52 protein-coding genes (2 of these 52 running past the window's edge) are annotated in these 57,671 nt (G+C 71.3%); 17 read left to right on the top strand and 35 right to left on the bottom strand.

Going from position 1 to position 57,671, the window contains the following annotated elements; genetic code table 11:
• Positions 1–296, top strand: the end of a protein-coding gene (locus ASE01_RS06405; protein ID WP_056749325.1) for a helix-turn-helix transcriptional regulator. Its footprint begins 2,281 nt before the window's first position; only the last 296 of its 2,577 coding nucleotides appear in the window; its start codon lies off the left edge, out of view; its stop codon occupies positions 294–296.
• Here the strand turns inward: ASE01_RS06405 and ASE01_RS06400 are convergent.
• Positions 253–1,707, bottom strand: coding sequence for an MFS transporter (locus tag ASE01_RS06400; RefSeq protein ID WP_056749324.1), 1,455 nt, complete (start codon positions 1,705–1,707; stop codon positions 253–255). The genes ASE01_RS06405 and ASE01_RS06400 overlap by 44 nt on opposite strands.
• A 79-nt stretch (positions 1,708–1,786) precedes the next feature.
• On the opposite strand from ASE01_RS06400, the gene ASE01_RS06395 reads away from it, so the two are divergent.
• The 3 genes from ASE01_RS06395 (at position 1,787) to ASE01_RS06385 (ending at position 7,301) form a co-directional block, all read left to right on the top strand.
• Positions 1,787–2,269, top strand: a complete 483-nt coding sequence (locus tag ASE01_RS06395; protein WP_157537128.1) for a hypothetical protein — start codon at positions 1,787–1,789, stop codon at positions 2,267–2,269.
• 17 nt (positions 2,270–2,286) lie between these two features.
• Positions 2,287–6,822, top strand: coding sequence for an Ig-like domain-containing protein (locus ASE01_RS06390; RefSeq protein ID WP_157537127.1), 4,536 nt, complete (start codon positions 2,287–2,289; stop codon positions 6,820–6,822).
• Between the two features lie 161 nt (positions 6,823–6,983).
• A complete protein-coding gene (locus ASE01_RS06385; protein ID WP_056749321.1) occupies positions 6,984–7,301 on the top strand; it encodes an antibiotic biosynthesis monooxygenase family protein in 318 nt (105 codons plus the stop codon).
• Positions 7,302–7,364: 63 nt separating this feature from the next.
• Here the strand turns inward: ASE01_RS06385 and ASE01_RS06380 are convergent, their stop codons facing one another.
• The 15 genes from ASE01_RS06380 to ASE01_RS06310 all read right to left on the bottom strand — a co-directional run bounded on the left by ASE01_RS06380 (position 7,365) and on the right by ASE01_RS06310 (position 21,871).
• Positions 7,365–8,651, bottom strand: coding sequence for an ABC transporter substrate-binding protein (locus ASE01_RS06380; RefSeq protein ID WP_162260272.1), 1,287 nt, complete (start codon positions 8,649–8,651; stop codon positions 7,365–7,367).
• Positions 8,652–8,699: 48 nt separating this feature from the next.
• Entirely contained in the window at positions 8,700–9,839 is a 1,140-nt protein-coding gene (locus ASE01_RS06375; RefSeq protein ID WP_056749319.1) for a branched-chain amino acid ABC transporter permease, read from the bottom strand.
• Positions 9,836–10,723, bottom strand: coding sequence for a branched-chain amino acid ABC transporter permease (locus ASE01_RS06370; RefSeq protein ID WP_056749318.1), 888 nt, complete (start codon positions 10,721–10,723; stop codon positions 9,836–9,838). The genes ASE01_RS06375 and ASE01_RS06370 overlap by 4 nt, the downstream gene beginning before the upstream one ends.
• The gene (locus ASE01_RS06365) at positions 10,720–12,555 is read right to left on the bottom strand and encodes an AMP-dependent synthetase/ligase (protein ID WP_056749317.1); all 1,836 of its coding nucleotides are present in this window, start codon (positions 12,553–12,555) and stop codon (positions 10,720–10,722) included. Before ASE01_RS06365 ends, ASE01_RS06370 begins: the two co-directional genes overlap by 4 nt.
• Entirely contained in the window at positions 12,552–13,343 is a 792-nt protein-coding gene (locus ASE01_RS06360; RefSeq protein WP_235535889.1) for an ABC transporter ATP-binding protein, read from the bottom strand. Before ASE01_RS06360 ends, ASE01_RS06365 begins: the two co-directional genes overlap by 4 nt.
• The gene (locus ASE01_RS06355) at positions 13,340–14,128 is read right to left on the bottom strand and encodes an ABC transporter ATP-binding protein (RefSeq protein WP_056749315.1); all 789 of its coding nucleotides are present in this window, start codon (positions 14,126–14,128) and stop codon (positions 13,340–13,342) included. Before ASE01_RS06355 ends, ASE01_RS06360 begins: the two co-directional genes overlap by 4 nt.
• A 72-nt stretch (positions 14,129–14,200) precedes the next feature.
• Positions 14,201–15,352 (bottom strand): DUF2306 domain-containing protein, encoded by a 1,152-nt coding sequence (locus ASE01_RS06350; protein WP_162260271.1) that lies wholly within the window; start codon positions 15,350–15,352, stop codon positions 14,201–14,203.
• Between the two features lie 41 nt (positions 15,353–15,393).
• The gene (locus ASE01_RS23900; protein WP_082605850.1) at positions 15,394–15,930 is read right to left on the bottom strand and encodes an SRPBCC family protein; all 537 of its coding nucleotides are present in this window, start codon (positions 15,928–15,930) and stop codon (positions 15,394–15,396) included.
• A complete protein-coding gene (gene purB / locus ASE01_RS06340; RefSeq protein WP_235535888.1) occupies positions 15,830–17,272 on the bottom strand; it encodes an adenylosuccinate lyase in 1,443 nt (480 codons plus the stop codon). The genes ASE01_RS23900 and purB overlap by 101 nt, the downstream gene beginning before the upstream one ends.
• A gap of 55 nt (positions 17,273–17,327) precedes the next feature.
• A complete protein-coding gene (locus ASE01_RS06335) occupies positions 17,328–17,864 on the bottom strand; it encodes a GNAT family N-acetyltransferase (RefSeq protein WP_082605849.1) in 537 nt (178 codons plus the stop codon).
• Positions 17,857–18,477 (bottom strand): hypothetical protein, encoded by a 621-nt coding sequence (locus ASE01_RS06330; protein ID WP_056749312.1) that lies wholly within the window; start codon positions 18,475–18,477, stop codon positions 17,857–17,859. The genes ASE01_RS06335 and ASE01_RS06330 overlap by 8 nt, the downstream gene beginning before the upstream one ends.
• A gap of 27 nt (positions 18,478–18,504) precedes the next feature.
• Positions 18,505–19,032 carry a Uma2 family endonuclease gene (locus ASE01_RS06325; RefSeq protein WP_056749311.1) on the bottom strand — a complete coding sequence of 176 codons (528 nt, stop codon included), beginning with the start codon at positions 19,030–19,032 and terminating at the stop codon, positions 18,505–18,507.
• A gap of 143 nt (positions 19,033–19,175) precedes the next feature.
• Positions 19,176–19,676 carry a GNAT family N-acetyltransferase gene (locus ASE01_RS06320; protein WP_056749310.1) on the bottom strand — a complete coding sequence of 167 codons (501 nt, stop codon included), beginning with the start codon at positions 19,674–19,676 and terminating at the stop codon, positions 19,176–19,178.
• On the bottom strand, positions 19,677–20,966 hold the full coding sequence (gene purD / locus ASE01_RS06315; RefSeq protein WP_056749309.1) for a phosphoribosylamine--glycine ligase: 1,290 nt from the start codon (positions 20,964–20,966) through the stop codon (positions 19,677–19,679). It abuts the gene before it with no gap.
• 32 nt (positions 20,967–20,998) lie between these two features.
• Positions 20,999–21,871 carry an alpha/beta fold hydrolase gene (locus ASE01_RS06310; RefSeq protein WP_056749308.1) on the bottom strand — a complete coding sequence of 291 codons (873 nt, stop codon included), beginning with the start codon at positions 21,869–21,871 and terminating at the stop codon, positions 20,999–21,001.
• A 129-nt stretch (positions 21,872–22,000) separates the two neighbouring features.
• Between ASE01_RS06310 and ASE01_RS06305 the strand changes: the two genes are divergently transcribed.
• Both ASE01_RS06305 and ASE01_RS06300 read left to right on the top strand, forming a co-directional pair.
• Complete coding sequence (locus ASE01_RS06305) at positions 22,001–22,594, top strand: TetR/AcrR family transcriptional regulator (RefSeq protein ID WP_056749307.1); 594 nt, start codon at positions 22,001–22,003, stop codon at positions 22,592–22,594.
• Between the two features lie 47 nt (positions 22,595–22,641).
• Entirely contained in the window at positions 22,642–24,735 is a 2,094-nt protein-coding gene (locus tag ASE01_RS06300; RefSeq protein ID WP_056749306.1) for a protein kinase domain-containing protein, read from the top strand.
• 18 nt (positions 24,736–24,753) lie between these two features.
• Here ASE01_RS06300 and ASE01_RS06295 read toward each other — a convergent pair whose 3' ends face one another.
• Positions 24,754–26,037 carry an adenylosuccinate synthase gene (locus ASE01_RS06295; RefSeq protein ID WP_056749305.1) on the bottom strand — a complete coding sequence of 428 codons (1,284 nt, stop codon included), beginning with the start codon at positions 26,035–26,037 and terminating at the stop codon, positions 24,754–24,756.
• Positions 26,038–26,245: 208 nt separating this feature from the next.
• Between ASE01_RS06295 and ASE01_RS06290 the strand changes: the two genes are divergently transcribed.
• On the top strand, positions 26,246–26,626 hold the full coding sequence (locus ASE01_RS06290; RefSeq protein ID WP_056749304.1) for a nuclear transport factor 2 family protein: 381 nt from the start codon (positions 26,246–26,248) through the stop codon (positions 26,624–26,626).
• 177 nt (positions 26,627–26,803) lie between these two features.
• On the opposite strand, the gene ASE01_RS06285 is transcribed toward ASE01_RS06290, so the two are convergent.
• Positions 26,804–28,240, bottom strand: coding sequence for a carboxyl transferase domain-containing protein (locus ASE01_RS06285; RefSeq protein ID WP_056749303.1), 1,437 nt, complete (start codon positions 28,238–28,240; stop codon positions 26,804–26,806).
• A gap of 23 nt (positions 28,241–28,263) precedes the next feature.
• On the opposite strand from ASE01_RS06285, the gene ASE01_RS06280 reads away from it, so the two are divergent.
• The 3 genes from ASE01_RS06280 (at position 28,264) to ASE01_RS24325 (ending at position 31,272) form a co-directional block, all read left to right on the top strand.
• Positions 28,264–29,235: a diacylglycerol/lipid kinase family protein gene (locus ASE01_RS06280; protein ID WP_235535887.1), complete on the top strand. Its 972-nt coding sequence runs from the start codon at positions 28,264–28,266 to the stop codon at positions 29,233–29,235.
• Between the two features lie 10 nt (positions 29,236–29,245).
• Positions 29,246–30,961, top strand: coding sequence for a lysine--tRNA ligase (gene lysS, locus ASE01_RS06275; RefSeq protein WP_056749302.1), 1,716 nt, complete (start codon positions 29,246–29,248; stop codon positions 30,959–30,961).
• Between the two features lie 137 nt (positions 30,962–31,098).
• Positions 31,099–31,272 (top strand): hypothetical protein, encoded by a 174-nt coding sequence (locus tag ASE01_RS24325; RefSeq protein ID WP_157537125.1) that lies wholly within the window; start codon positions 31,099–31,101, stop codon positions 31,270–31,272.
• A gap of 134 nt (positions 31,273–31,406) precedes the next feature.
• Here the strand turns inward: ASE01_RS24325 and ASE01_RS06270 are convergent, their stop codons facing one another.
• Positions 31,407–31,829, bottom strand: coding sequence for a DUF3151 domain-containing protein (locus ASE01_RS06270; RefSeq protein ID WP_056749372.1), 423 nt, complete (start codon positions 31,827–31,829; stop codon positions 31,407–31,409).
• 94 nt (positions 31,830–31,923) lie between these two features.
• Between ASE01_RS06270 and ASE01_RS06265 the strand changes: the two genes are divergently transcribed.
• Entirely contained in the window at positions 31,924–33,465 is a 1,542-nt protein-coding gene (locus ASE01_RS06265) for a DHA2 family efflux MFS transporter permease subunit (protein ID WP_268788660.1), read from the top strand.
• 6 nt (positions 33,466–33,471) lie between these two features.
• Here the strand turns inward: ASE01_RS06265 and ilvA are convergent, their stop codons facing one another.
• Both ilvA and fbaA read right to left on the bottom strand, forming a co-directional pair.
• Entirely contained in the window at positions 33,472–34,764 is a 1,293-nt protein-coding gene (ilvA, locus tag ASE01_RS06260; RefSeq protein WP_056749301.1) for a threonine ammonia-lyase IlvA, read from the bottom strand.
• 7 nt (positions 34,765–34,771) lie between these two features.
• Positions 34,772–35,803, bottom strand: coding sequence for a class II fructose-bisphosphate aldolase (fbaA, locus tag ASE01_RS06255; protein ID WP_056749300.1), 1,032 nt, complete (start codon positions 35,801–35,803; stop codon positions 34,772–34,774).
• A gap of 124 nt (positions 35,804–35,927) precedes the next feature.
• Here fbaA and ASE01_RS06250 point away from each other — a divergent pair, with 124 nt between their 5' ends.
• A complete protein-coding gene (locus ASE01_RS06250; protein WP_056749299.1) occupies positions 35,928–36,782 on the top strand; it encodes a hypothetical protein in 855 nt (284 codons plus the stop codon).
• The gene (locus ASE01_RS06245; protein WP_056749298.1) at positions 36,779–37,273 is read left to right on the top strand and encodes a SigE family RNA polymerase sigma factor; all 495 of its coding nucleotides are present in this window, start codon (positions 36,779–36,781) and stop codon (positions 37,271–37,273) included. Before ASE01_RS06250 ends, ASE01_RS06245 begins: the two co-directional genes overlap by 4 nt.
• A 23-nt stretch (positions 37,274–37,296) precedes the next feature.
• Here ASE01_RS06245 and ASE01_RS06240 read toward each other — a convergent pair whose 3' ends face one another.
• Positions 37,297–37,947 carry a TrmH family RNA methyltransferase gene (locus tag ASE01_RS06240; RefSeq protein WP_056749370.1) on the bottom strand — a complete coding sequence of 217 codons (651 nt, stop codon included), beginning with the start codon at positions 37,945–37,947 and terminating at the stop codon, positions 37,297–37,299.
• A gap of 85 nt (positions 37,948–38,032) precedes the next feature.
• Here ASE01_RS06240 and ASE01_RS06235 point away from each other — a divergent pair, with 85 nt between their 5' ends.
• Positions 38,033–38,824: a DedA family protein gene (locus tag ASE01_RS06235; protein ID WP_235535886.1), complete on the top strand. Its 792-nt coding sequence runs from the start codon at positions 38,033–38,035 to the stop codon at positions 38,822–38,824.
• Between the two features lie 229 nt (positions 38,825–39,053).
• On the opposite strand, the gene pyrE is transcribed toward ASE01_RS06235, so the two are convergent.
• Entirely contained in the window at positions 39,054–39,599 is a 546-nt protein-coding gene (pyrE, locus tag ASE01_RS06225; RefSeq protein ID WP_056749296.1) for an orotate phosphoribosyltransferase, read from the bottom strand.
• A gap of 35 nt (positions 39,600–39,634) precedes the next feature.
• Here pyrE and ASE01_RS06220 point away from each other — a divergent pair, with 35 nt between their 5' ends.
• Positions 39,635–40,807 (top strand): pyridoxal phosphate-dependent aminotransferase, encoded by a 1,173-nt coding sequence (locus tag ASE01_RS06220; protein WP_082605845.1) that lies wholly within the window; start codon positions 39,635–39,637, stop codon positions 40,805–40,807.
• Here the strand turns inward: ASE01_RS06220 and ASE01_RS06215 are convergent, their stop codons facing one another.
• Positions 40,808–42,160, bottom strand: a complete 1,353-nt coding sequence (locus tag ASE01_RS06215) for a hypothetical protein (protein ID WP_056749295.1) — start codon at positions 42,158–42,160, stop codon at positions 40,808–40,810.
• 252 nt (positions 42,161–42,412) lie between these two features.
• Here ASE01_RS06215 and ASE01_RS06210 point away from each other — a divergent pair, with 252 nt between their 5' ends.
• Entirely contained in the window at positions 42,413–44,992 is a 2,580-nt protein-coding gene (locus tag ASE01_RS06210; RefSeq protein ID WP_056749294.1) for a protein kinase domain-containing protein, read from the top strand.
• A gap of 13 nt (positions 44,993–45,005) precedes the next feature.
• On the opposite strand, the gene ASE01_RS06205 is transcribed toward ASE01_RS06210, so the two are convergent.
• The gene (locus tag ASE01_RS06205) at positions 45,006–45,236 is read right to left on the bottom strand and encodes a hypothetical protein (RefSeq protein ID WP_056749293.1); all 231 of its coding nucleotides are present in this window, start codon (positions 45,234–45,236) and stop codon (positions 45,006–45,008) included.
• A 1-nt stretch (position 45,237) separates the two neighbouring features.
• The gene (locus tag ASE01_RS24785; protein WP_056749292.1) at positions 45,238–45,780 is read right to left on the bottom strand and encodes an FHA domain-containing protein; all 543 of its coding nucleotides are present in this window, start codon (positions 45,778–45,780) and stop codon (positions 45,238–45,240) included.
• 181 nt (positions 45,781–45,961) lie between these two features.
• Here ASE01_RS24785 and ASE01_RS06195 point away from each other — a divergent pair, with 181 nt between their 5' ends.
• On the top strand, positions 45,962–46,906 hold the full coding sequence (locus tag ASE01_RS06195; protein ID WP_056749291.1) for an ECF transporter S component: 945 nt from the start codon (positions 45,962–45,964) through the stop codon (positions 46,904–46,906).
• Between the two features lie 4 nt (positions 46,907–46,910).
• On the opposite strand, the gene ASE01_RS06190 is transcribed toward ASE01_RS06195, so the two are convergent.
• From ASE01_RS06190 to dnaK, 9 genes are all read right to left on the bottom strand, one after another.
• Positions 46,911–47,966, bottom strand: coding sequence for a hypothetical protein (locus ASE01_RS06190; RefSeq protein WP_056749290.1), 1,056 nt, complete (start codon positions 47,964–47,966; stop codon positions 46,911–46,913).
• A gap of 61 nt (positions 47,967–48,027) precedes the next feature.
• Positions 48,028–50,631: an ATP-dependent chaperone ClpB gene (gene clpB, locus ASE01_RS06185; protein WP_056749289.1), complete on the bottom strand. Its 2,604-nt coding sequence runs from the start codon at positions 50,629–50,631 to the stop codon at positions 48,028–48,030.
• A gap of 92 nt (positions 50,632–50,723) precedes the next feature.
• The gene (locus tag ASE01_RS06180) at positions 50,724–51,638 is read right to left on the bottom strand and encodes an Abi-alpha family protein (RefSeq protein WP_056749288.1); all 915 of its coding nucleotides are present in this window, start codon (positions 51,636–51,638) and stop codon (positions 50,724–50,726) included.
• Between the two features lie 25 nt (positions 51,639–51,663).
• Entirely contained in the window at positions 51,664–52,995 is a 1,332-nt protein-coding gene (locus tag ASE01_RS06175; protein WP_056749287.1) for a hypothetical protein, read from the bottom strand.
• Positions 52,996–53,100: 105 nt separating this feature from the next.
• The gene (locus ASE01_RS06170) at positions 53,101–55,392 is read right to left on the bottom strand and encodes a PQQ-binding-like beta-propeller repeat protein (RefSeq protein WP_056749286.1); all 2,292 of its coding nucleotides are present in this window, start codon (positions 55,390–55,392) and stop codon (positions 53,101–53,103) included.
• Positions 55,393–55,444: 52 nt separating this feature from the next.
• Positions 55,445–55,873 carry a heat shock protein transcriptional repressor HspR gene (locus ASE01_RS06165; RefSeq protein ID WP_056749285.1) on the bottom strand — a complete coding sequence of 143 codons (429 nt, stop codon included), beginning with the start codon at positions 55,871–55,873 and terminating at the stop codon, positions 55,445–55,447.
• A complete protein-coding gene (dnaJ, locus tag ASE01_RS06160) occupies positions 55,873–57,045 on the bottom strand; it encodes a molecular chaperone DnaJ (protein ID WP_056749284.1) in 1,173 nt (390 codons plus the stop codon). The genes ASE01_RS06165 and dnaJ overlap by 1 nt, the downstream gene beginning before the upstream one ends.
• Before the next feature lie 37 nt (positions 57,046–57,082).
• Positions 57,083–57,640, bottom strand: coding sequence for a nucleotide exchange factor GrpE (gene grpE / locus ASE01_RS06155; RefSeq protein WP_235535885.1), 558 nt, complete (start codon positions 57,638–57,640; stop codon positions 57,083–57,085).
• A protein-coding gene (gene dnaK / locus ASE01_RS06150) for a molecular chaperone DnaK (RefSeq protein WP_056749283.1) crosses the window boundary here: on the bottom strand, positions 57,637–57,671 show its 3' portion. Its footprint extends 1,816 nt past the window's final position; the window shows 35 of its 1,851 coding nt (coding positions 1,817–1,851); its start codon lies off the right edge, out of view; its stop codon occupies positions 57,637–57,639. Before dnaK ends, grpE begins: the two co-directional genes overlap by 4 nt.

The raw sequence follows: 57,671 nt of genomic DNA, 5'->3' as shown, positions 1-57,671 counted from the left end.
CGCTGCGCGAGCTGGCCGCGACCCAGGGCGACGACGCCCTGCGCACCTACCTCGCGGGGACCGTGCCCCCGTGCATCGTCACGGACATCGCAGCCGCGTCGCTGACGCCGCAGGAGCGAGCCGTCATCGTGGCCCTGTCGCGGCACCCCACCCGGGCCACGGCGGCTGCCGCCCTGCACGTCACGGAGAACACCGTGAAGACCCACCTGCAGCGGATCTACCGCAAGCTCGGGGTCAACTCCCGTGACGCCGTCATCGAGAAGGCGATCGAGCTGGACCTGCTGGCACCTCGCTGATCCCCTCACCAGCTCGCTCGCTGGCCCGCGAGGTGAACGCGAGCACGGCGGCGGCGAGCAGCCCCGAGACGGCGCAGATCGACCAGACCGCGTGGTAGCCCGCGAGGCCGCCGCCCAGGCAGAGGGCGAAGACCGAGGACGCCAGACCACCGCCGATGGTCTTGGCCGCGTTGGTGAGGCCCGTGGCCGAGCCGACGCGACCGGGCGGTGCGACCGCAGCGGCCGCGGCAGGGATCGCAGCCACCAGCACCCCGGTGCCGAGGCCGATCACTCCCATCACGCCCCAGGCCGCACCGGGGCTGGCGTGGAGGGGCAGCCAGGCGGCGTACCCGACGGCGTAGGTGAGGCAGCCGGTCACCATCGCGCCGCGCGCGCCGAGCAGCCGGCTGAGGGCGCCGAGGCCCAGCGCGCCGACAGCGAGGCAGGCGACGTAGAGCGCGACGCGGGCCGAGCCCTCTGCCGCGGTGAGGCCGAACCCGAAGCCGTGCACGTCGGGGTCGCTGCGGAAGTACGTCGACAGCGGCACCTGCGCACCGAGGAGCGAGATCCCCACCAGGAACGCCGTGAGCTGGACGCTCCACTGCGCCGGCTGGGCCAGCAGGCGCACGTCGACGAGCGGATCGTGGTGGCGTGCCTCGTGGCGCCACCACGGCACCAGCAACGCCAGGCCGGCCACGAGCAGCAGCCAGGCCGGGGCCGAGGACAGGCCCCCGACCCGGACCAGCACGAGCCCACCCAGCACGGCGAGGACCGCGAGCGCCAGCCGGGCCAGCCCGCCCCAGTCGAAGCGGGGGAACCCGTCGGGGCGGCCGCCCTCGACGGGGACCTCCTCGAGCAGCCAGAGCAGTGGGAGGCACAGGGTGACCGCCACGGCGGGCAGCATCAGCATCGTGGTGAGCGACACCCGGTCCGCGAGCTGGCCCGCAAGCACCGCGGCGACGATCACGGACAGCTCGAGGGTCGCGACCAGGACCGCCGCCGTACGCCGGGTGACGCGCCCCTGGTCGGGCCGACCGGCCGAGCGACGGTGGATGATCGCGACCTCGATCGGGAGCCAGACGACATAGGTCCCCTGCAGCGTCCAGGCCACCAGCATCAGCGGGAAGCTCGGCGCGAACGCGATCCCCCACGTGGCCGCGGCCGTCACCGCGGTCGCCAGGACCAGCACGCGCCGGTGGCCGACGAGGTCGCCGAGGCGAGCGAGCGCCGGCACGACGAGCGCCGAGAAGATGAGCTGGGCGGCCTCGAGCCAGTTGAGGTCGGCGTACGACACGTCCAGCTCGTGGGCGATGTCGACCATGACCGGGCCGTAGTAGCCCTGGATGACGCCACTGGCCACCTCGACGGCCGCGAGCAGGGCGATGACGGCGCCGAGCGGGTGACCCGCCGGGCGACATCCGCGACGGAGCATTGTCACGGAGCCAATGGTGAGGGTTCGCTGGATCCGCCGGTGCGTCGTCCGCACCTCGGAACGAAGGATGCTCCCCACCTTGCGCGCTTCTCGGTTCGCTCGCGCCTGCGCAGCGACGGCGGTCCTGCTCGGCACCGCTGCGTGCGCGAACGCCCCGGCACCGGACGACGCCGACCTCGCCGCGCCCCCTGATCGTCCCGCCGAGGCGGCCAGCGACCAGGCCAGCGAACCGGCACCCGAGTTCAGCGGGGTGCAGCACCGGATCCCGTCGGGCACCGCGCTGCGCAACGACCCCGAGCTCTACCAGCACGTGGCCCTGACCGGGTGCGATCCGACGGCGGACGGCTGGCGGGCCGTCGGGACCGCGCACAACCCGGGCTCCGGCGAGCTGACGTTCGACGTGCTCGTGTTCTTCACCGACGCCCAGGCCCGGATCGTCGACTCGGCGACCACCACGGTGACCGTCTCCGCCGGGTCGACGACGACCTGGACGGCGCGGCGCCGGTTCGAGACCACCCCCGGGACGGCGTGTGTCGTGCGCGCCGTCAGCCGGGGCGATTGATGGAGACAGGACCAGACATGGGACCCAGGAAGACTGCGCGGGTGGCCCTGGCGGGCCTCGTCGCGATGACCGGCGCGGTGATCGTCACCGGCGCTGGAACGACGGTGGCTCCGGCCGCCGTGGCCGCGGCGGCGTCGTGTGGGGCGACGCCGTCGTCGGGCTACCGGCAGTCCACGATCGCCACCGGCCTCGACACGCCGCGAGGCATCGACGTGGACGCCGCCGGCGTCGTGTACGTCGGCGGCAGTGGCGCCAGCCCGGAGGTCGTGAGGCTCATCCCGAACGGGACCGACTACGACCAGGAGCCCGTCGACGGCACCTCCGCACCCCACGGCCTGGCCGTGGGGAACGACGGCGCCGTCTACCTCACCGACGCCGACCAGGGCACCGTGCGAAAGCTGACCCCGAGCGGTGGGGGCTACGTCGAGGGTGACGTCGTCGCGGGACTCGACCAGCCGAAGGCGGTTGCCGTCGACCCGTCCGGCGTCGTCTTCGTCGGCGACGCGGCCAACCAGCGGGTCATCAAGCTGACGCCGAGCGGTGGAGGCTACGTGTCGTCCGCGGTGCAGTCGGGCCCGGTGGGCGCGGTCGACGGGCTGACCGTCCAGGGGTCGACCCTGTTGCTCACGACCGCCGACACCGTGCGGGCACTGAACATCCCCGGGGGCGTGGTGGGCTCCGTCATCCCGTCGACCGGGCTGTCCTCCGCGGGCGGACTGGACGTCGACGGGTCGGGCGACGTGGGGGCCATCGTCGTCGCAGACGCGGGCAACGACCGGATCGTGCGCCTCGCCGTCGAGTCCACGGCCTACGTGCAGTCCCTGATCTCGACCTCGGGCCTGGAGGCACCCGAGGACGTCGCGGTCGACGCCGACGGCAACATCTTCGTCGCCGACACCGGCAACGACCGCGTCGTGAGGCTCACCCCGGTCTCCGTCGACGCAGAGGCCGACACCGCCAGCACGACGGCCGGCGCCGCCGTGACGACCGACGTCGCCGACAACGACACCGCCACGGGCGTCACCCTCGCCGACCCGACGATCGCCAAGGACCCCGCGCACGGGACCGCGACCGTCAACGACAACGGCACGATCACCTACACCCCGGACGCCGGCTTCTCCGGCACCGACTCCTACCGCTACGCCGTCCGCGACGGCGGCGACCCGGCGGTGGTCTGCGACGTGGCCACGGTGACGGTCACTGTCGGCCAGGACAACTCCTGCGGCACCACCGGCACCACCGGCGGCCTCACCCGCTCGCTCATCCCCTCCGGCATCGACTACCCGCGCCACCTGGTGGAGGACGCCGATGGCGCCCTGCTCGTCCCCGACCCCGACACCGACGAGCTGGTCCGCATCGTCCCGTCCGGCGTGGGCGGGACGCGGACGGTGGTCGCCACCGGGCTCGACAACCCGGGCGACATCGCGATCGACGACGCCGGCGTGCTGTACGTCCTCTCGTGGTCGTCCTCCTCCGTGACCAGGCTGACGCCGTCCGGCCCCGGCTGGACCAGCACGGTCATCGCGTCCGGAGGCCTGCTCGAGGGTGTGTCGGGCATCGCCGTCGGGCCCGACGGCGACCTGTTCGTGACCGCCGGCGCGTCGACCGGCGACCAGGGTCGAGTGCTGCGTCTGGCCGCCGACTCGGGGTACTCCCCCGAGACCATCGCCACCGGGCTGTACTACGTCGACGACGTCGCGGTCGACAGCGAGGGCGTCGTCTACGCGACCACCGCAACCGGCGTGATCGAGCTCGTCGACACCGGCTCCGGGTGGACACAGTCCGACGTGCTGACCGGCGGCCAGGAGGGCTTCGGCATCACCGTCGACGACGAGGGAGCGGTCTGGGTCGGCGACCCGGACGGCGACGGGCTGCTGCGGCTGACCCGCGCGGACGACGGCTGGACCGAGTCGCCCAACCCCGCCTGGGACGGCGGCAGCCCGACGTCGATCGTGGTCACGGAGGGCGGCGTCGTGTTCGGGCTCGACGGCTACGACGAGATCATCCGGATGGGACCAGCCTTCCTCGAGGCCACCGACGACGTCGCCGCGGTGGAGGCCGGCGGCGCCCTCACGATCGACGTGCGCGCCAACGACGTCACGAACGCGGCACTCGCCGCCCCCAGCCTGGTGAGCGCGCCGGCGAACGGCGCCGTGGTCGTCCAGCCGGACGGCACGATGACCTACACGCCCACGCCGTCCTGGACGGGCACCGACACCTTCCGCTACGAGATCCGTGACGCGGGCTCGCAGGTCTGTTCCGTCGGCACGGTCAGGGTCACGGTGACCTCGGCGGGGGGCTGCCCGACCCTTGCCTCGACGGCCGATGCCTTCCGCATCGAGGGCACCCATGACCTCGCCGAGCCCACCGGCATCGCCGTCGACGCCAACCGGATCATCTACATCTCCGACGTCGGCCAGCAGCGCGTCATCGGCTGGGGACCGGGCAGCGGCCCGGCCTGGATCGACGGCCGGGACGGGCTGGACCCGCAGGGCATCGCGGTCGACGCCGACCGCAACGTCTACTACGCCGACGAGGACGAGCACGAGATCGTCAAGATGACCTGGTCGGAGGACGACGGCTACACCCGCTCGGTCCTCGCGACCAGCCTCCAGCGGCCGTCCGGAGTCGCCGTGGACGCCGGGGGAAGGGTCTTCTTCGCCGAGAACTCCAGCGGCCACGTGCACGTGCTGACGCCCTCGGGCGAGGACTACACGTCATCGCTGGTCACATCCGGCCTCGATCGACCGCGCGGTCTGGCGATCGACGGCGACGGCAACCTCTACGTCGCCGACAGCACCAACGACCGGATCGTGCAGCTCACCCCCACCGGTTCGGGCTGGACGACCTCGACCGTCTCGACCAGCGTCGACGACCCGACCGGTGTCGCGGTCGACCCGTCGGGGGCCGTCATCGTCGGCGACACCGGCAACAACCGGGTGTTGCGGCTGACACCGAGCCCCACCGGCCACACCCAGTCGACGATCACGATCTGGGGCGACCACACGCCGACCTGGGTGGCCGCCTTCGAGGGCGCGGTCCTCGTCGTCGACCACGACACGGGCGAGGTCGTCATCATCGGCTCGGCCGGCATCAACGCGGTCGACGACACCGCCGGCAGCACGCCGGTCGGCACCCCCGTCACCACCGACGTGCGCGACAACGACACCACGTCCCCGGAGGGTGGTGCACTCGACCTGCCGAGTGTCGTCGACGCGCCTGACGGCGGGTCCACGACCGTGAACGACGACGGCACGATCACCTACACCCCGGACGCCGGCTTCTCGGGAGCCGATTCCTACCGCTACGAGGTGCGGGACGACCAGGACCCCGCCACTGTCTGCGACGCGGCCACGGTGCGCGTGATCGTGCAGAACGTGTTCAGCGGCGAGGGCCAGGCGAGCACGCCGTACAACACGCCCGTGACGCTGGCGCTCGCCGACATCGTCACCACCACCGGGAAGCCGCTCGACCCGGCGCGGACCACCCTGGCGCGGGCCGCGGGCGACGGGGGCGTCGTCATCGACGCCGCCACCGGGGACGTGACCTACACGCCCGATGCCGGCTTCAGCGGCGAGGACACCTTCGCGATCCAGGTCTGCGACACCTCCGAGCCCGTGCAGTGCCACGAGGCCGAGGTCCGGGTCACGGTGGCCGCGAGGTCGGGGCCGTCGTCCACGCCGCGGATCGTCACGAAGGCGGCCGAGCGCGTCGCCCTGCGGGTCGCCAGCACCGGACGCCCCGCGTCGGTGCGGCTGTCGGACCGGGTCACGATCTCCGGCTTCGTCCCGGGTGGTGCGTCCACCGGTCGGGCCACCCTCTACGGCCCGGTCCCCAAGGTCACCTCGGCGACCTGCACCCCGGCACGCGCCGTACGCACCGTGACCTTCACCCCGCGCAACGGGACCTTCCAGACGCCGTCGGTCCCGGTCAACCGGCCCGGTCGCTACACATGGGTGGTCTCGACCGGCGCGGACGAGAACAACCTCGCCGCGACGCATGCCTGCGGCCTCGCCGCGGAGACGACCCTCGTGCACCGACCGGCCGTCGGGAACCTCGCCGTCGAGGCGGGCTACTCCGGCACCACCCGTGGCCGGCTCCGCGCCCAGCCGGCCAGCATCGCGGTCCCGGCGATCGGCATGAAGGCTCCGATCACGGCGGTCGGGGCACGTCGCGGCACGATGTTGATCCCCGCGAGCATGACCCGCGGCGGGTGGTACGCCGGCTCGGCGGCGCCCGGCGAGGCGATCGGGTCCACGGTGATCGCGGGCCACGTGTCGGACCGCCGGGACCGGCCCGGGGTGTTCGGCAAGCTCCGCCGAGCCCGCGTGGGCCAGGTCGTCACCGTCCGCGCGGTGGACGGCACGGTGCAGAGGTACCGGATCACGTCGGTGCGCTCACAGTCCCGCTCCCGTGGCATCAGCGGCGCGGCCGTGTCCACCACCGGCTCGCACCGGCTGACCCTGGTGACCTGCACGGGCAAGGTGACCTACCGCAACGGCCGGTTCCACTACACGAAGAACCTCGTCGTGACGGCGGTGCCGATCCCGTGACGGCGCCATGACGGGTGACATGACGGGCGACATCGGCAACCGGCCGTTGCCACGCCCCGGTCGGGCCCAGTTGGCTTGACCCGCAGACCGGTGCTGCCCGGACGGACATCCCCCCAGATCCGTCCGGGCCGCACCTTCTGCCCGGCGCTAGGGTTCGGACCATGTCCGTCGTGAAGATCAACGCCATCCAGGTCCCTGCCGGGGCCGGGGCCGAGCTCGAGAAGCGCTTTGCCGCGCGAGCCGGAGCCGTCGAGGGATCGCCGGGGTTCCTCGGCTTCCAGCTCCTGCGCCCCACCGCGGGCGAGGAGCGCTACTTCGTCGTGACCCAGTGGGCCGACGAGGAGTCCTTCGCCGCCTGGCGCGACGGCCAGGGCAGGGCGGCCCATGCCGACAAGACGGGCGAGGCACCCAAGAAGCCCGTCGCCTCCGGCGCGGACCTGCTGGAGTTCGAGGTCGTCATGGACGTGCGCCCGTCCTGAGGCCCCTGTCGTCAGTCGAGCTCCGCGTGGGGCGCGAGCAATCTCGCGCCCCACGCGGGCCGGTCACTTCTGCAGGTAGCAGGGTTCGGTGAACTCGTACGACTCCGCCGTCTTGCCGGTGAACGGCTCGACCGCGACGGAGATCTTCGAGGACGCCTTCGGGTCCACGGAGTTCAGCTGCGTCACCCGCACCGCGTCCTCGTTGGCGTCGCCGGCCCAGTTGGCCGTGCCCTCGGGCAGCGTGCCCTCGCTCTCGATGCCGGTCAGGCTGTTCGCGACGTCGACCATGCCCTCGCGGTCCAGCTTGTCGTCATCGATCGCCTTCTCGAGGATCGCCTTCATCACGTAGCCGCTGCTGTAGCCGATGGAGAACCAGTCGTTCGGCGCCGTGTCACCGGCGGCCGCACGCATCTTCTCCATGCCGGGGGTGTCGGCGTCCCAGGTCGGGAAGGACGTCGCCTGCTGGTAGAGCGCCGTGATCGCCGGACCTGCCGGCGAGGCGAGGACCGCGGAGTTCCAGCTCGGGATCGAGCCGACGAAGCGGCCCTTGAAGCCCTGCTGCGCGGTGCCACCGACGACCGAGGCCATCTCCTTGGGGCTCGTCGCGATCACGACGTAGTCGGGCTTGGCCTTGAGCACGGCGGCGACCGCAGCGGACTGGTCGTCACCACCGTCGACGGTGCCGGTGGTGATGTCGGTGAAGGTCAGGCCCCGCTCCTCGGCCGCGATCCGCGCACCGACCATGGCGTCGTCGCCGTAGTCACCGGGGAAGTGGACGACCGCGACCGACTTGGCGCCCTGGTCCGCGGCGTGGTCGACGACGTTCATCGCCTCGGTGCAGTAGCTCGAACCGACCTCGATCGAGATGTCGTCGAAGATCCAGTTGGACCCGAGGGAGGCCGGGCCGATCAGGATCGACTCGTTGGTGGCGTCCTTGAGGATCGCGTTGGTGTGGGCCGTGCCCAGCGACTGCGAGACGGCGAGGATGTCGTCCTTGATCTCGTTGAACAGCTCGGCGTGCTTCTCCGGGTCGTAGCCACTGTCCTTGACGTACTTGGTGACGTCGATCTCGTAGTCCCCGATGCCGCCCGCCTTGTTGACCTCGTCCCAGAAGGCCTTCTGGCCCGCGGTGAACGGCTCACCGACACCCTTGAACACAGCCGTGAGGTCGGTGATCGTGCCGAGGTAGATGCACCCCTTGTCCTTGTCGATCGCGTTCGGACACGGGTCCTCGGAGACGCCCGGTGCAGCGCCACCGCCCGAGTCGTCGTCGCGGCCACACCCCGCGACAGCCATGGTGACGGTCAGGGCAGTCGCAACGACCCCCAACGTTCTCGACCTACGGTTCACGGTTCCTCCTGTTGTTGTGGTGGTGCATCCCGGGGCGGGCGGTGCGGGTCAGTACGAGAAGGGGAAGCTCTTCCAGTAGGTACGCAGGCGATGCCAGATGCCGAAGAGCCCGCGTGGCTCGAACAGCAGGAAGGCGACGATCAGCACGCCGTACATGATCTGCTCGAACTCGAAGATGTTCGGGTGCTCGCTCGCGGAGCTCGACAGGAAGGGCAACAGCGACGGGAGCTCGCTCGCGATCCGCGGCAGCAACGCGATCAGCATCGCGCCCATGATCGTCCCGGAGATCGTGGCGACCCCGCCGATCAGCACGATCGCGATGAACTGGACCGACATCAGCAGGCTGAAGGACTCCGGCGTGAAGTGTCCGCTCGCGGAGAACATCAGCGAACCGGCGATCCCTGCGTAGAAGGAGGAGATCGTGAAGGCGATGATCTTGTAGCGGGTGAGGTTGACCCCCATCACGCCGGCGGCGACGTCACGGTCGCGGATGGCCTGGAAGGCCCGGCCGATGCGGGACCTGGCGATGTTGCGGGCCACGACCGCGGCGATGACGAGCACGGCGAGGAAGAGCCAGTAGAGCTTCTGCTCCTCGGTCCACCCACCCTTGAACCCGTTGTCGACGGTGAACTCGATGCCGAACAGGTGGGGCTCGGCGGCCTCGCGGCCGACCTGCGGGCCGCCGCTCATCTCGTTCCACTCGAAGAAGAAGTACTGGCCGATGAAGACCAGGCCGAGGGTCACGATGGCGAGGTAGAGCCCCCGCAGCCGGGTCGCCAGCGGAGCGACGAGCGCACCGCAGAGGGCGGCGATCAGACCGGCGCCCAGCATCCACGCCGGCATGAAGTCGATGCCGAAGCCGAGGTAGCGGCCGTCGGGGTCGCCGGAGAGGACGGCCGCGGCGTACGCCCCGACACCGACGAAGAAGGCGTGGCCCAGCGACACCTGACCGGCGTAGCCGGTGACGAGGTTGAGGCCGATCGCACCGATCGCCAGGACGAGGCCGCCGCCGAGCAGGATCAGCAGGTCGTCGGAGATCAGCATCGGCAGCAGCGCCGCGACGACCAGCACGACGGCCGCACCGAGCGCCTTGGAGCGGGTGTTGAGCAGCGCCATGTCCTGGCGATAGCTCGTGTAGAGCTCGGGACGACCCCAGGGAGTGCCGCGGGTGCGCAGGGGCGTGCTCATACGCGTTCGACCTCTCTGGTGCCGAAGAGTCCATAGGGCCGTACGAGCAGCACCACCAACATCACGAGGTAGGGGGTGATCGAACCGATGTTGGTGTCCAGGCCGGGGAACCAGTCGCGGTGGTACGACGTCACGATCTGTTGGGTCACCCCGATGATCAGCCCGCCCAGCACCGCACCCCCGAGCGAGTCGAGCCCGCCCAGGATGATGACGGGCAGCGCCAGCAGCGCGATGTGCCAGTGGTTCTGGTCGACCGTGCGCCCTGCTGCGGCGAAGACCCCGGCCACCGTCGCGAGCGCTCCGGCCAGTCCCCACGACACCGCGAAGACGGTGCCGACGCTGACGCCCTGTGCCATGGCGGCTTCCTGGTCGAGCGCCGAGGCCCGCATGGCCAGCCCGATCGGTGTCCACCGGAAGAAGGCGAACAGCGCGAGCACCAGGACCGTGGTGACCGCGAAGGCGGCGAGGTCGCGGTGCTCGATGTAGACGCCGCCGACCTTCCACGTGTCCAGGCCCCACGGGTCGCCGACGTTGCGCTGGTCGGATCCGACGAACATTCCGGCCACGATCCGCACGATGATGTCGATGCCGATGGTGATGATCGCGATCACGAAGACCGCCTTGCCGACCATGGGCCGGATCGCGACGCGCTCCACCACGAGGGCCACGCCGGCGATCGCGATCGCACCGACCAGCACGGCGAGGAAGAAGCCCAGCTCGGGCGACAGGTAGGTCACCAGGACCGTGCCCGCCAGCAGGAAGGCCGGTTGGGCGAAGCTGATCACGCCCATCGACTTGTAGATGATCACGAAGCCGAGGGCCAGCAACGCGTAGATCGACCCGAGGCCGACCCCGCCGGCGACCGCTCCGAGCAGCTGGGTCATGCCGGACCTCCCTGGGACGCGTACATCTCTTCGACGAGGTCGTGGAACATCGCGTCGATCGAGGATCGTTTGACCTTCTGCGTGGCGGTGAGCTCGCCGTCCTCGTGGTCGAGCTCCTTCGGCAGCATCCGGAAGTGCTTGACCTGCTCCACCGGGTTGTGGCGCTCGTTGACCTCGTCGACGACGCCCTGGACCAGGGCCCGGACCTCTGGCTTCTCGGCGAGGTCGCGATAGGTCGTGAAGCCGAGGTTGCGCTGCTGCGCCCAGGCACCGACGGTGTCGAGCTCGATCCCGATCAGCGCCGTCAGGAAGCGGCGGCCGTCGCCGATCACGATGGCCTCCTTGATGAACGGCGAGGCCTTGAGGGAGTTCTCGATCTCGGACGGTGCGACGTTCTTGCCGCCAGCGGTGATGATGATGTCCTTCATCCGGTCGGTGATGCGCAGGTGCGTGCCGTCGACCCATTCACCGACGTCGCCGGTGTGCAGCCAGCCGTCCTCGCTGACCGTGGCCGCCGTCGCCTCCGGGTCCTGCCAGTAGCCGGCGAAGACCGCCGGGTGCCGGGTGAGGATCTCGCCGGAGGTGTCGTCGACGCGCACCTCGATGCCTTCGTGCGCCTCGCCGACGGTGCCCAGGCGCACCCGGCCCGGCCGGTTGGCGGTGGCGATCGCGGCGTTCTCGGTCATGCCGTAGAGCTCGTGCATCGGGACGCCGATGCCCATGAAGAACTGCAGCACCTCCGGTGCGACCGGCGCCGCCCCGCAGCTCGCGTGCCGCACCCGGCGCAGACCCAGCCGGTCGCGCAGTGCACGGAAGAAGAGGACCCAGCCCACGGCGTACACGACCCGGGTGGCGAGGGTGTGCTGCCCACCGTTGGCGGCGAGCGTCGCGCCCAGCTTGTCGGCGCGCGCCAGCCAGAACCTGGCCCAGCGTCGCTTGGCCCAGGTCGCGGAGTCCAGCTTGATCCGCGCGGTGGCGAGGAGCTTCTCCCAGATCCGGGGCACCGCGAAGAACAGCGTCGGCTGCACCTCGCGCAGGTTCTGCGGGACCGTCTCGATGGACTCGGCGAAGTTCACCTGGGTGCCGGCCCCGGCGTTGTACCAGGTGGTCAGCACCCGCTCGGCGACGTGGCAGAGCGGGAGGTAGGACAGCGTCAGGTCCTTCGGGCCGGGCGCCGGCCGGGTGAACGGGCTCTTCTCGAGCACGGTCTCCAGCGCGAACTCGGCGTTGCCGATGGTCAGCATCGCGCCCTTCGGCGGACCGGTGGTGCCGGAGGTGTAGACGAGCGTCATCACGTCGGAGGACTCGGCCGCGTCGACGAGCGACTCGACCGCACCGGGGTGGGCGGCGCGGTGCTCGCGGCCCATCGCGACCAGTGCCTCCCAGGCGAGCAGTCGCGGGTCGTCGTACGACGCCAGGCCGCGCGACTCGACGTGCACGATCCGGCGCAGGTGCGGCAGATCGCCGGACTCGAGGGCCTTGTCGACCTGCTCCTGGTCCTCGGCGAGGTGGATGCTGGCACCGCTGTGCCCGAGGAGGTACGCCGTCTCCGCGGTCGGGTTCGTTGGGTAGAGCCCGACCGTGGTCGCCCGGACGGCCACCGTGGCCATGTCGAGGACCAGCCACTCGGGCCGGTTCTCGCTCTGCACCGCGACCCGGTCGCCGGGCTCCACGCCCAGCGCCAGCAGGGCGTGGGCCACGTCGAGGACGGACTCCCAGTAGGACGCCCAGGTGATCTCGTGCCAGATCCCGAGGCGCTTCTCGCGCATGGCGACACCCTTGGGCGAGGTCGCGGCGCGGTCCCGGATCCGGGTGACGACGGTGCGCGTCATGCCGGCGTCGCCTCGCCGCCGAGGTAGGCCCGGATCACGTCGGGGTTGCTCTGGATCTCGGCCGGCGTGCCGGTGGCGACGGGCGTCCCGAAGTCGATGACCATGATCCGGTCCGCGATGTCCATGACCAGGCCCATGTCGTGCTCGACCATGATCATCGGGATCCGGAGCTCGTCGCGGATGTCGAGAATGTAGCGGGCCATGTCCTCGGTCTCCTCGAGGTTCATGCCGGCGACCGGCTCGTCGAGGAGCAGCAGCCGCGGCTCCATCGCCAGGGCCCGTCCGAGCTCGACGCGCTTCTGCACGCCGTAGGGCAGCAGCCCGACCGGCATCTTGCGCCACTGCTCGAGCTCGAGGAAGTCGACGATCTCCTCGACCCGCACCCGGTGCCGGAGCTCCTCGTTGCGGGCCCTGCCCCACCAGGCCATCGCCGCGAGGGTGCCGTAGCGCAGGTGCTGGTGGCGGCCCAGCATGAGGTTGTCGAGCACCGTGAGGTTCGCGAAGAGCTCGATGTTCTGGAAGGTGCGGGCCATGCCGAGCCGCGCGATCGCCGGCGGACGCATGCCCAGGAGCGAGTGGCCCTCCAGCTGGACGCTGCCCCTCTGAGGGCGGTAGACGCCGGACAGGACGTTGAAGATGCTCGTCTTCCCGGCGCCGTTGGGGCCGATGACGGCGAACAGCTCGTCGGCGCCGACGGTGAAGCTGACGTCGTTGACGGCCTTGACCGCGCCGAAGGAGAGGTGGACGTCGGTGAACTCCAGCACCGCACCGGTCGTCGGGGTGCTCACGAGGCCCACCTCTTCCTGCGCCGGTAGTGCTTGACGGTGCGGAACGACTTCGCGGCCTCGCCCTCGGCCCCCAGGCCGAGGTAGAACTCCCGGACGTCGGCGTCGTCGCGCAGCTGCTCGGCGCTGCGGTCCATCACGACCCGGCCGTTCTCCAGCACGTAGCCGTGGTGGGCGATCGACAGCGCCATCGTGGCGTTCTGCTCGACGAGCAGGATCCCGGTGCCCTGGCTGTTGATCTCCACGATGATGTCGCGGATCTGCTCGACCACCTTCGGTGCGAGGCCCAGGGACGGCTCGTCGAGGAGCAGGTAGCGCGGGTCGGACATCAGGGCCCGCCCGATCGCCAGCATCTGCTGCTCGCCACCGGACAGCAGACCGGCCTGCCCGTCGCGTCGGTCCCGCAGGATCGGGAAGAGGCCGTAGACCCGGTCCAGGTTGGTCTTCAGGTTGCGCCGGTCGGCGTAGGCGCCGACCCGGAGGTTCTCCTCGGCCGTGAGCTCCTTGAAGACCCGCCGGCCCTCCAGCACGTGCTTGATGCCGCGCCGGGCCAGGGCCGAGGGCTTGAGCTGACCGACGGACTGGCCGTCGAGGGTCACCGCGCCCTTGCGGATCTCCCCGTCGTGGATGTCCAGCAACCCGGACAGCGAGCGCAGCAGGGTCGACTTCCCGCCACCGTTGGCGCCGAGCATGGCCACGATCCGACCGTCCGGCACCTCGAGGCTGACGCCCCGCAGCGCGAGGACGACGTCGTCGTACACGACCTCGAGATTCTGTACGGCGAGCACCCGACTCCCTCCGTTGTGATGAGCATCACAAGTTCGGAGGAATGTAGCGGTCTGGACCGGTTGGCGAAACTGTTACTGACCAGTAGTTCCGTCCTTGACACCAAACCGTGACGAGAGGGCCGCTTCCGGCATCGGGCGAGGGCCGGTCGCCGAGGCCGACCGCACGACGAGTGCGAAGACGAGGAGAACCGGCCCGGCGGCACCGAGCATCTGTCCGGCGAGGAAGCCGTCGACGACGCCGTACACGCTGGAGGCGAGGACGACCGAGGCGGCCGTGGCCGGGGTGGCCCAGGCAACACCCCAGGCGAAGTGACGCCACTGCGCCTCGCGGATCCCGCGGCCGGACCGGCCCGCCCGCGCAGCGCCCACCAGGCAGGTCGCGAGGAGCACCCAGGCCGGGAGGAGGTGCCCGAGGACCAGCATCGAGCCCGGCGCCCGGTCGGGCATCCGGCCGAACAGGTCCGCGAGCCAGAGTGCGCCGGCCGCGGACACGAGCACGGCGGCGGCGTACTGCCGCGCGGCGGTGGTCGACACCGGGCTGGTCCGCCCCGCCCGTTGCGTCAGCATGAAGGCGAGCGCCGCGGCGCCGGGAGCGATCACGCCGAGGGCCGACGAGCCGACGTCCAGGCTCATCATCAGTTCGAGGTCGTCGTCGATGCGGCCGAGTGCCACCCACAGCACCCGCAGGAGCGGGGCGGTCAGCATCAGCGAGATGTTGAGCATGCTCCAGGCGCGGTGGCCGGTGAGGTCACGTCGACGGATGGCGAGGAACGCCATCGCCGCCGAACCCGTCGTGGTCGTCGCCAGGCCCCAGAGCTGCAGGTCGAAGGCGGTGCCGCCGAAGTAGTCGATCGGGTCGCTGAGCAGCAGGAACGAGTATGCCGCCAGCATGCTCGTCGTCATCAGCGCCAGGTAGACGCGGCCGACCCAGCGGTGGAGGGCCGGGCGGGTGGCGCGCAGCCGTGCGGAGAACTGGATCGTCGCGAGGGCCAGCGCCGCCGCGCCCGTCGTGGTGTGCACCAGCATCACGACCCGGTGGGCGGCGTAGTCCTCGGCGCGCAGCTGGACCACGGACCCGTGCCCGAAGGCGAAGTCGTGACCGACCACCGCTCCTTGCAGCTCGTCCTGCAGGATCGGGGCCCCCGGCACGAAGAAGTGCCAGAAGTAGGTGAAGGCCAGGGGGAAGTAGGCGAGCGCCGTGAGCGCGACCACCCAGAACCCCACCCGGCTCAGACTCCACGAGCGGGTGCGCGTCGTCTCCGCCATCAGGCTCGGTGGCTGAGTGCCCGACCGGCGCGGCGGAGGTCGGCGGCGACCGCTCCCCGACTCCCCCAGGTGAGGGGGGCACCGACACCGACGCCCCGGACGTCGAAGTCCGCGACAACCAGGCAACCGTCCCCGTCCGGGGTGATGACGAGCTCGAGCCGGGCACGGAACGGCCCGAAGGCGCCGTCCTCGATCCAGCGGTGCGGCGGCTCGGAGGTCGTGGTCCGCATCCGCGGGCGGACGCCCGGCACCACCGTCACGTCCGTCCAGGTCGTCCCTGCAGCCGTGACGTCACCGTCGACCAGCACCACGTCGGTGACCTTGCGCAGGCTGGACTGCCACTCCGGACGGTTCCGCGGGTCCGCGAGATAGGCGAACGCCCGGTCCGCGGGGACCGGGAAGCGGACCGTGATCCGGGTCAGGAGAGCACCCCGGTCACAGGATCGAGCCCGGCTGGTACGCCGCTGCCGCGGGGTGCACGGCGACGACGGCGGCGACCTGGCGGCAGACCGCCTGGGTCTGGGCGACCGCGGCACCGGTGAAGGTGATCGGCTCGGCCACCAGCGACAGCAGCTGCTCGGAGGTCAGGCCGAGACGGTCGTCGGCGGCGAGCTTGGCGAAGACGTCGTTGACGGGCTGGCCCTGGCGCATCGCGAGCGCGGTCCCGACGGCCGCCTCCTTGATGGCCTCGTGCGCGGCCTCGCGGCCCACACCGTTGCGCACCGCAGCCATCAGCACCTTCGTGGTGGCGAGGTAGGGCAGGTAGCGGTCCAGCTCGCGCTGGATGACCGCCGGGAAGGCACCGAACTCGTCGAGCACCGTGAGGAACGTCTGGAACAGCCCGTCGACGGCGAAGAACGCGTCGGGGAGCGCCACCCGTCGTACGACGGAGCAGGAGACGTCACCCTCGTTCCACTGGTCGCCGGCGAGCTCGCCGACCATGGAGAGGTAGCCGCGGGTGACGACGGCGAGGCCGTTGACCCGCTCGCAGGAGCGGGTGTTCATCTTGTGGGGCATCGCGGACGAGCCGACCTGGCCCTCCTTGAAGCCCTCGGTGACGATCTCGTTGCCGGCCATCAGGCGGATCGTGGTCGCCAGGTTGGACGGCGCCGCGGTCAGCTGGACCAGGGCGGAGAGGACGTCGAAGTCGAGGGAGCGCGGGTAGACCTGGCCGACGCTGGTGAGCACCCGCTCGAAGCCGAGGTGCGCAGCAACCCGCTGCTCCAGGTCGGCGAGCTTGTCGGCGTCGCCGCCGAGCAGGTCGAGCATGTCCTGGGCGGTGCCCATCGGGCCCTTGATGCCGCGCAGCGGGTAGCGCGGGAGCAGCTGCTCGATCCGCTCGACACTGATCAGCAGCTCGTCGGCCACCGTCGCGAAGCGCTTGCCGAGCGTGGTGGCCTGGGCGGCGACGTTGTGCGAACGACCGGCCATGACGGTGGTCTCGTGCTCGGCGGCCAGCCGCGCGAGACGCGCGAGGGTCGCGATGGCACGGTCCCTCAGCAGCTCGAGGGACTGCTTGACCTGGAGCTGCTCGACGTTCTCGGTGAGGTCGCGCGAGGTCATCCCCTTGTGGATGTGCTCGTGACCGGCGAGCGCGGCGAACTCCTCGATCCGCGCCTTCACGTCGTGGCGGGTGATCCGCTCCCGCGCCGCGATGCTCGCCAGGTCGACACCCTGCTCGCCCAGGTCGACGACCTTCTCGTAGGCCTCGACGACACCGTCCGGCACCTCGATCCCGAGGTCCTTCTGGGCCTTCAGGACGGCGATCCACAGCTGCCGCTCGAGGACGATCTTGTGCTCGGGCGACCAGATCTGAGCGAGGTCGGCGGCGGCGTAGCGGGTGGCCAAGACATTGGGCACGACGTTCGAAGCGGTCACGGGCAACCATTCTCCCATGCCCGCGACGGCGCGAGGAACGAGCGCCGTCACGCCTTCATCGCAGCGCGCGCACCATCACCATCTCGCCGTCCTCGGTGGTGCCGCGAAGGCCGGTGAAGCCGGCCTTGGCGGCCACCCGCAGGCTCGCCGCGTTGCTCGGCGAGATCGACGCCCGGACCCGCACCCGGGCCGCATCGGCCCGTTCGAGCAGGGCGCCGAGCGCCTCGGTCGCGAGGCCGTACCCGCGAGCCGCCGGCACCAGGCCGTAGCCCACCTCGACCTCGGGGACGTCGTCGGCGGCGGGCTCGGGCGGGCCGAAGAAGCCGATCGAGCCGATCACGAGCCGCTGCTTCAGGGACACGATCGAGCGCGGTCCCCAGGGGTCACCGTCGCGCCACAGGGTCGCGGCGTCCTCGTCGTCGCGCCGCGGGAAGTCGGCGTGCCAGCCGGGCTGGTGCTGGCCCTGGCGGATCGCGGTCACGGTCGGCTCGTCCCAGAGGACCAGTGCCAGGCGGGCCGTGACGACCCCGCCGGGTGCCGCGCCGGGCCGGGTGTCGGGCCGGGTGTCGGGCCGGGCGTCGGGCTCAGTCATCGGTGAGCACCGCCCGGCCGTCGTACGACGCCAGCGCCTGCGCCACGGCGAGGAGATCGGCACGCCACACGTCCTCTGGGCCCGGCGGCAGGATGTCGTCCCAGTCCACGGCGAAGGAGCCACGGATCGACGGCAGGCCGGCGGTGCGCGCCATGAACCAGATGTGCAGGTGCTCCGCGCCGTCACCGATGCGGGAAACGTGGCAGCGCGCGATGTTCGGGAGGCCCTCGACGATGCGCGCGATCCGGACGGCGAGCAGCCCGTACTCGGCGGCCATCGCGTCGTCGAGGTCGTCGAGGTCGAGGTGCTCGACGGGCTCCAGGATGATGACCAGCGGCAGTCCGCTGCGCTCGGAGAGGTGCTTGAGCCGCCACCGGTCGTTGACCCAGAGGACACCGGCGGGCTCGGTCGAGCAGATGCCGCAGCCCTCGCCGTCCTCGCCCTCACGCGGCGACTCGGCGGCTGGGTCGGCGAGGCGCTTGCTGGCCAGCGCGCCGTCGACCACCTCCCACGGGAACACGTCCCACGCTGCCACCGACGGCAGCGGCACCCGGCCGTGCTCGTCGGCCACAGCCATCACCCGGGCATGGACCTGTTCGGCGGACTCAGCCATGGCGCCACTGTGCCAGCACCGACGTGCTCAACCGTCGAGCAGGTCCAGCAGGTCGATGTGCGCGGTGCCGTGGTCACCGATCGCGAGGTCGCCGGAGGGGGTGGCGTCGTCGAGGCGGACGAGCAGCTCCCACCGACCCTCGACCGAGCGGTGCACCTCGAGCGTGCGGTGCTCGGGATCGACGATCCAGAACTGCTCGATGCCCGCGGCGGCGTACTCCGGCGGCTTGCGCAGCAGGTCCTCCGAGCGCGTGCTGGCCGAGAGGACCTCCACGACGAGGACCGGCTGATCGACGAAAAGGCCCTCGGGCTTGGTGGTTGCGTAGGCGTCAGGGATGCGGACCCGGTTGCCGGGCAGCCTGATGTTGCCGGAGGTCGACCCGAACAGGCCCGGAACTGCGTCGAAGGCGTTGGCCAGCTTGCGCGCGGTGCGCTGGTGGCGCCAGACGGGGTCGGGGTTCACGACGACCACCCCGTCCACCCACTCGTGGCGCGGGTGCTCGGGTGTCGCGAGGTACTCCTCCCACGACATGGGGATCCGCTGCAGGGCCTCCACGGCACCTCCTGGGAACAGCGTGGACACATCCGGACTCCTTCCATTCTGCGCTCCGGGTCGGAGCGAAGGAAGGAGTGCCACCGCCGGCACGCCGCGAACCTTCCGAACCCGGTCATCCACAGGCGGCCACCGGTTCAGTCGGTTCAGTCGGCGGTCAGCATCCGTTGCCACCACACGACGTCGATCCAGCGGTCGAACTTGCGCCCGACCTCGCGCAGCACGCCCTGGCGCTCGAAGCCGCAGGCGCGGTGCAGGCCCTCGCTGGCGTCGTTGGGCAGCGAGATGCAGGCCAGCGCGGTGCGGACGCCGCTGGCGGCCATCCGGACCAGGAGCTCGTCGTACAGGAACCGGCCGAGGCCGCGTCCGCCCGCCGACGGATCGAGGTAGATCGTGACCTCGCGGGTGCCGTCGTAGGCACCCTTGGGGCGGAACTCCGAGGAGTAGGCGAAGCCGAGGACGTCGGTCCCGTCGGCGGTGACGAGGAAGTGGTCTCCCGGGTGCGGCGAGGCCAGCAGGCCCTCCCACTTGGCCCGCGGCGGCGGGACGAGGTCGAAGGTGGCGATGCCCTCGCGGACCTCACGGGCATAGATCGCGGCGACGGCGTCGAGGTCGGCCTCGGTGGCCGGTCGGATGACGGGGTCCACTCAGTCGTCCTTGAGGGATGCGCCCTCGATGACCCCGAGCGGCTCGGCGGCGATGTCCGAGCGACGCTGCTGGCCGTCGAAGGAGATCAGGTCGGCGGCGGCGTAGGCCCGGGCGCGGGCGTCGGCGACGTCGTACCCGATCGCACGGACCGCGAGCACCCGGCCGCCGGCGGTCACGAGCTGCTGGCCGGAACCGTCGGGGTCCTCGACGAGTGCGGTGCCGGCGTGGATCACGTCGACGTCGGTGACGCCGTTGGCGACGCCGACGCCGGTGATGACGTCGCCCTTGGAGGAGGACTCGGGGTAGCCGGCCGAGGCGAGCACCACGGTCACCGAGGCGGCGTCGCGGAAGGTCGGTGCGGCGATCCCGGCGAGGCGGCCCTCGGCGGCACCGTGCAGGAGCTCGCCGAGCGGCGACTCGAGGACGGCCAGCACCGGCTGGATGTCGGGGTCACCGAAGCGGCAGTTGAACTCGATGACCCGGGGGCCGGCATCGGTCAGCGCGAGGCCGACGTAGAGGCAGCCGACGAACGGCGCGCCACGGCGGACCATCTCGTCCAGGGTCGGCTGCACGACGGTGGCGAGAACGGTGGTGGCGAGGTCGACAGGCGCCCACGCGAGCGGGGAGTAGGAGCCCATCCCGCCGGTGTTCGGGCCGCGGCCGCCGTCGAAGATGCGCTTGAAGTCCTGGGCCGGCTGCAGTGCGTGCGCGGTCGTGCCGTCGCACACGGCGAACAGGGAGACCTCGGGACCGTCGAGGAACTCCTCGATCACGACTGTCCCGCAGGCCGCCGCGTGGGCCACGGCCTCGTCCCGGTCGCGGGTGACCACGACGCCCTTGCCTGCCGCGAGGGCGTCGTCCTTGACGACGTACGGCGCCCCGAACTCGTCGAGTGCGGCAGCGACCTGATCGGGGGTGGTGCAGGTGCGCGAACCCGCGGTGGGTACGCCGGCCGCAGCCATGACCTCCTTGGAGAAGGCCTTGGACCCCTCGAGCCGGGCGGCCGCGGCGGACGGTCCGAAGACCGGGATCCCCACGGCGCGAACTGCGTCGGCGACACCCGCGACCAGCGGTGCCTCGGGGCCGACGATGACGAGGTCGGCACCGATCTCCCGGGCCAGCTCGGCGATCGCCGCGCCGTCCATCACCTCGACGTCGTGCAAGCTCGCGAAGGCTCCGATGCCCGGGTTGCCCGGGGCCGCGTGCACCTCCGTCACGGACGGGTCGCGGGAGAGCGCGAGCGCGAGCGCGTGCTCGCGGCCACCGGTGCCGATCACGAGGGTCTTCACGGGAGTCGATCCTATTCGTCCGGCTCGGTGGCTCAGGCGCCGAGTCCGTTGCGTCCCAGGAACTCCAGCGCCACGTCGGCGACCTCGCGCCAGTGGCTGTCGATGACCAGCGAGTGGCCGACGCCGGCGATCTCGACGATCTCGGTGGCGTGGTGCTTGTTCCTGCGCTGCAGCTTGTAGGCCGCGTTGGCCATCGCGAACGGGACGATGTGGTCGTTCTCGCCGGTCACGACGAGCAACGGGCCACGGTCGGCGTTCTTCTTGACGGCCTTGGTCTTCGCCCAGGGGTTGAGGTTCGCGGTCGCCGCCTGGAAGAGCGGGCGGCCGGGGGCGGGGGTGTGGGCAGCGGCGTAGAGCTCGCGGGCCTCCTCCTCCGAGACAGCGTTGGCGAAGCCGTAGCGGAACTGGTCGAAGGTCAGCGTGACCGTGCGGCCGTGGTTGAGCGGGTTGCCCAGGACCGGGAAGGATGCCTTGAGCGCGGAGAGCGGCAGCGGCAGGACTCCCTTGCTGGGGGCGGGGTCGATCGCGACCGTGCCGGCGGCGATGCCGCGTCCGGCGATGATCTGGACGAGCAGCCCGCCGAAGGAGTGGCCGATCACGACCGGCTTGCGGTCCAGGCCGGCGATGACGGCCTCGACGTGATCGGCGACGTCGACGACCGAGGTGCCGGCGAGCGAGTCGGCGTCGGCGCGGGCTGCCGCGACGTCGGCGGCGTCATCGGGCCAGTCGACCGAGACGGCGGCGTACCCCTGCTCCTCGACGTAGGTCTTCCAGGCGTCCCAGCTGCTGTGCAGCAGCCAGAGGCCGTGGACGAAGACAACGGGCTGGCGGCCCGACGCGTTGGCTGCGGCGACCTCGGCGGCCTCGCGGGTGGTGACGGTGCTGGCGGCGGTGGTGGTGGTCATGGCTTTCTCCTTGGGTGAGGTCCTATCCTTGAGAGATAGAACGTTCGTTCTTGTTGTCTGGCTCAACTGTGGAGGTCCGCGATGCATTCCGTCAAGGGGCAAGTTTTTTCGGCGCCTAGGATCAGGGCCGTGCCCGATGCCCCGCCGCCGCGGACCGACAAGGTCTCCGAACCCCGTGAGCGACTGCTGCGTACGGCGACGCGGCTCTTCTACGCCGAGGGCATCAACGGTGTCGGCGTCGACCGCGTCCTCGCCGAGGCGGGCGTCACCCGGGCCACGATGTACCGCCACTTCCCCGGCAAGGAGGCGCTCGTCGTCGCCTACCTCGAGCACGAGGACGCGACGATCCGGGGACTCTTCGCCGCGGCCGCCGACGCAGCGGCCACAGCCGACCTCGGGCCGCGCGACCTGCTCGGGCTGGTCATCGACGGCGTCGCCGACGACGCGACCCGCCTGCACACCCGCGGGTGCCCGTTCATCAACGCCAGCGCGGAGTTCCCCGACGCCGACGGCCCGGTGCGTCAGGTCGTGCGCCAGCACCGGGACTGGTTCCGCGCCACCCTGACGGCCATCGCCACGGGCGCGGAGGTCGCCGACCCGGCCGCCACCGCGGCCGCACTCGTCCTGCTGCGCGACGCCATGCTCGTCGGCAGCTACCTGGACGGCCGCGACGTGGCCACCGACTTCCGTACGACGGCCCGGCAGGTCGCCGGTCTGGACTGATCAGGCACACTGGCGCCCTGTTGTCCCCCACGATCTCGGGAGTCCCCATGCGCGTCCCCCAGGTGGGCGAGGAGCTCGGCCGCTACCGCCTCGACCGCGTCCTCGGCCAGGGCGGGATGGGCATCGTCTTCGCCGCGACCGACCAACGCCTGAACCGCACCGTCGCCATCAAGGTGATCACCGGCGTGCTCGCCCAGTCGCCGGAGTTCCGGGCCAGGTTCCAGGCCGAGGCCGCGGCGCTCGCCCTGCTGGACTCACCCCACGTGATCGCGATCCACGACCACGACGAGGTCGACGGGACGCCGTACATCGTCACCCAGTACGTCGACGGAACGGACCTGACTGCCGAGATCGCCGCCCACGGCGCGATGCCCGCACGGCGCGCCCTCGAGGTGTGCGCCCAGGTCACCCGAGGACTCGGCGACGCGCACCGCGTGGGGGTCATCCACCGCGACGTGAAGCCCGGCAACGTCCTGCTGCGCCGCGGCGAGGGAGCCGACATCCACGCCTACCTCTGCGACTTCGGCATCGCCCGGTCCGAGGGCGTCGAGGGCCCGGCGCCGACGGCGGCCGGCATGGTCGCGGGCACGTGGTCCTACTTGTCCCCCGAGCGCACCGCAGGCCTGCCGGCGACGCCGGCCAGCGACCTGTACGCCGTCGGGGTCCTCCTGTGGACCTGCCTGACCGGGCGGGAGCCGTTCCAGGGCACGGACGTCCAGGTGGCGCTCGCCCACCAGCAGGCACCGATCCCGCGGCTCCCCGGCGCGGGGCCGTTCATCGAGGAGCTCAACGCCGTCATCGAGCGGGCCCTCGCCAAGGACCCCGCCGAGAGGTACACCCACGCCTCCGACCTGCGCGCCGACCTCGAGCGACTCGCCGCGCGGGCCCCCGACGCGACGGTCCAGGGCCCGGCCTCCGCACCCGACGCGACGACCGTCGTCCGTGACGCGCCTCCGCCACCGCCTCCCCCGCCCGGCCCTCCTGCTGCGCAGAAGTCCGGCCGTGGCCGGTGGGCGCCCGTGCTGGTCGGCGTCGCCGCGCTCGCACTCGTCGGTGGCGGGATCGCCACCTGGGCGATCGCTCGCGGTGACGACGCCACCGGAGGCGAGGACCGTCGGTCCGAGCCGGCCGTGGCCGGCGACATCGACGGCGACGGCCGCGGCGACGTGCTCCTGCGCCAGTTCCGGCTCGGCGAGACGATCAGCCCGCTGCCGCTCTGGCGGGTGTCCTCCACCGGCAAGCAGTTCGGCTCACCGGTGCCCGGTCCCGGAGAGGACACCTTCCCGATCGTCGGCGACACCGACGGGGACGGCGGTCCCGAGGTCCTGTGGCTCGACGAGGACGACGGTGAGCTGCGCGTGCACGTCGTCCCGACCGACAACAGCAGCCCCGACTCGACGATCGACCTGGTCCTCGACCCGGTGTTCGACATCAAGCGCCACAACATCAAGACCGGCGACGTCGACGGCGACGGGAGCGACGACCTGGTCATGCTCGGCGAGCCCGACGAGGGCGGCAACAGCATCCACGTCGCGCTCGCCGAGGACGGCGGCTTCGCCGAGCCCGAGCAGTGGTTCCGCTCCGACCTCCCCGACGGGCAGATCTGGACCGGGGACTTCGACGGGGACGGCACCGACGAGATCCTCTACTGGACCGAGGGCGACACCTCCGGAGGCACCGCGACCGTGCTCACGGCCCAGGACGGCGAGCTGTCCGCGACCACCAGCCAGGACCTGGTCGACCCGGTGGTGAGCCCGATCCTGGCCAGCTGGTCGATCGGCGACGTCGACGGCGACGGCGCCGACGAGATCGGCATCCTCAGCTCCACCCAGGCGCGCTACTTCGTCTACGAGGTCGAGGGCGACGCCATCGCCGAGCGCACCGTCTGGTGGCAGGTGGCCGAGGCCATCGGCAAGGACGAGGCGCTGGACAACGCCCTCAGCGGAGACGTCCGCAGCGTCGCCCTCAGCGACGTCGACGGGGACGGCGACGCCGACCTCGTCCAGGTCCGTGACGGCGAGGACGACTCGATCGAGCTCATGGTCCACCTCTCCGACGGCACGTCCTTCGCCGAGGGCCAGTCGTGGGGATCGCTCCCCTGCGGGGACGAGTGCACCGACGGCTTCGTGACGGTGTCCTGACCTGCCGGGCCCGGTGGCTCAGCGCAGCGGGTGCCGCACGACCGCCTGCTCGCGCTCCGGACCCACGCCGATGACCGAGATCTTCGCGCCGGAGCGCGCCTCGACGTACTCGACGTAGTCCCGCGCGTTCTTCGGGAGATCCTCGAACGAGCGGCACTCGGTGAGGTCCTCGAACCAGCCGGGGAGGTACTCGTAGATCGGCACCGCGTGGTGGAAGTCGGTCTGGTTGACCGGCATCTCCTCGTGACGCACGCCGTCGACGTCGTACGCGACGCAGACCGGCACCTGCTCGAGTCCAGTGAGGACGTCGAGCTTGGTGAGGACGAAGTCCGTGACGCCGTTGATGCGCGCGGCGTAGCGGGCGATGACGGTGTCGTACCAGCCACAGCGGCGCGGGCGGCCGGTCGTGGTGCCGTACTCCCAGCCGGCCTTGCGCAGGAACTCGCCCTTGTCGTCGTGCAGCTCGGTGGGGAACGGGCCCTCGCCGACGCGCGTGGTGTAGGCCTTCACGATCGCGATGACCTGGTCGATGCGGGTCGGCGGGATGCCGGAGCCGGTGCAGGCGCCGCCGGCGGTGGCGCTGCTGGAGGTGACGAACGGGTAGGTGCCGTGGTCGACGTCGAGCAGCGTGGCCTGGCCGGCCTCGAGCAGCACGACCTCGTCGCGGTCCAGCGCCTCGCCGAGCAGGAGCGCCGTGTCGCAGACGTACGGCGCGAGCCGTTCCGCGTGGCTGCGCAGCTCCTCGACGGTCTGCTCGACCGACGGGCCGCGGCGGTTGTAGATCTTGGTGAGGACCTGGCCCTTGAGCTCGAGCGCGCCCTCGACCTTCTGGGTCAGGATCTTCTCGTCGAAGAGGTCCTGGATCCGGATGCCGATGCGGTTCATCTTGTCGGCGTACGTCGGGCCGATGCCGCGACCGGTTGTCCCGATCCGGCGGCTGCCGAGGAAGCGCTCGTTGACCTTGTCGACCTGCCGGTTGTAGTCGGCGATGACGTGCGCGTTGGCGCTGAGCTTGAGGGAGGAGGTGTCGATGCCGCGCGCCTCGAGACCGTCGATCTCCTGGAACAACACGTCGATGTCGACGACGACGCCGTTGCCGATGACCGGCGTGCAGCCGGGCGTGAGGATGCCGCTCGGCAGGAGGTGCAGGGCGAACTTCTGGTCGCCGATGACGACCGTGTGCCCGGCGTTGTTGCCGCCGTTGAACTTCACGACGTAGTCGACCTGCCTGCCCAGGTGGTCGGTCGCCTTGCCCTTGCCTTCGTCGCCCCACTGGGCGCCGACGATCACGATTGCGGGCATGCTCGCTCCTTCGCTACGACACGGAGTCCCTCCGTCCGAGGGGACGGCTGCTCAACGCACCACTTCTTGGTTGCTGGTGTCCTGACGTGCGAGGAGCCCCGGCAAGGACCGGGGCTCTTGCGGCGTCACGTTACCAAAATGCGACCTTCACGCTAGATTCGGCACAACGAGAACACGTTCTAGTTTCTCGCCCACTCAAGGAGATGCCGTGGCCGCCAGCAGGGAGACGATCCTCGAGATCGTCCAGAAGTACGTCGACCTCGTCGCCACCGGCGCCTCGGCCGATGTGGTCGCGTTGTACGCCGACGGCGCCACCGTCGAGGACCCGGTCGGCTCCGAGGTCCGCACCACCCGCGAGTCCATCGCCGAGTTCTACGGCGCCCTCGACGGCCTCGAGCAGTCCGCGAAGCTGCTCCACGTGCGCGTCGCCGGCAACGAGGCGGCCTTCGCCTTCGAGCTCGTCACCACGGCCGGCGACCAGACCTACACCCTCGCCCCGATCGACGTGATGACCTTCGACGACGAGGGTCGGATCACCAGAATGCGCGCGTTCTGGAGCGGCGAGGACATGTCGGTCGCTGACGCCTGAGCGAAGCGAAGGCGTCAACAGCGACCGAGGTTGAGGAGCGCCCGCGAGCGAGGAACGAGCTCGCGACGGCGCGTCTCGAAACCCGTTCCGGTGGCGAGGCGCGAGCACCCGGAGAGTTCCGGCACCGGCTCACCGGCTCACCGGGTTTCGAGGCTCGGCGCTGGCGCGCCTCACACCTCAACCAACGACGGACAACCTCGCCGCGACCTCCGCGACCACCGCTCGCGCGAGGGTCTCCGGCGTGTCCCCGTCGAGCTCGGGGATCACGCCGTGCACGTCGCCGCTGGCGAGCAGGTCCAGCGCGCCGACCTTCTGCAACGCCGCCATCTCCGCGGCGTGGCTGGTGTCGCCGTGCACGATCACGCTCGCCCCCTCGGGCGGCAGCGGCGAGAGCCAGCCGCGCTCGGTGGCCAGGACGGTCCGGGCGGGCAGCATCGCGAGCGCACCGCCGCCGCAGCCCTGGCCGAGGATCACCGACACGGTCGGCACCGTCATCGTCACGAGGCCGGCGATGCAGCGAGCGATCTCGCCGGCCATCGCGCCCTCCTCGGCAGCCTGTGACAGCTCGGCGCCCGGGGTGTCGACCACGGTGACGAGCGGCAGCCGCAGCTCCTCGGCGAGCTCCATCGCGCGACGCGCCTCACGCAGGGCACCCGGGCCCAGCGGTGTCGCGTCACTCTGGCGGGACCGGTCCTGCCCGACGAGCACGCACGGCTGGCCGTCGAGGCGGGTCAGCGCGACCAGGACGGCGTCGTCGCGCTCGCCCTCGTCGGTGCCCTTGAGGCGCAGGGTGCTGGTCGCGCCGTACCTCAGCAGGTCGCGCACCCCCACCCGCCCCTGGGCCCGGGTGGCCTCGATGTCCTCCCAGACCGGGTGGTCGAGCGTGGTGCCGACGGTGACGGGAGTACGACGCGGCAGGGTCCGCTCCACCGGCGGGTCGACCAGGGCGCCGAGCGCATGGTCGACGAGCGCCGGAAGGTCCTCGGCCGCAACGACGGCATCGATCACCCCCTTGGCGGCGAGGTTCTCGGCGAGCTGCACGCCCTCGGGGAACGGCTCACCGTTGAGGGCCTCGTAGACCTTCGGCCCGAGGAAGCCCACCAGCGCGCCGGGCTCGGCGACGGTCACGTGGCCCAGCGAGCCCCACGACGCGTAGACGCCGCCGGTCGTGGGATGCCGCAGGTGGACGAGGTACGGCAGGCCCGCAGCGCGGTGCTCCATCAGCGCACGGGAGATCTCGACCATCTGCACGAACGCGCGCGTGCCCTCCTGCATGCGGGTCCCGCCGGACGCAGTACTCGCCAGGACGGGGAGCCCTTCGGCACTCGCACGGCGGACGGCGGCCGCGATCCGGTCCGCCGCCGCGATGCCGATCGAGCCGGCCAGGAAGGCGAACTCGTTGACGACGAAGGCGACCGGACGACCGCTGACGGTGCCGCGGCCGGTCAGCACCGACTCGTCGGTTCCGGCCTTCTCCGCAGCCCGCTCGAGCGCCACGCGGTAGTCGTCCGGGTGCCCGCTGATGTCGATCGGAGCATCCCAGGACTCGTAGGAACCGTCGTCGAGGACGAGCTCGATCAGTTCACGTGCGGTCCAGCGTCGCGAGGTCCCCATGCCCGGAAGCCTAGGGTTGCCTCGTGCCCGACGCCCGCCAGATCCTCGCCATCACCAATTCCGATGCTGGTACGGCGGACCAGGAGGCCCTCGACGCGGCGCTCGCCGTGCTGCGCGAGCACGCCGAGGTCGAGGTCCGGGCGACCTCCTCGCCCGAGGAGCTCGACGACGCCCTCGCCGATCTCGGGGATCGCCGGCTCGTCGTCGTCGGCGGGGACGGCAGCATCCACGCGGTCATCGGTGCGCTGCGCCGGACCGGCCACCTCGGCGGAGCGGTCGTGGCCGTCGTGCCGCTCGGGACCGGCAACGACTTCGCCCGCACCCTGGGTCTCCCCCTCGACGCCGCCGAGGCGGCACTGGTCGCCGCGACCGGCGAGCTCCACCCGGCGGACCTGATCGTCGACGAGCGCGGCGAGATCACCGTCAACAGCGTCCACCTCGGTGCGGGTGCCGATGCCGGGGCGAAGGGTGCCCGCTGGAAGTCGCGCCTGGGATCGGTCGGTGTCGGCAAGGTCAACCTCGGCAAGCTGGGCTACCCGATCGGGGCCCTCCAGACCGCGCTCAAGCCGCCCACGCTCCGCCTTCGGGTGGAGGTCGACGGCGAGGTCGTCATCGACATCGACGAGCGCACCCTGATGGTGGCCGTCGGCAACGGCGCCACCGTCGGCGGTGGAACGGCGCTCACCCCGGACGCGGACCCGCACGACGGCCTGGTCGACGTGCTGCTCGCCACCCCCGTCGGGCGGCTCTCCCGGCTGGGCTACGCGATGAGGTTGCCCTTCGGCCGGCACGAGGAGCATGCCGACGTCCGGATCGTGCGCGGCCGCGAGGTCCGGGTCACCGGCAGCCCGTTCGACTGCAACAGCGACGGCGAGATCGACGGGCCCGTGCGCGAGCGGACCTGGCGGATGCTGTCGTCGGCGTACACGATCGTCCGGCCACCCCGTGAGGATGCAGCCCGGGACGAATCGGGACCGGACGGCACCGACAACTAGGGTTCGGTCCGTGGCACGTGGACAGAAGGACCAGCAGCAGGCTCCCAGCGACTGGGTGACCCGGACGGCCGACATCGCGCTCAGGCACGCCGAGTCCGTCAACGGCGGCACCCTGCCCGACGTGGTCACCTGCGCCTCCGGCATCAGCCCGTCCGGCCCGATCCACCTCGGCAACCTGCGCGAGTTCCTCACCGTGCACTTCGTCGTCGAGGAGATCCGGCGCCGCGGCATCGCCGTACGCCACCTGCACAGCTGGGACGACTACGACCGGTTCCGCAAGGTGCCGGCCGGCGTCGACCCGTCCTGGAGCGAGCACATCGGCCGCCCCCTGTCGGCCGTGCCCGACCCGACGGGCGAGTTCCCGAGCTGGGCCGAGCGCTTCAAGGCCCCCCTGCGCGCCGCCCTGGCCGACCTCGGTTGCGAGATGGTCGAGGTCGACCAGACCGAGATGTACGCCGCCGGCACCTACCGCGAGCAGGTGCTGACCGCGATCGCGAAGCGCGGCGAGATCGAGACCGTGATGTCCCGCTTCCGCACCAGGAAGGGTGCCGAGGAGACAGCAGACACCGAGGGTGTCGAGGACTCGGTCGCCGAGGACGAGTCCGGCCACGGCGCCACCGAGGACCTGGCCCGGTTCCCCTACAAGCCCTACTGCCGCGGATGCGGTCGCGACACGGTCACCCTGACGTCGTACGACGACGACACGACCGACCTCGCCTACACCTGCGACACCTGCGGCGAGTCCTTCGTCACCAACGTCGCGACCCAGAACGAGGGCAAGCTCGTCTGGAAGGTCGACTGGCCGATGCGCTGGACCTTCGAGGGAGTGCACTTCGAGCCCGGTGGCGTGGACCACGCGACCCCCGGGTCGTCGTACACCGTGGGCAAGGAGATCGTCGGTCCCGTCTTCGGCGGCTCGGCCCCGAGCTTCGTCGGCTACTCCTTCGTCGGTGTCGCCGGCATGGCGAAGATGTCGTCCTCCAAGGGCGGCGTCCCGACCGCGGCGGAGGCGCTGCGGATCCTCGAGGCGCCGATCCTGCGCTGGCTCTACGTCCGTCGCCAGCCGAAGCAGGCGTTCAACGTCGACTTCGGCGCCGAGGTGCTGCGCTTGTACGACGAGTGGGACGCCCTGACGAAGAAGGCTGCGATCCCGGAGAAGCGCGACGCTGCCGTGCTCGCCTGGGAGCGGGCCTCCGCGACCTCCACCGCAGGATCGCTGCCGACCCCCGCGGTCGTCGTACCGTTCCGGATGCTCTCGTCGGTCGCCGACGTCACCGCCGGCTCCCGCGAGATCACCGCGCGCACCGTCGGTGCGTCCGAGGCCGACCTCGAGCCGCGTCTGGCGAAGGCCGCGACCTGGATCACCGACTACGTCGACCCCGACGACCGCACCACGGTCCGCGGGTCCGCCGACACCGAGCGGCTCGGCTCGCTGACGGAGCAGGAGACCGCCTGGCTGGGCCTGCTGGTCAAGCGCCTCGCCTCCGCCTACGGCGCCGCCGACCCGGTCGACGCCCTGACCACGCTGGTCTACGGCGTGCCGAAGCTCGGCCGCGGGCTCACGCTGGCCGACGCTCCCACCGACGAGGTGAAGGCCGACCAGAAGGCGTTCTTCAAGCTGCTCTACGAGCTCCTGGTCGCCGCCGAGCGCGGGCCGCGCCTGCCGACGCTCTTCGCCGCGCTCGGGCACGACAAGGTGCGCTCCCTGCTCCTGCCGCCGGCCTAGCCCGGACGTCGCATTGAAGGAGCGGCGGGTCTGACGGCGGCCCTGCCGGGTAACAACTCGGGCGAGGGTCTCGAAATCGCGTGATGAACGAGCCCCTGGTCCGTCCGGACTGATGAATGCCTCGGACAGGAGTTGCCATGGGAACGACCCCGCTGCCCCACAAGCACCGCGCGACGGAGCCGGTGCCCAGCACCGACCGTCCCGCCGGGACCCGTGCGCACCGCGCCGGACGGGCGGGTGAGCTGCCGATCGTCGCGATGGTCGGCGTACTGCTGCTCGTCCTGGCCGCATGTCTCGCGGTGGCGCTCTGACATGCAGCTGTGGTTGCCCTCGCTGGCCGCGGCCCTGGGAGCGCTCGTGATCGGCCCCCTGCGCAGGACCGTCCGTCCGGCGCCGACCAGGGGACCAGACGCCCCCGGTCAGCCGGACCGTCAGCCCTGAGCGGTCAGCCCAGCAGCTCCTCGGCTGCGGTCGCGCTCGAGTCCCGGAGGAAGACCGAGCAGCGCTCCCACTCGTCGCTCTCGCCGATGGCGCGGGCCGCGAGGGCGAGCAGGGCGAGCGCCCGCAGGAAGCCGCGGTTGGGCTCGTGCTCCCACGGGACCGGACCGTTGCCCTTCCAGCCGTTGCGGCGCAGCATGTCGAGCGAGCGGTGGTAGCCGACGCGGGCGTAGGCGTAGACGGTCACGTCGTCGGCGCCGGCGTCGCGGGCCTCCTCCGCGAACGTCGCCCAGGCCAGCGGCGAGGCGGGCAGGCGTCGTACGACGTCAGCCGGCGCCTGCCCGGCGGCGAGGAGGGCCGCAGCGGGGTCGACGGGCAGGTGGGTGGGAGGGGGGCCGGCCATCAGGTCGGCGCCAGGGGTGATGCTCATGGAGCCCATTGTGGCCGCCGCCCGAAACCCGCCGGGTACCGCTCTCGACTGCGGCTGCGGGAATGATGTCGGCGAGAGGGTGTTGACTCCTCTCGTGACCCAGAGCGAAACCCCCTCGACCGGCGTGGCACCGGCCCAGGTCAGCAACCCCTGGCCGGCCCTGTGGGCCCTCGTGCTCGGCTTCTTCATGATCATGGTCGACACGACGATCGTGACCGTCGCGACGCCGGCGATCATCGAGGACCTCGATGCCGAGGTGAACAGCGTCGTGTGGGTCACCAGCGCCTACCTGCTGGCCTACGCCGTCCCGGTGATGATCACCGGGCGCCTGGGTGACCGCTTCGGTCCCAAGAACCTCTACCTGGCCGGCCTGGTCGTCTTCACCCTCGCCAGCCTGTGGTGCGGCATGACCTCGACCGTCGAGGGCCTGATCGTGGCCCGGGTCGTCCAGGGTCTCGGCGCGAGCATGATCACGCCGCAGACGATGGCGATCATCACCCGGATCTTCCCGGCCGACCGCCGCGGCCAGGCGATGGCGCTGTGGGGCGCGACGGCCGGTGTCGCAATGCTGGTCGGTCCGCTGCTCGGCGGCGTCCTCGTCGACGCCTTCTCCTGGGAGTGGATCTTCTTCATCAACGTGCCCGTCGGGATCGTCGGGATCGCCCTCGCCGTGCGCAACGTCCCGCGGCTGCCCACCCACCGCCACCGCTTCGACTGGCTCGGCGTCGTGCTCAGCGGGGTCGGCATGTTCCTGCTCGTCTTCGGCATCCAGGAGGGCCACCAGTACGACTGGGGCACCGTCACCGGGTTCATCACGGTGCCGCTGCTCATCGGAGGCGGGGTCGTCGTGCTCACGGCGTTCGTGCTGTGGCAGCACTTCAACCGCCAGGAGCCGCTCGTGCCGTTGCGGCTCTTCCGCGACCGCAACTACTCGCTGGCCAACGTCGCGATCGCCACGATCAGCTTCACGTTCACGGCGCTGGGCTTCCCGCTGATGCTCTACGCCCAGCTCGTCCGGGGCTACTCCCCCACCGAGTCGGCGCTGCTGATGGTGCCGATGGCCGTGCTGTCCATCGTGCTCGCACCGGGCGTCGGCAAGCTGACCGACCGCGTGCACCCGCGCTACCTCACCGGCGTCGGCTTCACCACGGTCGCGGTCTCGTTGTTCTGGCTCTCCGCCGTGACCACCCCGGACTCGGCCGTGTGGGAGCTCGCGCTGCCGATGGCGCTGATGGGCGCCGGGAGCTCGGCGATCTGGGCACCGCTGACCGCCACCGCCACGCGCAACCTGCCGCTGGAGATGGCCGGAGCCGGATCAGGTGTCTACAACGCCAACCGCCAGATCGGTGCCGTGCTCGGCTCGGCCGCGATCGCGCTGCTGATGGACAGTCGCCTGTCGGCCAACGGCCTCACCTTCGATCCCGCTGCCGCGCCGGAGGGTGCTGCGGGTGGCGCCGCATTGCCGGAGCAGGCCCTGGCGCCGTTCAGCTCGGCGATGTCGGAGTCGATCCTGATCGCGCCCGCCGTCGTGCTCCTCGGGCTCGCTGCCGTCCTGTTCTTCACCAAGCCGAAGGCTCCTGTCGCCCGCGCGGCGAACTCCGAGGAGGACCCAGAGGTGGTCGCGGCCGAGCAGTGAGGGCGCTCAGTCGAGGATGAAGCCGAACAGCGGGCTGTCCGGTGCCACCTTCTCGACGCGCAACCGCGACTCCTCCATCCGGGCCATCAGCCCGATCAGGTCGTCGCGGTGCTGCATCTCGATGCCGACCAGGGCCGGTCCGAACTCGCGGTTGTTGCGCTTGGTGTACTCGAAGAGCGTGATGTCGTCGTCCGGGCCGAGCACCTCGTCGAGGAAGCGGCGCAGCGCGCCCGGCTCCTGCGGGAAGTCGATCAGGAAGTAGTGCTTCAGGCCCTCGTGGACCAGCGCCCGCTCCACGATGTCGGCGTAACGCGACACGTCGTTGTTGCCGCCGGAGACGACCGCCACGACGCGGCTTCCGGGCGTGATCGAGGCCGGGAGCGAGTCCAGCCGCAGCGCGGCCGGCGCCAGCGCCCCGGCGGGCTCGGCGATGATGCCGTCGGACTGGTAGAGGTCGAGCATCTCGACGCAGATCAGGCCCTCGGGCACCGCGACCAGCGACAGGTCCACCGACGACCTCGCCCCGGCCACGGCGGCGTAGGTCAGGTCACCCACGCGGCGTACGGACGCACCGTCGACGAACGGGTCGACGTTCTCCAGCTCGACCGGACCGCCTGCGGCGAGCGCGGCGGCGAGGGAGGCGGCACCCGACGGCTCGGCCGCGATCACCGTGACGCCGGGCAGGCGCTCGGCCAGGACCCGGAGGCACCCGGCGATCAGTCCGGCGCCACCGACGGGGAGGACGAGCGCGTCCGGCTGCCAGCCGAGGGCAGCGGACTGGGCGAGGATCTCGGCGGCGACGGTGCCCTGGCCGGCGATGATCCCGGGGTGATCGAAGGCAGGGATGGAGGTCGCCCCGGACGCGGCGGCGAAGTCGGCGGCCGCGACGGCCGCGTCGTCGTACGCCTCCCCGGCGATGACGACCTCGACCTGGTCCCCACCGAGGGCGGCGACGCGGTCGCGCTTCTGGCGGGGCGTGGTGCGCGGCAGGAAGATCGTGGCGTGCACGCCGGCGCGCGCGCACGCGAAGGCGACGCCCTGTGCGTGGTTGCCGGCGCTCGCACAGGTCACCCCGCGCGAGCGCTCCTCGTCGGTGAGGCCGGCCAGCACCGTGTAGGCACCGCGGGCCTTGTACGAACGGACAGGCGTGAGGTCCTCACGCTTGAGCCAGACGTCGAGTCCGGTGAGCGCCGAGAGCCGGTCCGCGCGCTGGAGCGGCGTCGGTGGGATCACCGGCGCCAGCAGCTCCGCGGCGCGATCGACCTCGGCGGCCGCGGGAAGGGCGACCTCGTCCGCCATCGGGTCCTCAGCCGACAGTCGTGCCGGCCGAGCGCAGGTCCTGGCAGGCCACGACGACGCGAGCGGCCATGCCCGCCTCGCCGGCCTTGCCCCAGGCGCGCGGGTCGTAGGACTTCTTGTTGCCGACCTCTCCGTCGACCTTGAGCACGCCGTCGTAGTTCTGCAGCATGTGGCCGGCGACAGGGCGGGTGAAGGCGTACTGCGTGTCGGTGTCGACGTTCATCTTCACGACGCCGAAGTCGACGGCCGCGCCGATCTCCTCGGCACTCGAGCCGGAGCCACCGTGGAAGACGAGGTCGAAGGGCTTGGAACCGGCCGGGAGTCCGAGCTCGGCGACGACTGCCGCCTGGGCATCACGCAGGATCTCGGGGCGCAGCTTGACGTTGCCCGGCTTGTAGACGCCGTGGACGTTGCCGAAGGTGAGCGCGGTCAGGTAGCGGCCCTGCTCGCCGATGCCGAGGGCGCGGATCGTCGCCAGCGCGTCCTCGGGGGTCGTGTAGAGGTGCTCGCCCATGCCGCCCTCGACACCGTCCTCCTCGCCGCCCACGACGCCGACCTCGATCTCGAGGATGATCCGGGCGGCCGCCGCCTTGGCGAGGAGCTCCTCGGCGATGACGAGGTTCTCGTCGAGGGGTACGGCGGAGCCGTCCCACATGTGCGACTGGAACAGCGGCGCCTCGCCCCGGGCGACGCGCTCGGCCGAGATGTCGAGGAGCGGGCGCACGAAGCCGTCCAGCTTGTCCTTCGGACAGTGGTCGGTGTGCAGCGCGATGTTGACCGGGTAGCTCCTGGCGACCTCGGCGGCGTACGCCGCGAAGGCGACCGAGCCGGTGACCATGTTCTTGATCGTCGGCCCGGAGAGGTACTCGGCCCCGCCCGTCGAGATCTGGATGATCCCGTCCGAACCGGCGTCCGCGAAGCCCTGCAGGGCAGCGTTGAGTGTCTGGGAGGAGGAGACGTTGATCGCGGGGAACGCGAAGGCACCGGCCTTCGCGGCGTCGAGCATCTCGGCGTACTTCTCGGGAGTGGCGATGGGCATGCTGGCTGGCTCCTGCGCGGGTGTGCGGTGACGACTTCCTCAACCTACCGTGACAACCGATCTGCGCTCGGCCGCGTATCCCCCGTTGAGTGAGTATCGATCACGACAACCGGAGGCGATCACCATGCAGGACCTCGTCGACAGGCTCCACGCGGAGCTCGCGGGAGCCCCCGGGGCGACCTTCGCGGTCGCCGACACCATGGCTGCCGGGCGTCGCGCCGTACGACGCCGCCGGATCGCCGCGGGCACGGCGGCCCTCGCGATCGCGGTCGCCGTCGGGGGTGCGGCCTGGGCGGTGGCACCGGGTGGCGACGGCTCGTCCCGGGGACAGGCGGCGGTCGATCCGTCGCCCACACCCACGCCCACCGCCACGGCTCCACCGACGGCCGACACCGGGTGGGAGCCGGACGAGGTACTCCGCACGGACGACGCAGGCCGGGTGAGCCTCAACCCCGCCGCCGAGGAGATCGACCGCCACTCGTTCCTCGAGGGCGGCACGGCCTACCACGTCGCGCTGGGCGGCGAGGAGTACTACGCCCTGGCCTCGGTGGACGACAGCATCTCGACGCAGCGCCTCCCCGCCCAGGGAATGAGCCTCGTGGAGTGGGCGAACGCCCAGGCGGTCCTCGGCAGCGGCGACGACGACGGAGCCTTCGGGTCCAACGGGGCGGACGGGTCGGGCTGGGTCACGATCGACGAGTCCTCGCGGCTGGACGCGGTTCCCGGCGCGCGGATCGTCGAGCAGCGCGCCGACCCCGGTCTCGGCGACAGCTTCGCCGCACCCGGTGACCCGACGGCGCTCGCCGAGGTGGTCGTCGACGGGACGACCTACTTCCTCGCCGTCCGATCGATCGACGGGGCAACCGACGCGATCCCGTACCGACGCGACGACGTCGTGACCACGCTGGACGCATTCCTCTCGTACTGCCTGGAGCGGTACGCCACGAACGATGACGGCGGCAGCGAGGGGCTGCGATGAAGCGGGCGGAGCGGGAGGCGGCGTACGTCGAGTTCGCCACCAGCCGACGCGACCAGCTGCGCCGGATCGCCTACGGGATGTGTGGCGACTGGCACCGTGCCGACGACCTGGTGCAGACCGCGCTGGTGAAGCTGTACGTCGCGTGGCCCCGGGTCGCGCACGGCGGGGCGCAGGACGCCTACGTCCGCAAGATCCTGCTCAATGCCGCGATCGATGCGTCCCGTCGCCCGGCGAGCCGGGAGACGCCGACCGACCAGCTGCCCGAGACCCCGGCACCGGCCGACACGAGCACCGAGGACCGCGCCTCGTTGGTCGCGGCCATGCAGCTCCTCCCGGCGCAGCAGCGGGCCACGGTCCTGTTGCGTCACTGGCTGGGCCTGTCGGTCGTCGAGACGGCGGCCGCGCTCGGCATCGCCGAGGGCACGGTCAAGAGCCACACCTCGCGCGGTCTCGCCGCGCTGAGGGAGGTGCTGACCGCTGCCGACGCGTGAGCCGGGCCTACCAGTCCCGGCGGTCAGCCCCGCCAGGCCCCGTCGCTGCCCAGGTCGGCGTGCTGACGCACCCACGCGTGCATCGCGATGGCGGCCGCCGCCGAGGCGTTGATGGAACGCGTCGAGCCGAACTGGGCGATCGAGAAGGTCCCGTCGCACGCCTCGCGGGCGCCGTCGGAGAGGCCGGGGCCCTCCTGGCCGAAGAGGAAGCAGACGCGCTCCGGGATCTCCATCGTCTCCAGGTGCGCCGAACCGGGGAGGTTGTCGATGCCGAGGAGCGGCACGGTGCCGGACGCCTCGAGGTGGGCCCGCAGGTCCTCGATCGTCGGGTGGTGGTGCACGTGCTGGTAGCGGTCGGTGACCATCGCACCGCGCCGGTTCCACCGCCGATTGCCGACGATGTGGACCTCCGCGGCGAGGAAGGCGTTGGCCGAGCGGACGATGGTGCCGATGTTGAAGTCGTGCTGCCAGTTCTCGATCGCGACGTGGAACCCGTGACGTCGCCGGTCGAGGTCCGCGACGATCGCCTCCATGGACCAGTAGCGGTAGCGGTCGACGACATTTCGCCGGTCGCCGTCGCGGAGCAGTGCGGCGTCGTACACCTCGCTCCCGGGTCCCTCGGGCCACGCTCCGGCCCACGGACCGAGCCCGACCTCGGGCTGTCCGTGCGGCATCGGGTCGTACGGCGCCCGGACCTCCTCTTCCACGAACCCGACCCTATCGACCACACCGTTGGGCGAAGGCAGGTAGCGTGACCGCGTGAACTCGCTGGTGGCCACCCCCCTCGTGGTGCCGATGTTGTTGGGTATCAAGTGGCTGGACCCCGAGTGGCTCCAGCACGAGTACGGCAACACCTTCATCTGGATCGCCGTCGCGATCGTCTTCGTCGAGTGCGGGCTGTTCTTCCCGTTCCTCCCCGGCGACACCCTCCTCTTCGCGCTGGGCCTGTTCATCGCGGGCAGCAACACGACGGGCTACTCCGTCATCGGGATCTCCAACGAACCCGTCGAGCTGGTCATCGCGATGGGGCTGCTGATCGTCGCCGCCTTCGCGGGCAACGTGGCGGGCTACGAGATCGGCCGCAAGGTGGGCCCGCCGATGTACGAGCGGGACGGCAGGATCCTCAAGCGCAAGTACTTCGACCAGACCGGCGCCTTCTTCGAGAAGCACGGCAACAAGGCCCTGGTCATCGGCCGGTTCGTGCCCTTCGTGCGCACCTACATCACCGTCGTCGCCGGCGTGACCCTGATGGAGCGTCGTCGCTTCTTCGTGTGGAGCGCGATCGGTGCCGTGCTGTGGGTCGTCTCGATCACGCTGCTCGGCTACTTCCTCGGTGCCGCCATCCCGGCACTGGGCGAGAACATCGACTACGTCACCCTCGCGATCCTCGCGTTCTCCGCGGTGCCGCTGGCGTGGGAGTGGTGGCGCCACCGCCGTACGTCGAGCCGCGAGGCCGACGACAACGACGGCGACGGGGTCCCCGACCGCGACATCGCGGGCATGGACACCACCCACAACGGCGTCAACATCGCAAAGCCCGCGAACGACTGATCATCCTTCCCATGTCCCCGGCGAGCCCCGGACCCAGCAGGTCAGCATCAGTGGCGACGACGACGCCACGCTGCGCGGCTGGTGGGACGGACTCTCCGACGGCGCGACCATCCTCGCGCCGCTCGAGCAGGCTCCCTGGGGCGACAGCTTCGGGATGCTGAGCGACAAGTACGGCGTGGACTGGATGGTCAACATCGCCGGGGCCTCCGCCGCGGAGTGACCTCGGGCCTCAGGCCTGCGCAGCCGCCCGGGCAGCGTCCAGCTCGGCCTTGGTGAGCACCGCACGGATCTCGAGGCCCACGTCCGCCAGCGGGTTGGCCTCGCCCGGGCTCCGGTCGATCGCGCAGACGACGGTGGCGACACTCGCGCCCCGCTCGCGCAGGGCGTTGGTGGCATCGCGCACGGCGCCGCCCGTGGTGATGACGTCCTCGATCAGCACGATCCGCTTGCGGTCGACCTCAGGCCCCTCGGCGAGCTTGGCCGTGCCGTACTTCTTGGCCTCCTTGCGCACGAACACCACCGGGATCCCGACGAGCTGGCTGACGGCGGTCGCGATCGGGATGCCGCCCATCTCCAGGCCGCCGAGCAGGTCGGCCTCGGCGGGCAGCAGCTGGGCGACCTCGCGGGCCACACGGGCGAGCAGGCCGGGGTCCGCCTCGAAGAGGTACTTGTCGAAGTACTCGTTGCTCACCTGGCCGGACCGGAGGGTGAACTCACCCGTCAGGCGGCAGGTGGCGTCGATGTCGGCAGCGAGAGCAGAGTCCGTGGTCGTCACCCCGCAAGGCTATCGGTGTCGGTAGGTTCGAGATCGTGCACTCCGCAGCCCGACGCGTCGCCGGCATGGGCGAGACGATCTTCGCCGAGATGTCGGCCCTCGCCGTCCGCACTGGATCGGTCAACCTCGGCCAGGGCTTCCCCGACACCGACGGCCCGACCTCGATCCTCGACGCCGCCAGCGCGGCGCTGCACGGCGGCGCCAACCAGTACGCCCCTGGCATCGGCATCCCCGCGCTGCGCCACGCGATCGCGCGCCACCAGCAGCGCCACTACGCCATCGACCTCGACCCGGACCGCCAGGTCGTCGTGACGACCGGCTGCACCGAGGCGATCGCCGGCGCGCTGCTCGGCCTGGTCGACCCGGGCGACGAGGTCGTCGTGCTGGAGCCGTACTACGACTCCTACACCGCGATGATCGACTTCGCCGGCGGGGTACGACGCCCGGTGACCCTGCGGGCGCCGGACTTCCGACTGGACCCGGCCGAGCTGGAGGCTGCGGTCTCGCCGCGGACGAAGCTGATCCTGCTCAACACGCCCCACAACCCCACCGGTCGGGTCCTCGATGCCGACGAGCTCGCGGCCGTCGCGCGGGTCGCACTCGAGCACGACCTGCTCGTCGTGACGGACGAGGTCTACGAGCACCTCACCTTCGACGGGCGTCCCCACGTCCCGATCGCCACCCTGCCCGGCATGGCGGAGCGGACCCTCACGCTCTCGAGCGCCGGCAAGTCCTGGTCGGTCACCGGCTGGAAGGTCGGCTGGGCGACCGGCCCCGCCGAGCTCGTCGCCGCCGTGACGGCCGCGAAGCAGTGGCTGACCTTCACGTCGGGCGCGCCTCTGCAGCCTGCGGTCGCCGCCGCTCTCGACGCCGAGGCGGAGTTCCCCGCCCGACTCGCACTCGACCTGCACGCCCGCCGCGACCAGCTGGTCGCCGGTCTGGGCGAGGCCGGCCTGACGGCGTACACACCGGAGGGGACGTACTTCGCGACCACCGACGTCAGCTCGCTCGGCTGGGCAAGTGGCGGCGACTTCTGTCGCGCGCTGCCCGAACGAGCCGGTGTGGTGGCGATCCCCTCGGAGGTCTTCTACGACGACCCGGATGCGCCCGGAGCCGGACGGCAGCTGGTCCGCTGGGCCTTCTGCAAGAAGCCGGACGTGATCGCCGAGGCGGTCAGCCGGCTCGCGGGAGCCGACCTCACCTGCTGATCAGCCCGTGGCGGTCTGGTCGAAGTAGGACAGGATCTTGCCGCCGTCGCCCTCGCGGACGTCGTTCTCGATGTCCCAGCCGTACCCGGCGACCGTCGTCGGCGCGCACGCGCTGCCACCGATGATCCCGCTCGTCCCGGCAGAGTCGCTGGATGCCTCCTGCTCACCGGTGGCCTTGTCGAGCAGCGCGATCTGACCGTTCGCGGCCACGGCGACCTGGTCGTCGCTGACGGCACACACTCCCTCGACGTTGGGCGCCGACCAGAGCTTCTTCGACAGGTCCGCGGAGTAGGCGGTGGCACCCTCGTCCTCGAGCCAGATGACGATGTCCTGCGACGGCTCGGCATAAGCACCGGCCAGCACCTGGCCCTCGCCCGCACCGGTGACCTGACCCGTCGCCAGGTCCAGGCGCAGGTACTCGTCCTCCTCGAACCTGTAGGCCACCCCGCTCCCGGCGTCGGCGAACGCACCGGCACCACCTGAGAGCGCGACGTCCAGCACCTCCTCCACCAGCCGGTACATCGGGTCCTCCTCGGTGTAGGTGTGCAGCGGCTCCGTCAGGTCTGCCGGGTCCAGGACGGTGATCCCGGCAGGGTCGCGACGCAGCAGGTGCGTGCCGAACGCCGCGATGGTCACGGTCGGCCGGGCACCGTCTGCCTCCTCCTCGGACAGGACGTAGTCGGACAGACGCGACGGCTCACCCGTCGCCGTGTCGACGAGGTACCACCCCGAGTTGGCACCGACGACGACGTACTTCCCGTCCGTCGTCGCGCTGGTCGGGCAGGACTGTGCGTTCTGCTCCCAGCTCGCGTCTGCCTCGTCGAGCGGGCCGGTCTCGAGTTCGACGACCGACCTGTCCTGCAGCAGGTCGTCGAAGCTGACCAGTGAGTACGTCGTGGTCGCGTCGTTGATCCCCTCGGCGTCGGTCTGGTTGACCACGACGGACCAGATGCGCGGGTCCTCACCGGGGCTGATGACCGCGTCGCAGTAGCCACCCACCTCACTGAGCTCGGTGCTGGCGATCGTTCGACCGTCGACGGCGTACGTCGTGAGGCGGCCACCCAACGAGGAGCCGAGCGACACGTCCTCGGTCCCGCGACCCAGGACGAGGGAGTCAGTCGAACTCACCACGCCGCCGAGGTACTCGAGACCGGTCAGGGCGAAGGCATCGTGGTTGCGTGGCCTGCTCTCCCCGTCGCCGTCGGTCGTGGCGCTCTCGATCGCGGAGGGCGACGCATCGGACGGCGCCGCCGGCGACGAGCCGTCACCCTTCTGGGCATCGTCGCCGCAGCCCGTGAGCCCGAGCGAGAGAACGCCGGCAACGGCGAGGGCATTGAGGACACGGGGACGCATGGGCACTCCTGGGGATGGTTCGGATCGGTGCTTCAACCCTGACCGCAGCGAGAGGCCGCGACACGAGGGAGGACGACCCCATCTAGGTGGGTGGTCGCTCCCGCACGGGGCGAAACGGCTGTTCGGAGTTGTTCGGAGTGCGTCCTCGGTCGGGACACCCACCGGATCGGGGTCGTTCAACCCCTGTGGACGGGCCGCCGTCCGCAGCAGGCTGTGGGGGTTGCTGCGGACAGCGCCGCCGGAGGAGGACACATGGAGAAGATCGGCGACTACCCGATCCAGGGAGTCATCGGAGCCGGCGGGTTCGGGACGGTCTATCTCGCGACCGATCCGACATCCGGCGAAGCGGTGGCCGTCAAGGTTCTCGACTGGCCCGAGGAGGGCTGGCGTCGACAGATGTTCCGGGACGAGGCAGCGGCCCTGCTGTCCGTGCAGCACCCGAACGTGGTGCGCGTGCGCGCCGTGATCGACGAGCCGGGACTGGCCGCGATCGTGACCGACTACGTCGCCGGAGCCTCACTTCGCGAGGTCGTCCGCAAGGCCGGGCCACTGGACGGACCGCAGGCCCTGAGTGTGCTCTGGGGAGCACTGAACGGACTGGCAGCTGTTCACGCCGCCGGGCTCGTCCATGCCGACCTGAAGCCGGAGAACATCCTGCTGGACGAGACCGGCACGTCGCGCCTGATCGACTTCGGCCTCACCTCACCTCCCCGACAGCTCGACGGGCCGGACACCTGGATCGGTACGCCGGCCTACATCGCGCCCGAGATCGTCCTCGGCTCCCACATCGACCACCGCTCAGACATCTACGCCACGGCGATCATCCTGTTCGAGCTCCTGTGCGGGCGCGCGCCGTACCTCGGACCCAATCCGGTGATGACGGCGCTGCTGCACGTGCAGTCCGACATCCCGGACCCGCGCGGCCTCCGGCCCGAGCTCGGCGAGCCGCTCGCGCGGCTGTGCACGGGCAACCTCGCCAAGGACCCAGCGGCGCGCCATCAGCACACTCCGGCCTTCATGGAGGCCCTCGACCGGGCTGCGACCACTGCGTACGGACGTCGGTGGGCTGCAGCGGGAAGCAGCCTGGGTGCCCTGGTCGGCGCCGTTCTCGTCGGACTCCCCGGCGGCGCGGGCGCGGGTCTCGGTCTGCTCGGCGGCGCCCCTGTCGCCGCTGCGGGGGCGGCCGCACTCGGTGTGGGCGCTGCCGGTACGGCGGCAACGGGAACCGTCGGCTCAGGTGCCCTCGCCGCCATCGGCGGAGCCAAGGCCGTGGCCGCGGCCGCGAGCGTGCTCGCCCTGGTCGTGGTCGGCACCGTGGCTGCAGTCGTGCTCTCCGCGAAGGACGAGGCCGGCTCCACTGCGGCCGCGGCGGGAACCACCGACACGGGTCCGCGGATCGCCTATCTCGGGGCCAACGGCACCCACACCGTCCGGCCGGACGGCACCGACGACATTGCGCTGGGCGCCGGCAACGGCGACTCCCGCTGGTCTCCCGACGGCCGCCAGCTGGCCTTCAGCTCGGGCGGGGGCATCCACGTCGTCGACGCCGACGGCACGGACCCCACCCTGGTGACACCTGCAGCCGTCGACGGGGCAGCCGGGCCGGTCTGGTCACCGGATGGCGAGTACCTCGCCTTCACCGAGCTCAGCGCCGAGGGGCGGCCGGAAGGAGTGTTCGTCATCGGCGCCGACGGGACCCGTCTGCACCAGGTGGACGCGAACACCCACCGCCCGCAATGGGTCGGCAGCGACCGGCTCCTGGTGTCCACCAGCCCGGATCCCGACGCGCTCGAGCCTCCACCGGTCGCCGCCAAGCTGGTCCGCGCCGACGGCAGTGGCGGTCAACGCCTCTTCACCGGGGGCACCAGCGCGAGGGACCACAAGACCTGGTTCACGGTGTCGCCCCGTGCCGATCAGGTGGCCTACATCGGTGATCCGGACCCCGCCGGCCGAGGTGACGAGATCCGGGTGCTGGACCTCGCCAGCCAGACCTCCACCGTCCTGTCCCGGGTCCCCGACAGGGCGGAGCAGATCGCCTGGTCACCCGACGGGGAGAGTCTCGCTGTCGTCGGGACGGACCTGAACGCCCCGGACGTCGTCGAGGACCTGGAGCACTACCTCGGCATCATCCCTGTCGCCGACGGGCGTCTGCTGGACGTCGACAGCGACCACCAGGTCCTGGACATCGTCTGGTCACCGGACGGAACCCGGATCGCCTTCACCGGCGGCACGACGACCTGGAAGACCGACGACGGGTCGACGTCGAGCACGACAACCGCCCAGGGCATCTGGACCGTCGCCGCCGACGGCACCGACGAGCAGCGGGTGGTGGCGGGCTACGCCTATGCGCCCGACTGGCGCGCGCCCGAGGGCGATGTCGAACCGGTGTCCCTCCCGTCGGCCCCTTCCGTGATCCCCGATCCCACACCGACGACCTTCAACCCTCCCGCCTCGGTCGACGGCACGGGCGACGTCAGCGCGATCGCGGTGCTCCCCCTGGACTTCCAGACCTTCGTCGCCGAGGAGGCGCGGGCGCGCTATGCCGACGTCGGGGACGCCGGCGGTCCGGGCTGCGGCAGGTCAGCCTCCTGGGTCCAGATCGAGGTCTACGACCCACGTGGCTTCGCCCGCGGCGGCATCGACGCCTGCGGGGGATCGGTCGTGTACTGGGTCCGTGGCGAGGACGGGTGGACCCAGGCATGGGCCGGGAACGGTGTGCCGCTCTGCTCGGAGTTCGACGGAACCCAGCTCCCTGTCTCCGTGCTTCCCGAGGGGACGTGGGGCTGCTACACGGCAGACGGCGAGTTCGTCCGGCTGCCGAGCAAGGCCTGACACCCGGCCCGGATCATCCCCCGGCAAGGGAGGCGAACAGGACCCATCCGGCCGCCACGACGCACAACGCCACCACGAATCCCACGGCGAACCACCCGACGCCGCGGGCCCGCCGTCGGCGTACGACAGGCAGATGGACAGGGAGGTCGATCTGCCGGTCAGCGGCGAGCCGTGAGTCGGACGACGGCACCGTGCGCGAACCCGGCGCGTCGATCGTCGCGTCGTCGTCACCGTGGGCGGCCATGTCAGGCCACACCGTGATCGATCGCGTAACGCAGGAGCTCCGGACGCCGACGGCAGCCGGTCTTGTCCCTCATCCTGTCCAGGTGCGACTGAACGGTCTTGATGCTCACGAAGAGCGTCGTGGCGATCTCGGCGTCCGTGTGGCCAGCGGCCACCAGACGCAGGACCTCGACCTCGCGCGCGGAGAGACCCGTCAACAACTGGAGTCGCCCACTCGCTCCCTCGTTCGCGTCTGCGGTCTCGAGCAGGGCGTCGTCGTCCGACTGCACGACCAGGACGTACGGGCCCACCCGGATCCGGTCTGACGGGGCCAGCGACCGGGAGGCACCCAGCTGGACACCGTTGACCCACGTGCCGTTCCGGCTCCCGGCATCGCTCAGGACCAACTGGTCACCGAGCCGCTCCAGCACTGCATGGATCCGGGAGACGGTGGGATCGCTGGGCAGCTGGACCTCGCACTCCGGCGAGCGACCGATCCTGGCGCAGGCAGCGTCGACCACCACCGCCTGACGACGGCTCCCGTCCTGCACGTTCAACCGGATCATGATGCGCCCATGATTCCAGTCCGGTGCCGTCGACGGGCGAGGACAGGACAAGTCGACGACGCCGGCCTCCGAACCCCTAGGATCTCCCGCGGACGTCACGCTCGGGAGCGCGACCGACGGTCCTGCGGCACTCGGGCAACCCTGGACACGACCTGGTGGACCTGACTGCGATGGGGGCGACGTGACGGACCTGGTCCCAACCGCGGAGTCCTCCGCCTTCGATCCGATCACCAAGGACCTCCAGCAGCTCAGGATCGACGCCGGGCTGCCGTCGTACAACGAGATCGTCCTGCGCATCACCCGCGTCCGAGAGGGTCGCGGGGTCGATTCCGCGGCGGCCAGGCCCGCGCGGACCACCGTCTACGACGCGTTCCGAACCGGCCGACGCCGGATGGATCCCCTGCTGGTGGGCGACATCGTTCGTGCCTTGGGCGTGCCCGAGGGCGAGGTGGCGGCGTGGCAGGAACGGGTCCGGATCGCGCGGCTCGAGGTCGAGACCAGCCCGGCCGCCGTCCCGGAGGAACACCCTGCCGCGGCCGAAGTGACTCAGCGGCGGACCACACGCCGGTTGCTGATCTCACTGCTCGCTGCCTGTGTCGCCCTCAACCTCTTGGGTCGGGTCACCGTCGACTACCTCGACCTGCCGATCTATCTCGACATGGTCGGGACCGCCGTGTCCGCGGTCGTTCTCGGCCCGTGGTGGGGGGCGCTCGTCGGGCTCGTCTCCAATCTCGCCGGCACCGCCATCAGCGGTCCTGCCTCACTGCCCTTTGCGCTCGTGAACGTCGGGGGTGCCCTGGTCTGGGGCTACGGCGTCCGTCACCGGCGCTTCAACAGCAGCCTGCCGCGGTACTTCACGCTCAACCTGATCGTTGCCTTTGCCTGTACGGCGATCGCCGCGCCGATCATCGTGGCGCTCGGAGGCGAGGCCCATCACCGCAGCGATGACCTGGTGGCCCAGATCCAGGCGGTGACGAGGCAGTTCGTGGCCTCGGTGCTCGCCATCAACCTGCTGATGTCGATGATCGACAAGGTGATGAGCGGCTTCGTCGCCCTTGTCGTCGCTGATGTGCTCGACCGGCCTGTCGCGCCGCCACCTGCGCCTCAGGTGCGGGGCGGGGACTGAAGGGTCAGCGGCGGAACCAGGCCGAGACCTCGGGACGCACCAGCAGCCAGCCACCCGTGGTGAGCAGCAGGACCATCACCACCAGCGGCGGCGCGGCCAGGCACATCACCAGGGTCACCAGGGCGGCGCACGCTGCGGACACGACGAGCGTGATCCGCGCCCAGTTGTGGCCGACGAAGGTGAGCCCGGCCAGGACGATGGCAGCGAGCGCCCACAGCACCAGCCCGCCGAGCACGACGTAGACCGACCAGACGAGGTCGCTCTCGCTGAACCCGGAGGACTTCATCAGCTCCGGGCGCTGGCTCTGCATCTCGGCGTAGAGATCGTCGCTCTGCTGGGCGACCACGAGGGCGGTCAGCGCGAGGCCGGCGACCACGGCGGTCGAGGTCACCCAGGCCAGGATGCAGGCGGCCATCAGCCCTGCGGGTCGCGGCGCGAGGCGGCGGGCGCGCGGTGCGGGGGCGAGCTGCTGTCCGGCGGGGTGCGGCGCCGGAGGGACAGGGGACGTGGGGACTGCGGGCTGCGTAGGCGGCGTGGCGAACGGGTCCGGCGCCGGCGTACCGTCCGTCGGCACCGTCGGGCTGCTCGAGCGCATTGCGGCGAGTCGCGCCGCGCGACGCTCCTCGTAACGCTGCACCCACGGCCGGCCGGCGTACCAGTCGCGCGTCGGCTGCAGCCAGAGCAGCACGATGCCGGCGAGGACCATCGGGGCGAGGAACTGCTCGGTGGCCAGGCCACCGACGAACAGCAGCGGGGACAACCCCGTGAGCACGAGGCGGGCGCTGGTCGAGCGGCGGAAGACCTGGAAGCCGAGGATCGTCGACGCCGTGGCGGCACCCGCGCCGACCAGGCACAGGATCCGCAGCGTGGTCGCCATGCCGTCGACGGTCAGGCCGTAGTCGCCGTCCCCGAGCATGCGGGAGATCTGCTCCTGCGCCTCGATCGTGTGCAGCGTCGCGATCCGCTGCCATGCCGCGAGCACGACGAAGACCGAACCGCCGATGATCAGCACGCCCGCGAGCGTGGCCTGTCCCGGACGGGGCTGCTGATCCTTGCTCATGGCTCCATTCCACCAGACCGCACCACGCGTCACACCGGCCGGGCGGCTCATGCGCCGCCGCTCACACCTCCAGCACCAACCCGTCCTCACCACGGTCGACGGCGACCCGCCCACCGTCGCTCACCCCGCCACCGATGAGCAGGCGGGCGAGCGGGTCACCGATCGCGGTCTGGACCAGCCGGCGCAGCGGCCGGGCGCCGTACGCCGGGTCGTAGCCCGTCTCCGCGAGCCACTGCTGCGCGGCGGGGGTGACCTCGAGCGCGATCCGTCGACCGGCGAGCCGGTTCTCGAGCAGCCGCAGCTGCAGTCCCACGATGACGGCGAGGTCGTCGCGGCTGAGGGCGTCGAAGGTGACGATCTCGTCGAGCCGGTTGAGGAACTCGGGCTTGAAGGCCGCCCGGACCATGCCCAGCACGGACTCCCTCTGCTGCTCCGGCTTCAGCATCGGGTCGACCAGGAACTGGGAGCCCAGGTTGGAGGTCAGGATCAGCAGGGTGTTGCGGAAGTCGACCGTGCGGCCCTGGCCATCGGTGAGGCGGCCGTCGTCGAGCACCTGTAGCAGGATGTCGAAGACCTCGGGGTGGGCCTTCTCGACCTCGTCGAGCAGGACGACGGAGTACGGCCGCCGGCGCACCGCCTCGGTGAGCTGGCCGCCCTCGTCGTAGCCGACGTAGCCGGGAGGGGCACCGACGAGCCGCGCGACCGAGTGCTTCTCGGCGTACTCGCTCATGTCGATGCGCACGATCGCCCGCTCGTCGTCGAACAGGAAGTCGGCGAGCGACTTGGCGAGCTCGGTCTTGCCGACGCCCGTGGGGCCGAGGAACAGGAACGAGCCGGTCGGGCGGTTCGGGTCGGAGATACCGGCGCGGGCACGTCGTACGGCGTCACTGACGGCGCGTACGGCGTCCGCCTGGCCGATCAACCGGGAGCCGATCACCTGCTCCATCTCCAGCAGCTTGGCACTCTCGCCCTGCAGGAGACGGCCGGTGGGGATGCCGGTCCAGGCCTCGACGACCTCGGCGACCTGGGCCGCTCCGACCTCCTCGCCGACCAGCTTCTCGCCGGGCGCGATCGTGCCCTCGGTGGCCTCGACGGCCCTGATCTGCTCCTCCAGCGCGGGGATCTGGCCGTAGAGGATCTCGCTGGCCCGCCCGAGGTCGCCCTCGCGCTGCAGCCGCTCGGCGTCGATGCGCAGGTGGTCCAGCTGACGCCGCAGCGCACCCTCGCCCTCCAGCTCGGACTTCTCGCGGGCCCAGCGGGCCTCGAGTCCGCGCAGCTCCTCCTCCTTGTCGGCGAGGTCGGCGCGCAGGACGTCGAGCCGCTCGACGGAGGCGTCATCCCCCGCCGATGACACGTCCTTGGTGAGCGCGAACTCCTCCATCTTCAGCCGGTCGACCTGGCGGCGGAGCTGGTCGACCTCCTCCGGCGAGGACTCGATCTCCATGCGCAGCCGCGACGCGGCCTCGTCGACGAGGTCGATCGCCTTGTCGGGCAGCTGACGTCCGGAGATGTAGCGGTCGGACAGCGTCGCGGCGGCGACCAGCGCGGCGTCGGTGATCCGGACGCCGTGGTGGGCTTCGTACTTCTCCTGGATGCCCCGCAGGATCTGGATCGTGTCCTCGACCGACGGCTCGCCCACGAAGACCTGCTGGAAGCGGCGCTCCAGTGCGGGGTCCTTCTCGATCGAGGTGCGGTACTCGTCGAGCGTGGTGGCGCCGATCATGTGCAGCTCACCGCGCGCCAGCATCGGCTTGAGCATGTTGCCGGCGTCCATCTGCGAGTCACCGCCGGCACCCGCACCGACGACCGTGTGCAGCTCGTCGATGAACGTGATGACCTGGCCCTCGGACTGCTTGATCTCGTCGAGGACCGACTTGAGGCGCTCCTCGAACTCGCCGCGGTACTTCGCGCCGGCGACCATGCCCATCAGGTCCAGGCTGAGCACCCGACGGCCCTTGAGCGAGTCGGGGACGTCGCCCGCGACCACGCGCTGCGCCAGTCCCTCGACGACGGCGGTCTTGCCGACGCCGGGATCGCCGATCAGCACGGGGTTGTTCTTGGTCCGGCGCGACAGGACCTGGATGACCCGGCGGATCTCCTGGTCGCGTCCGATCACCGGGTCGAGCTTGCCCTCCTCCGCCGCCGCGGTGAGGTCGACGGAGTACTTCTCCAGTGCCTCGTACGTCGCCTCGGCGTCCTGCGAGGTGACGCGGCGGTTGCCGCGGACGGCCGTGATCGACTCCCGCAGGCCGTCGGCGTCCAGGCCTGCATCGCCCAGGACCGTGCGGGCCGACGACTCGACGGTGGCCAGCGCGATCAGCAGGTGCTCGGTGGCGACGTAGTCGTCCTTCATGGACTGTGCGAGGTCGAGCGCGGCGGCCAGGACACGCGTCAGCGCGGCGGAACCGGCCGGCTGCTTGACGGTGGCCCCGCTGGCGCTGGGCAGGGTGTCGCGCTCGGTCGCGGCGGCATGGACGAGACCGGAGACGTCCACGCCGGCCTTGGCCACGAGGTTGGCCGCCGTGCCGTCCTGCTGGAGGAGCAGCGCGACGAGCAGGTGGATCGGCTCGACGGTGGAGTTGCCCGCCGAGGTGGCGGCGAGCTGGGCGGCCTCGATCGCCTCGCGGCTGCGCGTGGTGAACTTGTCGGCTCCGAACTGGCTCATGGGCCCGATTCTCCTGTGGGTGGGTGGACGATGTCACTCACCCCAACGTCGGCAAAGTTGAGTCTGTTCCACTCAACTTTGAAATCTCCGCATCAATCCGCGTCGATCTCCGGCGGCGCCTCGTGCTCGGGCAGGTCGACACTCGTCGCGGTGGCCTCGTCGACCAGCGCGAGCTTGCAGAACTCCTCGCCGAACGGCGTGAGGTGGATGCTGCGCCGCACGACCTTGGCGAATTTGACCGAGTGCATCGCCGCCATCACGTCGGGCTGGGCCTCGAGCACCTGGTAGTCCTGGTGGTCCTCGACCGACTCCCGCGAGAACCAGACCAGGCCGAGCCGGAACAGGTTGTTGAGGTACGACGGCACCTGCTCGAGGTAGCGCAGGCCGGCCCGCGCACCGACCATGTTGAGGCCCGGCGCGATGAGCTGGCTGCTCACCATCCCGATCGGGCCACCCGTGCGGATGTCGACACTCGGCTGGGGGCCCTCACGCAGCAGCATCACCAGGACCCGCGCCTCGTCGGGCGCGAGCTCGTCGAGGATCCGGTCGAAGGCCGGGTGCCGGTCGTCGGTGCTCCACACGTCGCGGGACTTCTCGAGCAGGTCGTTGCCTCGCTCGCGCAGGCTCTGCGGTCGGTTGCCGACGACACGGCCGTCCACGACGGGAGCAGCGATCGGCACGGCGCGGTCGGGAGCGGCCCCGAGGGACTCCCCTGCCCGCATCAGTGCCGTTGCGACAGGTACGCCGCCGGAGACCTGCCGGGCGACCTCGCCCAGCGCGCCGACGTACGACCCGACGTCGCGGATCAGCGCGGACGCCTCCTCGCGGTTGGTGACAGCCTTGCCGACCCGCATCCAGTTGCGGGTGGTGGCGCGCATGCCCCAGCCAGCGGTGTGCAGCGCAGCCGAGCCGGCGACCCGGGCCAGGCCAGGCAGCGACTCCGCGACCGCGGGTCCGGTGAGTGCAGGCAGACGGGGCAGCCCGTCCCTGTCGACGTCCTCAGTCATCACAACCACTTTCCACTTGCCGATCTCACGGGGGGAATCCGGGGATCCAGCCCCAGTTGAAGATGCCCAGGTGCAGGAAGCCTCCGGCGGCACCCATGATCGCGCCATGGGCGTAGAGCATCCACTCGTCCTCCTTGATGGCCGAGCGCATCATCTCCACGAAGTCCCGCGGCGGGAGCTCCTTGGTACGACGCGCGATCAGCACCCGGATCTTCTCGGACTGCTTGCGGCTGAACTCCGCGTCCCGGAACGGAGTGATCGTCCGGCCGACGGCCTCCTGGGCGAAGGAGTCCTTGATGCTGTCGTAGCGCTTGCCGCCCATCGCGACGTTGACCGCACCGCGCAAGGGGCCGGCGGCCTTGTCGATCGCGGGACGCATCGCGGTGGCGATCATCTGGCGGGTGCGGTCCCCCCGGGGACCGTCCATCAGGAAGTCGCCGATCCGCTCCAGCGTGATGACGTCGTCGGCGATGATCCGGGCGTAGACCTCGGCGCACTCGTCCTGGCGGCGCAGGAACAGTCCCTGGACCTTGATGCCCAGGATCCGCTTCGCCTCCGGCGGGTCGAAGATCAGCCACATGCCGAGCAGGTTGGTCGTCCAACCGACGAAGACGCCCAGGAGCGGGAGCAGCCACCAGATGTGCCAGGTCTGGTCGACGATCGCGACCGGGATGCCGAGCAGGAAGCCGAAGATGAACCCGAAGGCGACCATCAGGTTGAGCTCGCGCTGGCCGACGTCCTTGAACACCCGCACCACCAGCTCGGGGTTCTTGCGGAAGTGGTCGATGACCATGATCTTCGGGTCGAGCAGCTGGTCGATGTGCACGCCGATCTCGTCGGTGATCGTCTTGACCACCGCCGGCAGCTGCGCCTGGACACGGTCCACGACGGCCTGGCGCACCGGGCGCGGCAGGTCGCGCCACAGCCGCGGGTGCTCGCGCATCATCACGTTGTCGACGAGCTCGGGCAGGTCGGGGCGGAAGACGTTGACGATGTGCTCGGCGATCTGGTCGGGCTCGAGCTGGGCGTAGAACTCCGCCGGCGTGCCGAGCTTGGCAATCACCTTGTCGACGGCGATGCTGCCCATCTTGGCCGCGCGCGCGGGGACGATGCCCTGCCAGCCGAGGCCGCCGTCCATCCAGCCCGGGATCTCCTGGACCTTGCGGGGCAGGACCCCGGCGATCTCCTTGAGTCCCGGGACCTGGAAGCCGTGGAAGGCGACCGGCTTGAAGAGCATCCACAGCCCGGACCAGTTGATCAGCCAGCCGATGATTCCGGTGAAGAACGGGATCGACACGAAGGCGAACCAGTCGACATGGTCGACCCAGTCCCTGAGCCACTCCAGTACTGCGTCCACTCGTACCTCTCGTCCCGCGGCACCGTGAGCGCCCCATTGCCACTGCAACGGTCCCGACGGGCTGAGGTTAGTGCCTGGAGTGGCGAACAGCACAGGGATCTCAGGTCACGGTGTCGCAGGTACCCCGCCCTGGTCGACCTCCACGGCGCCGAGGTAGGTCCGCGCGAGGTCGGTCCCCGCGGCCCGGGCCCGGTCCAGCGCGCGCTCGGCGTCGCCGTCGGTACCCGACAGCGTCACCTGCACGACGAGCACGAGGTTGTCGACGCGCACCACGAGCCGCGCGCTGCCACGGTAGGAGCCCCGCGCATCGCTGGTCAGCCATGCCTCGTCCCACGGACCGCGGACCTTCTCGGCCAGTGCCGAGCGGTCGTCGGCGGTGACCACGGCCTTCGCCTCGTCCTCGGCACCGGCTCCACTGAGGGCGTTGGGCCCCACGGCGTACGCCGTCGCCTGCACCAGGTCGCCGTACTGGCGCGGGTGCCAGCGACAACCCCGCAGCCGGTCCTCCCCGGGCTCGGTGACGTCGGTCGGCGAGGCCCGGGGCAGCAGCGGGCGAACCGCACGGGCCAGCACCCGGCACGGGTCCGGCACCGTCGTGATCGGGCCGTCCGGCCCGGCGCTCGGGTCGGCATCCTCGGTGTCGTCATCCGGCCGGTCCCAGGCGGACAGCGCGTCCTGCACGGCGGCGCGCACGCCCTCCTGCACCCGGGCACCCGCGATCGGCAGGGGGCGGGGCGGCCCCGGCGGAAGCCCGTCGCCCTGGGCGAAGGACGCGCTCACCACGACATTGGTCGCGCGCACGAGCAGGTCGGCACCGGTGAAGGTCTCGCCCGGGATCTCGTCGTAGTCGCTCGCACCGACCGACGCCGTGCTGGAGTGCCACACCTCGTCGCCCAGCGCGGGATCCTCGACCTCCTGGTAGCTCGACGACGAGTGCAGGTCCGTGGTGCGCTGGCGCGCCACCTCGACCCCGGTGTCGTCCTCGCCGGCGGAGTGCACGGTCACGTCGACCGCCAGGATGCGGTCGCCCTCGACCCACCGGCAGTCGAGGGGTGCGGGCCGGTCGGCTGCCTCGACGAAGCCGAGGGTGCGCAGGGTCTCGGGCGTCACGCCGGCACACGGGTCAACCAGGGGATCCGAGCGCAGGTCGCCCCGGGACCACCTGGGGTCGCCGTAGCGGTCCCTGCCCTCGGGGATCGGCAGGTCCTCGGCCTCGTCCGGAAGGCGGTACGCCGTCGTCGGCTGGCCGTAGCTGCCGCCGACGAGGAGCAGGTCGCCGACCCGTCTCATCTCGAGGACCTGGTCGTTGATCCAGCCGACGGTCCTCGGCTCACTGTCACCGGCAGCCCAGCGCATGACCCAGTACGCGTAGCCGTCGCCGCCCTCGCGCTCGGTGATGGACCGGCCGAGGTAGAACCCGGCGGCGTCGGCACCGAGGTAGTCATCGCCGATGGAGGAGCGCTGCCAGCGCTGCTGGCCGGTCGCGGCGTCCCAGGCGCGCACGACGGACCCGTACGACGGGTCGAACCCGCCTGCCGGGTCGTGGTAGGCGCCGATCACGGCGTCGCCGACGGGGTCGGCGATCGCGACGCCGGAGCCGATCACGGGAAGCGGCCGGCCGACGATCGGACCCAGCTCACCGGTGGTGGGATCGATCGTCCGGACTGCTCGCACGTCGTCGAGCCCGACGTCCACCAGCAGCGGGTCGGTCGCGTGGATCCGGTGGACCGCGGCCACCCTGCCCGGCTGGCGCCAGAGCTCCTTGCCCGAGTCGGCGTCGTAGCCGACCAGGCCCGTGCTGTCGGCGACGATCGCGAGGTCACCGGTGGTGGCCGAGGGACGGCAGTAGTCGTTGTCGCCCTTCACCTTCACCGCCATCCGACCGCGGAACGTGCCGTCGGCCAGCGACCACCGCTCGATCCCGCAGTGGGTCGCCACGGTGACCGTCTCCTCGCCGATGCCGAGGCTGAGCCCCCGGTCCGACGGATGGGTCTTGACCGGGAAGCGCACCGGGGCGCTCCAGCGTTCCTGGCCCGACGCCACGTCGATGACGCTCAGCTCGGCGCACGACGAGCCCGACTGCACGGCCAGCAGACCTGCGTCGTCGATCGAGGAGAACGCACAGATCTCGCCGATCGGGGCGGTCCACTCGATCGTGCCGTCGTCCAGACCCACCCCGACGAGCGCCGAGGCCTCGTGACTGCGGTAGACCCAGATGTCGTCGTTGGCCGCCGACAGCGTGCGGTAGGCGTCCCAGCCCTCCGCCTGCGAGGTCCAGGCGACCTCGAGCGCCGGAGCGTCGTCGCGCGGGTCGTCGCCGCTGCAGGCGACCAGCAGCGCAGCACTCAGCAGCCCCACGGGGACGAGGGACCAGCGGCCGGACAACAGGGTTCGCATGACTCTCATGCTGCGCCGATCCACGCGCGTCAAACGCGACGCGCGTCTCCGATCAGGATCCGCGTCGCCACACGACGATGGACTGCCCCACGGGCGGCTGCGGCAGCGCGGGGAGGTTGCTGGTGGGCGCCGGTCGCGCGGCGAGCGCCTGGCGCAGCGCCTCGCGGAGTGCGTCGACCTCGCCGACGAGCTCCGCATTGCGCGCGCCCAGGGCGGTCACGGCGTTCTCGAGGTCGACGATCCGGCGCACCCCCTCGATCCCGATGCCGGAGGCGGTGAGCTCCGCGATCTCGCGGAGCCGTTCGATGTCGCGGTAGGAGTAGCGCCGCCCTCCGCCACCGGTGCGACCGGGGGTGATCAGCCCGACCCGCTCGTAGGTGCGCAGGGTCTGCGGGTGCAGGCCGCTCAGCTGGGCCGCCACGCTGATGACGAACACCGAGTCGTCGTCAGCGGGCGGACCCTGCGGAGCACGCGCGGCCATCACGGAGTGCCTTCGAACAGGCCCGCCCGCAGGGACGTGCTGCTGGCCGCCGTGGCGGCTGCATAGGCCTCGAGTGCCTCGCGGGCCTTCGGGTCGAGCGAGGCCGGCACCTGGACCTCGACCGTGGCGAGCAGGTCGCCGCGGTTGCCGTCGGCCCCGGCCGCTCCCTTGCCGCGGACCCGGAAGGTCCGGCCACTGGGGGTGCCCGCAGGCACCTTGAGCGTGACCGGCGCACCGCCGAGGGTGGGCACCTTGATCTCCGCGCCGAGCGCGAGCTCGGCGAAGGAGACGGGGACGTCCACCGTGAGGTTCTCGCCCTTGCGGCCGAAGACGCGGTGCTGGGTCACCTTGACGGTGACGTAGAGATCGCCGGCCGGGCCGCCGTGCTCGCCCGGGGCACCCTTGCCGCGCAACCGGATCCGCTGGCCGTCCTTGACCCCGGACGGGATCCGGGCCTGGATCGTGCGGGTCGCCTGGCCCAGGCCCGAGCCGTGGCAGGTCGGGCACGTCTCGTCGTACACGAGCTGGCGGCCACCGCAGGCCGGGCAGGTCTCGTTCATCGAGAACGCCCCGCCGACCGACCCGGTGACCATGCCCGTGCCCTCGCACACGCCACAGGCGTGGGGCCTGGTGCCGGGCTTGCCACCCGTGCCCCGGCAGGTGACGCAGGCGCCCTCGGAGCTGATCCGCAGGGAGACCGTCACGCCCTCGAGCGACTCGGTGAAGCCGATCGTCGCCGTGGTCTCCAGGTCGTTGCCGCGGGCGGCACGCGGCGCCCGCCGGCCGGCACTGAAGCCGCCGCCGAACAGGTCGCCGAAGAGATCGCCGAAGCCACCGCCGCCGGCACCCCGCTCGCGCAGGAGGTCCTCGACGTTGACACCTCCGCCGCCGAAGCCGCCACCCCCGCCGGGGTGGCCACCCCGGCTGAAGAGGTGACGCGCCTCGTCGTACTTCTTGCGCTTGTCGGCGTCACCGATCACGTCGTACGCCTCGGCCACGGCCTTGAACCGGTCGTGCTTGACGGTGTCGTCGGGATGCGAGTCCGGGTGGTTGGCGCGCGCCAGCCTGCGATAGGCCTTCTTGATCTCGTCGGCCGTTGCGGTCCTCGCGACCCCGAGCTCCTTGTAGAAGTCCTTGGTCGCCCAGTCCGACCGGATCTGGTCGTCACTCATCGCGCACCCCCTTCCTTCGCTTCTCGAACACTCGTGATCAGCCCTCGACCGGGTCCACGACGAGCACCTGGGCCGCACGAACGACCCGATCCCCGATCTTGTAGCCGGCCTTGGCCACGATCTTGCACGTGGTGACCTCGACCTCGGGGTCGTTCCCGATGTGCGAGAGGGCCTCGTGCACCGTCGGGTCGAAGGCGTCGCCGGCCTCGCCGAACTTCACCAGGCCCAGCCCGGCCACGGTGCGCTCCAGCTGCTCGGCGACGGCCTTGAAGCCACCCTCGAGCGGCTCGTGCTCCCGCGCGCGGTCGATGTTGTCCAGGACGTCGACGATCGGGGCCAACGCGGAGTACGTCGCGTTCTCCCGCAACAGGTCCCGGTCGCGCTCGACGCGGCGCTTGTAGTTGAGGTACTCCGCCTGCAGGCGCTGCAGGTCGAGGGTCCGCTCCTCCAGCGCCATCGTCGCCAGGGTCAGCTCGTCGGCCTCGGGCGCGGCCCCACCCTCGACGGGCGCAGCCTCCGGCACGAGGTCGCCCTCCGGCGAGGGAGCAGCCGTCTCGGGCTGCTCCCCCTCCGGAACCGAGTCCTGCTCGGTCACTTGTCGCCCTCGTCGTCGACGATCTCGGCCT

Source organism: Nocardioides sp. Root190 (assembly GCF_001428565.1).
GTDB lineage: Bacteria > Actinomycetota > Actinomycetes > Propionibacteriales > Nocardioidaceae > Nocardioides.
Note: the sequence above shows the minus strand (reverse complement) of the source record. Positions and strands in the feature narration are given on the sequence as shown.

What these genes read in the sequence shown, in the direction of transcription:
- ASE01_RS06245 (WP_056749298.1), top strand. Translation starts at nt 36,779, where the DNA reads ATGAAGCGGGCGGAGCGGGAGGCGGCGTACGTCGAGTTCGCCACCAGC.
- ASE01_RS06365 (WP_056749317.1), bottom strand. Translation starts at nt 12,555, where the DNA reads ATGACGCGCACCGTCGTCACCCGGATCCGGGACCGCGCCGCGACCTCG.
- ASE01_RS06375 (WP_056749319.1), bottom strand. Translation starts at nt 9,839, where the DNA reads ATGAGCACGCCCCTGCGCACCCGCGGCACTCCCTGGGGTCGTCCCGAG.
- ASE01_RS06170 (WP_056749286.1), bottom strand. Translation starts at nt 55,392, where the DNA reads ATGCGAACCCTGTTGTCCGGCCGCTGGTCCCTCGTCCCCGTGGGGCTG.
- ASE01_RS06330 (WP_056749312.1), bottom strand. Translation starts at nt 18,477, where the DNA reads ATGGCTGAGTCCGCCGAACAGGTCCATGCCCGGGTGATGGCTGTGGCC.
- ASE01_RS06250 (WP_056749299.1), top strand. Translation starts at nt 35,928, where the DNA reads ATGCAGGACCTCGTCGACAGGCTCCACGCGGAGCTCGCGGGAGCCCCC.
- ASE01_RS24785 (WP_056749292.1), bottom strand. Translation starts at nt 45,780, where the DNA reads ATGATCCGGTTGAACGTGCAGGACGGGAGCCGTCGTCAGGCGGTGGTG.
- ASE01_RS06335 (WP_082605849.1), bottom strand. Translation starts at nt 17,864, where the DNA reads ATGACTGAGCCCGACGCCCGGCCCGACACCCGGCCCGACACCCGGCCC.
- ASE01_RS06390 (WP_157537127.1), top strand. Translation starts at nt 2,287, where the DNA reads ATGGGACCCAGGAAGACTGCGCGGGTGGCCCTGGCGGGCCTCGTCGCG.
- ASE01_RS06295 (WP_056749305.1), bottom strand. Translation starts at nt 26,037, where the DNA reads ATGCCCGCAATCGTGATCGTCGGCGCCCAGTGGGGCGACGAAGGCAAG.
- clpB (WP_056749289.1), bottom strand. Translation starts at nt 50,631, where the DNA reads ATGAGCCAGTTCGGAGCCGACAAGTTCACCACGCGCAGCCGCGAGGCG.
- ASE01_RS06385 (WP_056749321.1), top strand. Translation starts at nt 6,984, where the DNA reads ATGTCCGTCGTGAAGATCAACGCCATCCAGGTCCCTGCCGGGGCCGGG.
- ilvA (WP_056749301.1), bottom strand. Translation starts at nt 34,764, where the DNA reads ATGGCGGACGAGGTCGCCCTTCCCGCGGCCGCCGAGGTCGATCGCGCC.
- ASE01_RS06205 (WP_056749293.1), bottom strand. Translation starts at nt 45,236, where the DNA reads ATGGCCGCCCACGGTGACGACGACGCGACGATCGACGCGCCGGGTTCG.
- ASE01_RS06210 (WP_056749294.1), top strand. Translation starts at nt 42,413, where the DNA reads ATGGAGAAGATCGGCGACTACCCGATCCAGGGAGTCATCGGAGCCGGC.
- ASE01_RS06165 (WP_056749285.1), bottom strand. Translation starts at nt 55,873, where the DNA reads ATGGCCGCGCGTGCTCCGCAGGGTCCGCCCGCTGACGACGACTCGGTG.
- ASE01_RS06400 (WP_056749324.1), bottom strand. Translation starts at nt 1,707, where the DNA reads ATGCTCCGTCGCGGATGTCGCCCGGCGGGTCACCCGCTCGGCGCCGTC.
- ASE01_RS06300 (WP_056749306.1), top strand. Translation starts at nt 22,642, where the DNA reads ATGCGCGTCCCCCAGGTGGGCGAGGAGCTCGGCCGCTACCGCCTCGAC.
- ASE01_RS06180 (WP_056749288.1), bottom strand. Translation starts at nt 51,638, where the DNA reads ATGACTGAGGACGTCGACAGGGACGGGCTGCCCCGTCTGCCTGCACTC.
- ASE01_RS06240 (WP_056749370.1), bottom strand. Translation starts at nt 37,947, where the DNA reads ATGCCGCACGGACAGCCCGAGGTCGGGCTCGGTCCGTGGGCCGGAGCG.
- ASE01_RS06215 (WP_056749295.1), bottom strand. Translation starts at nt 42,160, where the DNA reads ATGCGTCCCCGTGTCCTCAATGCCCTCGCCGTTGCCGGCGTTCTCTCG.
- fbaA (WP_056749300.1), bottom strand. Translation starts at nt 35,803, where the DNA reads ATGCCCATCGCCACTCCCGAGAAGTACGCCGAGATGCTCGACGCCGCG.
- dnaJ (WP_056749284.1), bottom strand. Translation starts at nt 57,045, where the DNA reads ATGAGTGACGACCAGATCCGGTCGGACTGGGCGACCAAGGACTTCTAC.
- ASE01_RS06310 (WP_056749308.1), bottom strand. Translation starts at nt 21,871, where the DNA reads ATGACCACCACCACCGCCGCCAGCACCGTCACCACCCGCGAGGCCGCC.
- ASE01_RS06370 (WP_056749318.1), bottom strand. Translation starts at nt 10,723, where the DNA reads ATGACCCAGCTGCTCGGAGCGGTCGCCGGCGGGGTCGGCCTCGGGTCG.
- ASE01_RS06190 (WP_056749290.1), bottom strand. Translation starts at nt 47,966, where the DNA reads ATGAGCAAGGATCAGCAGCCCCGTCCGGGACAGGCCACGCTCGCGGGC.
- ASE01_RS06270 (WP_056749372.1), bottom strand. Translation starts at nt 31,829, where the DNA reads ATGAGCATCACCCCTGGCGCCGACCTGATGGCCGGCCCCCCTCCCACC.
- ASE01_RS06285 (WP_056749303.1), bottom strand. Translation starts at nt 28,240, where the DNA reads ATGGGGACCTCGCGACGCTGGACCGCACGTGAACTGATCGAGCTCGTC.
- ASE01_RS24325 (WP_157537125.1), top strand. Translation starts at nt 31,099, where the DNA reads ATGGGAACGACCCCGCTGCCCCACAAGCACCGCGCGACGGAGCCGGTG.